Source organism: Asaia siamensis (assembly GCF_014635085.1).
GTDB lineage: Bacteria > Pseudomonadota > Alphaproteobacteria > Acetobacterales > Acetobacteraceae > Asaia > Asaia siamensis.
On record NZ_BMCH01000003.1, the window covers coordinates 459,388 to 512,156 of the forward strand.

Consider the following 52,769-nt stretch of genomic DNA (forward strand, 5'->3'; position numbering starts at 1 on the left):
TGAGCTGTGACAAGCACTGAGACAGGAGACGGCACCGTGTCGCGACACGCCAGGCTCGAAGCCCACCCGTGTTTTTCTCGGCTATCAGTTTGGCCACAGCCATCATGTTCTGCCCACGAGACCTCACGCTGATGCTTTAAACCTTCGTAAAATGTGGCCCTCTCATTACTCTCGCTTTTCTCTGCCGCTTCCAGAGGCTGAGGGCTTTGGTCAGACGGCACAAGGCAAGCACTTTGCCCTCATCATGTCAGCGAGAAGCATCTCATCCCATACGACCCGTTTTTGCGTGACATCCTCTGTCGAAGCGATTCTGCAGGAGCAAGGCCTATTTTCTCTCCCGTGCCGGAACAGGCACATTGCAGAGCGCCACGCCTTTTGCCGGACGGACAAAAAAAGGATCATGCCGTGCGGCGCGTGCCGCCAGATAATCATGAAAAGACGGGCTGTCCGTGCGCATGACCTGCATGACAGGTCGGAGAGATGCCGGGAGGTCGGCCGCAAGTGTCACGCTCTCGATCATAACGTTCTGGCGCGGATCAGCATAAAATCCGAGCGGCCCTGTCCCGCGAGGCAGCGCGCCCAGATGCTCCATACCCTCAAGCACGCGTCCGACAACGGCCAGATTGCGGTCCAGCTGGCGGGGTGCTTCGCCATTGACCACGTAGAGTTCACGCCCGTCTCCGGTGTCAGGGGGCATCTCCCGACCGACACCGACCACGCCATAGCAATGGGCTGGCCAGATTTCCTCACCCTCGCGCCCGACAAGCCAGCCGGAAGCAATGCCAGATTGTGCGGCATAGGGATCAGGGTAAGGCAGAGCCATGTAATCAAGCCCGGCCAGAGGACGCTCATATTCAGCTTCTGGATGCGCAACAAATCCTTTTGGCAAAGGGGCAGCCTCATCGCGCACACGCCATTGCACCACGTAATTATCCTGCACACGAATAATGGCGCCCCGGTCCCACTGATGCGACCGGGCAAGACGTACGACATTGGCGACATGCACAGGGGCAAATTCAGGCGCAAGCTCGATCAAGACCCGCCCGCCATCGCCCATTTTCATGACCAGAAGACGCTCTGGCGACACATCATGCCAGGCAGAGACAGGTGCCTGAGCGACGATTTCTGCAGGGCTCGGCCCCGCAGCGGCAACTGCCAGACCAGGAAAAAGAAGTGTCAGGGAAGGCAGGAAAAAACGCATGGCATGACATTGCCTGCACAGGGCGCTCTTGCGCAAGGCCCTGCAAAAACAGGTTGTATTGAACGTTAGCGGCCTCCCCTTCACCACTTCCCTCGTGACTGACAAGCCAGCACCTTCTCCCTTGCACCGCGCCTGCTTCTACTCGCCAAAACCTTCATCCGTTCACTAGCGTCAGCGAGTATGTGCAGCATATCGCAACCGGAACTCAGGGCGCTCTGACGCGACTATCCTGAGCCATTTCGAGATAGTCATTAATTATCGTCACGATTGCCTGGTTCTTTTGAGCCAGCGGGTTTGAGGGTGGTCAGGTCATTATTCCTCCTGCCGTCATCTCAATGAAAATCACGCGCTTTCAGTCTGGGGGCCACTGCACCCACTTCATTTTCTGACGCCGCAATATCACGCATCAGAGGGGTTAGATCCTCCAGACGCTGCATCACCACATGAATGACCTCTCCTTCACGCTGCAGGAGCCCATGGCAGGCCACGGCATTGACGCCAATCACGATGCGACGCTGGGCTTCGGCGCGGTCTTTCCAGATGATGATATTGGCTGTGCCGGTCTCATCCTCCAGCGTCATGAACATCACACCATGGGCCGTACCTGGGCGCTGTCGCATGAGCACCAGACCCGGCACCACCACGCGACTGCCATCGCGCAGAACGCGCAGATCAGCGCAGGTGACCATGCCACGCGCCGCCAGTTGCGCGCGCAGAAACGCCATCGGATGCTGGCGCAAAGTCAGGCCCAGAATATTATAGTCTTCGACAACCTCACGGCCCTCACTCATGGGGCGGGGCGTATAATCGGGCTCGACCACCTCCGGTCCCGGGCGGTTCAGCTTGCGATCTGCTGCGGCAAAAAGCGGCAATACCGTATCGGCCAATCCTTTTATGGCCCAGAAAGCAGCCCGCCGGTCGAGGCCAAGCTCACGAAAAACATCGGCCGCAGCCAAAGCCTCAAGGGCGGAAACCGGAATATCGGCACGGCGCCAGACATCATCGAGTGAATCATAAGCCGGAAAGCGATTGGCAATCAGTTTCGCCGCATGCTCGTTCGAAAGGCCCTTCACAAAGCGAAACCCCAGACGCACGGCAAGCGTCGACTTGCCCCGGTCAGGTTCGAGCCAACAGTCCCAGCGCGAGGCATTGATGTCGATGGCATGGACGGTCACACCATGCTCGCGCGCATCACGCACCACCTGGGCAGGCGCATAAAATCCCATGGGCTGCGAATTGAGCAATGCTGCACAGAACACATCGGGATGGTGGCATTTCAGATAATTCGAGACATAGGCGATCAGCGCAAAACTCGCAGCGTGGCTTTCCGGAAAACCATAGGAGCCGAAGCCTTCAAGCTGACGGAACGTCCGTTCGGCAAAATCGCGATCATAGTGATTGGCAACCATGCCTTCGATCAGCTTGGTCCTGAAATGCGAAACGCCACCTGTGAATTTGAATGTCGCCATGGAACGTCTCAGCTGGTCGGCCTCACCGGGCGTGAAGCCCGCGCATTTGATGGCTACCTGCATGGCCTGTTCCTGAAACAGCGGCACGCCAAGCGTCTTGCCCAGAATTTCCTCCAACGCCGGTTGCGGATAATCCACCGTCTCGATCCCCTCGCGGCGGCGAAGATAGGGATGCACCATGTCCCCCTGAATGGGGCCGGGACGAACGATGGCGACCTGCACCACCAGATCATAGAATGTCCTGGGTTTGAGGCGTGGCAGCATGGACATCTGGGCACGGCTCTCGATCTGGAACGTGCCGAGCGTGTCGGCACGCCGGATCATGGCATAGGTTGCGGGGTCTTCAGGCGGGACGGAACTCATATCCAGATGCCGAATGCGATAATCCTTCAGCATGTCGAAGCCACGACGCAGACAGCCCAGCATGCCCAGCCCCAGCACATCCACCTTCATGAAACGCAGGATATCGATATCGTCCTTGTCCCAGACGATAATCTGACGATCCTCCTTGGCGGCTGGCTGAATGGGCACAAGTTCGTCAAGGCGATCACGCGTCAGCACGAAACCACCCGGATGGGTTCCGAGCTGTCTGGGAATACCCACCAATTCGCCTGCCAGACGCAAGGTAAGCGCCAACGCCCTGTCTGACAGAGAGAGATTCAGCTCGGCAGCCCGCGCCTTGAGCAAGACGGGGTCACCCAGAGACGAGGCCAGATATTTCGAAACAAGCCCCAACACATCGTCGGAGAGACCGAGCACCTTGCCGACCTCACGCAGCGCGCCTTTGGGGCGATAGCGCATCAGCGTGGCACAAAGGGCGGAATGGCCACGCCCATAGCGACGATAGATCCACTGGATGATCTCTTCGCGCCGATCGCTTTCAAAATCGACGTCAATATCGGGAGGCTCACGCCGTTCAGCCGAGATAAAGCGCTCGAACAGCAAGCCCGACCGAAGCGGATCGATGGCTGTAATGCCCAGCACATAACAGATGGCCGAATTGGCTGCCGATCCTCGCCCCTGACAGACAATACCCAATTCGCGCGCATGCTGCACGATGCTGTGCACAGTCAGGAAGTAAGGCGCATAATCCAGAGAGCCGATGAGATCGAGCTCATGGGCAATCTGCTTTTGCACCGCTTCCTTGACTCCGGCTGGATAGCGGCGTGGCAGGGCCGTGCGTACCAGTCGGGTCAGGGTCTGTTGTGGGGTTTCGTCTGGCCTGTCGGTTTCACGGGGGTATTGATAACACAGATCATCCATCGAGAAGCGGCATTGCGCCTCGATCTCGGCAATGCGGGCCAGCGCATCGGGAAAGGCCTCGTATGACGCTGCGATCTGCGCGGGAGAACACAGCATACGGCTTTCATGTTTCTCGCGTCGGGCACCCAGAGCTTCAAGCGTGCAGTTTTCACGGATTGCCGTCACGACATCCTGCAACACATGACAACGCGCCTCGTGATACAGCACATCTCCCGTCACGACCGTGGCGATCCCTGCCTCGGCTGCCAGATCCTGCAAGGCGCCCAGACGCTGCCAGTCTGCGGCCTGACTGCGGCGTGACAGGCCACAATAGACATGCCTGCCAGGCAGACGGCCCAGACGACGCAGGGCTGACCGGACCTTTGCATCGGGCAGATCCGGCAGCAGGATAAAGACAAGCCGGTCGCTTGCCTCCTCGATATCCTGCCAGGTGAGAGAAAAGACCTCGCGCTGCCCGCGCCTGTGACCAAGGGTCAGCAAACGGCAAAGCTGCCCCCAGCCAATGCGGTCCATGGGGTAGGCCAACAGAATGGTACCATCCGTCAGATCCAGACGGCAGCCGGGAATCAGTCTGACGCCGCTTTGTCTGGCGGCATCATGCGCACGCACCATTCCGGCTACGGAATGGCGATCAGTCAGGGCGAGCGCCTGATGCCCCTGTGCATGAGCGACGGAAAACAGCTCATGAGGCGCACTCACCCCTCTTAGAAACGAATAATAGGAGGTGACATGCAACGGGGTGGTCATGACGCTTCATCGGTGGCCAGCGGGTGCCGATGATTGCTTGTGTCATGGGGGGCAATGGCGCCACGCTTCATAAGCACAAACCCGCAGCGCACCAGATGCGCTACCAGACGTGCCGCCACAACACCCGCCATCAGCTCATCCGCATCATGCACACGGCGGCGACCGTCAAAGCGCAATGCATGGATCAGGGCTTCGGCAATATCTGCGGTATCAGCGGGACGCAGGGCGTCGTCGGGGGGCAGGTATTCCCACGTCATCAGAATAATCCGTGGACAAACCACGCCCCGTCACCAGACCAGCGATGCACCCCATCGCCATTGCGGAAAAGCCAGAAGCGCTCGCCGCTTTCGACTTCGACAATCCAGTAATCGCGTATGGCGCCAGCCTGTAACGGGTTTTGCCACCAGGCGCCATGAAGACGCTCGGGCCCATCTGCCCCGCAGACTGACAGCGTCTTTCCGTACCATCTGAAGCGTTTCGGGCTGAAATCTTCTGCCAGATCTGGCGGGACAATCGGGCAAGGCTGCGTAAAAACCCTTGTCGGACGCGGCCAGAGAGAGGGGGTATTCATGTCTGACGGCGCAGCCAGACGCTGCTGCGCCGCTTCAGGAAAGGGGGCATCGCTCTCGCCCAGATAATAAACGGCATGCAGACCGGCCCTGTTGCGCAGACGCTCTGCCAGCAAGTCCAGAACCTGTGTTTTTTCTTCCTGTCCTGACCCGGCCAGATCGCCCGCTGCCGGCACCGGCACGCAGCGCTCGGCCTGCTCCACATGCAGGCTCATACGCTCTATGCCAAAACCGGGGTCGATCGTCTCAATCCGTTCCTGAAGCAGTCGATACAGACGTTCAGGATCATTGATCGGCGCAGAGGTCCCGATACGGGTCGCCTGCGTCATATCATCGACACGATGACAGACCAGATCGAACCGCCGCGCACCCAGCCCTTTCTTCTGTAGCAAAGAGGCAATTTCCTGCGTCAGTACCTGCATCACCTGCATGATACTCTCTGCCGTACCGATCGGCTCGAGCAGATGGCGCGTTGCCTGCAGCGCCACGACCGGATGGTCGAAGCGTAGCGGCTCCTTCTGTCGGCCCAGCGCATAATCGAGTTGCCGCGCCGGTTCCACACCGAAGCGACGCGTCAGGGCCGCACGTGGGACGGCACGCAGATCGGCAATCCGTGTGATACCCAACCCATGCAGGCGGTCATTTTCCTCGCGTGTCAGACGCAGCGCCGCTATGGGCAACGGATCGAGCGCCTGAACAAGATGTTCCCCAGACAGAACCGTAAGCGTCTCGGACCCGAAACGGGCCAGAGCATGGGCTGCCCCTGCCGTATTGGCAATAGCAGCCCGTATTTGATGGCCATGAGACGCCAGGGCCGCTTCCATGGCCACCAGCATGGCGCTTTCTCCCCCGAACAGATGGGCACAGCCGGTCGTATCGATCCATAACCCGTCCGCAGCATCGACCGCGACGAGCGGCGAAAAACGGCGGCACCACTCAGCCAGCCGACGCAGCGCCTGCGCATCGCGCTCCGGCGCCACAGGCTCTGATGCGAGATCCGGAACGAGACTACGCGCCATGGCCAGCATCTGCCCCGGCTGAATGCCGCAAAGAAGAGCCGCTTCATTGGCAGACACGATTTTCCGCCCCTGCTTTTCCCGGCCATACAGAACCAGCGGCAAGGCCGGATCGCGCTGCGGGTGCGCCTTGTGCCAGAGCGTCGTGCGCCAATATGGCAGCCAGAGAGAAAGAAGACGGCGGGACATGATCCGTTCCGATCCTCCAGTTCAGGGCATCGCCACCCCGGTGGCGCAACAGGGCCAGCGAGAAATTCTCGGCCAAGGATAAAAGGGCGCGTTGCCCCATTCTGATTGGGGGAGACGCCACGGCGCCCACACGCCAGCGCGTCCAGCAGGCGCTGGGCGGCACGAATTGCTGATGACGATGCAGCAGAAAACCGGTCACCCCGGAGGTCTCGGCAGCCAGAGCCAGACGACGCGAGGCCGTCAGGGAGAGTGGGGTCGAAAGATCTGCCACAACCGCCGCCACGCCCTGACTGCGCAACACGTCTTCTATCGTGGCTGCCATACGCGCCGGATGCACCTCAATGCAGAGCAGACGCTCAGCCGAAAGACCCGTCTGCTGCAGCCCTGCCAGCAGCGGAGCCCCATCCGGCGGCATCACCCAGATCACTGGGCCGGTCACCTGCGCCAGGATTTTTGCCACGAATTGTGTGGGACGGGCGCAAAGCATCTGATCATGCCCCTCCCCCATGAACTCATGAATCGCGCCACGACGCAGGCCGCCTTTAAGAGCCTCATCGACAAGGGGCAGACCCGTCTTCAGATAAAGAGCCGCCAATGGCTTGTGATAGCGCTGCTCGATACGTGCCACGCGGTCGCGCAGCATGGCCATGCCCGGTCTGTCTTTCATGGTGATCCCCCTTTCAATTTTGCCCGTATCATACGAACAAAACAGGAACAACCATTCGATAAGGCGGTTTCATCATGAGGCGCCGCAAGGGATGCCAAAGGGTGATCGGGTTGTTTTTTGAAATCAGGACGTTGCCTGAAGAGCTGACAAGCAATCAGGCTCTTTCGATGCCTGTTTTTTAATGTAACGTATTCACGAGCAACCGGATCTGGCCGAGGCTGTTGAAGTCGTCATACCGCCAATGAAAAGGACCGGATTCGCGTGATTACCCTCTATCTCTGGGTCATTCTGAAGCTCGTTATCGGGTTTGCCCTGATCATTTCCTATCTGAATGTCACCGGGCGCAACCAGATAGCCATGATGACCTCGGTCGATCTGGTAGGGAATTTCATTCTGGGCGGTGTCGTGGGGGGCATTCTCTACAACGACAAGCTGCCCATCCTGCATTACATCGCGCTGCTGATCCTCTGCATTGCCCTGATGGCGCTGTTCAACGGGCTTTCGCGCAAAATTCCGGGCCTGCGCAAGCGCACTATTGGCGAACCCATTACCATTATTCGCAACGGGCGTTTTCTGATCGACAATTTCAAGGAAAACTCCAGCCGTATCGACATGAAGGACATCGCAACGGCCCTGCGCATGCAGAATATCTTCAGCTTCGACAATATCGACTTTGCCCAGATCGAAACCACAGGTCATGTCAGCGTCATCATGAAAGAAGAGGCTAAAAAGCCCTCACGCTTCCTGGTTCTTCGCGGCGAAATTCTGGAAGAAGAACTCAAGATCCTCGAACGCGACGAAAACTGGCTTAAAGCCGAGCTGGGCTCGATGAGCGTGCATGATCTGGAGACTGTCTTTTTGGCAGAATGGGTGGGCGATCACCTGCTTGTCGTCACTCAGGACGGTCAGGTTCATGGAAGCTCCTTGCCTGCCTGAACAGGCTCATACGCACGCTCGAAGCCTATCTCATTGTTTCCGAGGAAACCAACGACGGCTTTAGCGCGGCAAAAGCGACGCTTTTTGCCGTATCCTTCCTCGAACGCTTCGCCCCTCTCTCGCTGAGTGGTGGCTGGATTGACCATATTGATGGTGCTGGTGACAGGCTGGTTGAGTATATGCCGGCGAGTTCGCTGTATCATATTTACGGAGCGGGCCGTCAGATCGCACTATAGCGCTGCAACTACTGTAGCGCGTCTCAGACGGCGGACGCGCGCCTGCTGTTCTGGGGCGGGTATGGACATTTTGTGTGGGGATTTTTGTGCAAAAAAAGCCCGCTTGGATTGAGCGGGCTGATGTGTTGGTTGCGGGGGAAAGCAACCAACGATACTTGCGATTGGTGGACCGTGAGATACCCAAGCTTGCCGCCTAATGCGGCGATCCTGCCAAGTTACGCAGAAGCATTCGAGCAAAGGACGTTCAAGCTCCAAATTATCGTGAAGCTCCTGTATCGCCACATCAAGCTTTTTCTTCCCCATTCCGGCGAACAGAATAGGAGACAACGGGAACCTCCAGACCCTCTCTATCGCGCTTCACTCTGGTAAAATCTGACTTCAGGCGAAGGAGACAAAAAAATGCTTCGCAGACCGAACAAGCCTATTCATTTCGCTTTTTCACAGATGACGTATTTCCCGCTTTTCGGCCCCGACTGATTGGCTTCTGAGGCACGGTTTTACCATATTCCAGCCACCACGCGGTTAGTGCCTCCATGGTAGGCCCGAGACCACGTGCCTTGGCGGTCATCTCATATTCCACACGCGGTGGAACTTCCGCATAAACCGTGCGGGAAATCAAACCATCTGCCTCTAGTTCACGGAGCTGGGCGGTTAGCATGTGCTGGGTGATGCCGGATATAGCCTTGCGCAATTCACCGAATCGATGAACGCGCTGGTTGAGCAGCCACATAATTTCGAGCTTCCACTTACCTGAAAGCATCGAGAAGGCGCGTCGCATCTCGTCCTGCATGGTGAAGTCATCATCAGCCATTAGTCATATTTTCCATACATACTGTCTTAAATTCATCCTACTTGCGCTAGATAGTCCAGAAGGTCAAATCTTATCCATGCTCGTGGCGTCAGACCCACTGAGTTCATCAGTGAAGCGTAACATCGGGCCGATGATCTCATCCAAGCACGGTACGATCGGGAACAATTATGACCGCAATCATTATCTACTGGATCAGCACAATCCTCCTGTCGCTGCTCTATTTCGTTTCCGCGACCTTGTATCTGACCAAAGACGCATGGGTTAGGCAGACGCTGGCGGCCTTAAACTATCCAGCACCGTACCTCGTGCCACTCATGATCGCGGTCAAAATTCTGGGACCGCTTGCAATCCTCTCACGGATCAGCGCTCCCCTGAGCGATCTGGCCTATGCAGGCATCTTCTTTCACCTGCTCCTGTCCGGCTCGGCACATCTCGGGGTTCGAAAACCTCTGGGGGTCTTACCTGCCCTGATTGGCCTTGTGCTGCTGGCCGCTTCTTTCACCACCCAGAACACTGCACGTGCCGTGCCGTCCCCGTACGTCATGACCAACATGCGCTGACACAGCAGAAGCCTTGCACATCCAAAGGAAATGACCATGGGAAGACTTGAAGGAAAAATCGCGCTCGTCACAGGCGCCAGCCGTGGCATCGGCCGCGCAACCGCCAAACTGTTTGCAGCCGAAGGCGCCAAGGTTGCCGTGCTGTCACGCACACCGGCTGGCGTCGATGCAGTTGTGGCCGATATTCAGGCCGCTGGCGGCGCCGCTCTGGCGGTCCCCGCCGATGCAGGAAATGCGGACCAGATTAAGGCAGCCGTGGACAAGGTGGTTGCTGCTTATGGTGGTCTCGACATCCTTGTGAATAACGCCTTTGATGCAGCCGTCGTCTATTCGTCGCTCCTCAATCTGTCGACGGAGCAGCTTCAGCGCAATTTCGACATGGGACCGACCGCCTACCTGCACTTCATGCGGGCTGCCTACCCGTATCTCAAGGCCAGCGGCACAGGGCGCATCATCAATTTCGGCTCGATGGCCGGGATCATCGGCCTTGCAGGTACGGGGCCTTACAATATGGCGAAGGAAGCCGTGCGTGCGCTGACTAGAACGGCCGCGCGTGAATGGGCCGGTGACAAAATCACCGTCAACAATGTTCTCCCCGTCGCCGAAACCTGGGGGCCAGAGTCAAACGTGCCGCCAGCGACCAACCCGCTCGGTCGCTATGGTTCGCCGGAAGAAGACATCGCCCCTGTCGTTCTCTTCCTGGCCAGTAAGGATGCCCAGTTCATGACGGGGTATTCTCTGACGCCCGATGGCGGATCCATCATCGACAGCGCGCGCTGAACCGGTGAGGCAACGGGCACGGGTCGGGGCAACTGTGCAGAGCACCACGATTACCTCTCCCTCGAAGCTCATTGTCGCTCGGGCGGCTCCTGTAACAAGGAAACGGACCATGAAAATTCACGCTATCACCATCGACACCGCAACTCCGCAGAAACTCGCCGCATGGTGGTCCTTGGCTCTAGGACCTGCGATTGGCAATGATTATGGCCAGATCGTCCAACTGGCTCCGTCGCCCGACCTTCCTCTCATCCAGTTTCAGAAGATCGGAGATGTTCCCACACAACGCAATCGCGTTCATCTCGATCTCAGAACACCTGATCTCGACCATCAGATTCAGCAACTGCTACGCATCGGCGCAACGCTCGTCAAACAACATGAGCTACCGCAGATCCGTTACGCAACATTACTCGATCCCGATGGCAACACATTCGACCTCGTTGCCGAATAATCGACTCAGAGACTTCGCGTGAACCAATGAGCTAGAATCTTTCTGACGAATGCCGCCGGACGCAGATCGTCCAACGGCATTCAGAAGCAGGTCAAAATTTACATAGCCTAGCTCAGCACCGAGATTACGTTGAGAGCAGGGTCATGGCAGAAATACAAAAGCCACGTATAGGAAAGATCAGGCATTTTGCAGAGCTTCATTATTTTTTGATAGTTACTGAAGAAGGAAGTTTCGGGAAGGCGGCACATTCGTTGCAGATGCAAGTCTCAACCATTAGCCGCGCTATTGGCAAGCTTGAGGATAGGCTTGGCGTTACGTTGTTGGAGCGAACTTCAGCCGGAATTCGGATCACCGAAGCCGGCCGTATCGCGTCACGCCATATCCGCCGCCTTCTACAAGAGACAAATGCATTGAAGGGGCTGCTAAGACAACATTGCGAAGGCGAAACAGGCGACATCCACCTCGGCTTTCATTTCTCCCCTATAAATAATCTTTTGACTGGTCTGCTTCTGGAATGGCGTTCGAACTATCCGGGAGTCACCGTGACCCCGTACGAGCCTGGTGATTGCACTCTTCATGGGGCATTAATCGACTATCAAATCGATGCTGCTCTCATTCCCGATTTCATGCTCCATCGTTATGAGACTGCATGTCCTGTTTATTCCGAAACGTTAATGGCGGTATTGCCTAATACGCACCGTCTCGCTGGACATAGCGCATTAAGATGGAACGATCTGAGAGACGAAATCCTGCTGCTATGGGCGTGGGGGAAAAACGGAATCGGTGAGGATTTCTTCGCCGCACGCTTGCCTGGGGCGAACTTGCGGATTTTTGAAAGTAGTAGCATGACCGTGTTTGCATTTGTACGCGCAGGATTTGGCATTACAATCGCTGCACGGGGGTACTCGAGCTTGGCGCTGCCAAGCTTAACCTTCATTCCTATTACCGAAGATAACGCATTCATTGAGATCAATCTGGTGTGGCGTCCGGAATCCGAAGACCCACTGTTGGGCAAATTCGTCGCTTTCATACGGGATCGGGCGAGGGCTCGTCGTTCGATCGCGCCCTCGCACGCTGCTTCTGGTAGCCCCGATCTGTTTCCATGAAGCGCGTCAGCATCGGCAGGATCAACTTTGCCGGTGCGATCTCGGCCCGACCACTCTCGTGCGCCAGCAACCGTGCATATTCCACCAGATCGCGATGCACGGCGGCTGGAAGCTCGACGGTCACGCGTATCGGCCTGTCGTCCGCGATCGGCCCGAGCCGGAGTTTCGTCATCGGAATGCCTCCTGCTGGTATGGGGTAAGCACCAGGTCACGATGCGCCATGACCCGCACCGGAAACCCCGGCCGGATTGTGTTGGTCGGCTGGATGTTCAACGACCGCCCCACGATCTGCGCGCCGATCTGGTTGAAGCCTTGCGACCCGCCGGTGCGCAGAGCCTGAGCGATCCCGTTGCCGCCGCTGATATCGGCTTCGGAACCAACGCTGAGCACGGTCGAAACCAGAGCGGCCTTGAACACCTCGCCCCAGTGGTTGTCGGTCTGGTCCTGCAACCCGGCGAAGCCCGCCGCATCGGCGGCCGGCTCGTTTTCCAACACGATCGAGTCCCCGGCCCCGCGCATCAGCCGGGTCCAGACCAGCAAAACGCGGGTCTGGCCATAGGCAATCTGGGAATCATAGCGGCCGATCAGTTTCGCTCCCTGCGGGATCAGCAGAATATGTCCGGTCGGACTGTCATAAACATTCTCCGTCACCTGGGCGGTGACCTCGCCCGGCAGGTCCGAACGGATGCCGGTGATCAGCGCACCGGGAATGATCGATCCCGCCTGGAGCACATAGGGGCTGGCGGTGGATGTGAAGCGCTCGGCGCTGACGGTGCGATGATCGACCGGACCGTCGAGGAACGCCTGCTTGCGATCGGTGGGAACGCTGCTGGGCGCGGCTGCGGTCGCGCCCGGTGTCGCCGGCGTCGTGGCGACATCTCGGCCCGTCTGCGTCTGGGTGAACAGATGGCTGACCCGCGCAGCTTCCTGCTCCTGAACGATGCGCTGCTTTTCCGGATCGGCGGGCGCCGCCGGTGTCGCCATGCCGGGGGCACCCACGCCCGCCTTGAGCAGCGGCCCTCCAAGGTCGCCGGGCAACGGCGGGCCGAGACGCGGCGGATGGCTATAGTCGCCCGGCAGATTGGCCAGGCCGTCGGGCGTGGTGCGACTGCCGGTATTATAGAGTTCGGCATTGCTCTTCGGTGGCGCCGGCTTCAGTGCCAGATAGAGCGCGCCACCGACGCCTGCTGTGGCAACGACCGACAGGCCCAGGATCACCTTGCGTGACAGCCGCGTGACCGGTGGCCGCTTTGCCCGCAGCTGCATCTCTCCGGGTGGCCTGACAGTGGCCCCTGGCATTTCGGTGCCGCCATTTCCGGCGCTGTCGCTCATGACCGTCGCGTCCCGTCGGCGCGGACGATGCGCACCACCTGCTGGTGCTTCGCACCCAGCCGCAGTTCGGCGGCGGCAAACAGGCGATCGACGATCATCCGGTTGCCGTGCACCCGATAATTCACCAACTGGCCGTCGCCCTGCGGGCCGATCACCCAGAGCGGCGGCATCTCGCCCTGGGCGATCCCGGTCGGAAACTCGATAAACACCTGCCGCCCGTCATCGAAGGCACGCAACGGCCGCCATGGCGCCTCGTCGCCCTCGACCCGATAGCGGAAATTCAGCGCGTCGAGATCGACGCCGGTGGCGACCGGTGCCGTGAGGTCCGCATCACGATCCTGGCCGCGCAGGGCAACGATCTGGTCCTGCGGATAGTCCCAGGACACCGACGCCATGTAGGTCCGCTCATCGGAGCGCAGTTCCAGATGATAGGTCCGCCGGTCGGTATTGATGACCAGGTTGGTGGTCAGGTCCGGGCGGGTCGGCTTGAGCAGGATATGAATCCGTTTCGCCGCCCCGGTACCGCTCTCGGTATCGCCGATGATCCAGCGCACGGTGTCGCCGGCGGCGACCGGACCGGAACCGACCAGCTTTTCGCCCGGCTGCAACGCGATGTCGGTGATCTCGCCGGGTGCGGCGTAAAGCTGATAGAGCGCGCCCTCGGAGAACGGATAGACTTGGATCGCATTGAGATAGCCGGCCTGTGTCGGCTGAATCCGTGCCGCACTGTTGGCGTACTCGACCCGCTGGTGCGGATCCGTCGGGTCCGGTGGCGCATGCCGGGTTGGGATTGGCTTGAGCTGCCCCGGCAGCGGCAAGGGCTCGGGCAGTGCCACCACCTGCACCGGCTTGGGCGGCTCGGGCATCAGGACCGCCTGCCGGGGCGTATCGTCGTATCTGATGGCAGGCGGCTTCCATGAAGAGCAGGCGGCGAGCGGCGCCAGCAGGATCATGAGCGGCGCGATGGTGTGGATGGTGCGCATCAGCCGAGTTCCCTGGACCAGTTGAGGGCGTGGATGTAGATGCCGAGCGGGTTCTTGCGCAGCCGCTCGGCATCGGTGGGGATAGTGACGACGATGGTGAGGATCGCGCTCCAGCGCTCGGTGGCGGCCAGCGCGCCGTCGACATAGCGGCGCTCGATCCATTCCACCCGGAAGCTGTCGTCGGAGGCACGGATGACGCTGGCGATCTCGATCGCCACCTGCATCTTGCCGAGCCGGCTGAAGGGATCGCTGGTGCGGGCATAATCGTTCAGGGCCAGCGCCCCGCGGTCGGTGACGTAGTTATAGGCGTCGAGCCAGTTCTGCCGCAGCACCACCGGATCGGCCGGGATGCCGCGCACCTCGGAGATGAAGCGCGCCAGATACCAGGCGATCTGCGGATCGGTCGGCCGATAGGCGGCCGTCGCCGGACCGACGGCCTGTGCCTGGCCCAACCGGTCGATCTGCACCACCCACGGCGTGATGGTGCCGCGCAGCGACTGCCAGACCAGCCCCGCGGCCAGACCGCCGCTCAAAGCCAGGCAACTGAAAAAGGCCAGCCGCCAGTTGCGGGCCTGGACACGGGCCGAGCCGATGCGGTCGTCCCAGACCTGTCCGGCCTTGTGATAGGGCGTCTCGGGCTCCGGCGTCCGGCCGAAACGCACATTGGGACGGCGGAACATGGCTATTCTCCTTCCGAGAGGTCGACGTCGTGGCCGCCGCTGGGCCGGTCGCCGCCCTTGATCGCCTGCGCGGCGGCATCAGCCCCGCCCTTGATCCGGTTGTTACGCTGCATCCGGCTGGCCCAGGCCGGTGGCTTGCTGGCCGCACTCCCTCCACCGCCAGCAGCCGAAGCGGTCGCACCACCAGCGCCGCCGGTCGCGGCTGCCCCGCCGGCCTGATAGCTGGTGCGAACACCGGCCGCCGCGCGGCGCAGCGGGCTGGCGGCGGCGGACAATCCGGCTTTCGCCACGCCTGCCGCGCCGCCCGCCTGATAGGCGGCGGTGGCACCTCCGGCGACAAAGGCGCCACCACGCACAGCGGCCGCCGCAGCACCCGCAGCGAGCCCAACCCCTGACGCGGCAGCGACGCCGGCACCGACAACCCCGGCCGCAGTGGCGACGGCGGAGCCCGCACCCAACTGCGGACCACCGGCGATCAGGCCGTTGGCCAATGCCGGGCCAAACACGGTCAGGCCGAGCAGCGTCAGGGAAGCGAGGATCAGGGTCAGCGCATCGTTGATGGTAGGCGGATTATTGAAGCCGCTGGTGAATTGGCCGAACACCGTCGAACCGATGCCGACGATGACGGCCAGCATCAGCACCTTGATTCCGGACGACACGACATTGCCCAGCACCTTCTCGGCGAGGAAGGCGGTGCGGCCGAATAGTCCGAAGGGCACCAGCACGAACCCGGCGAGCGTGGTCAGCTTGAACTCGATCAGCGCCACGAAGAGTTGGATCGCCATCACGAAGAAGCTGATGACCACGATCAGCCAGGCAATCAGCAATACCGCGATCTGGATCGCGTTGTTGAAGATGGCGACGAAACCGACCAGCGAGGAGATCGAGGTCAGGATCGGCTTGCCGGCATCGATGCCGACCTGCGCCAGCCGCCCCGGCTGGAGCAGTTGCGCCTGGGTGAGGTGCCCACCGCCGGCCTCAATGCCCAGCCCGGCGAAGGACTCATAGATGATCTTCGCCAGCCCGTTAAAGTCGCCGATAATGAAGGCGAACATGCCGATGAACAGGGTCTTGCGGATCAGCCGCGCCAGCACATCCTCATCCGGCGCCAGCGCCCAGAATAGTCCGGCCAGGGTAATGTCGATCGTGATCAGGGTTGCGGCCAGCCAGTGGACGTCGCCCTGCACCAGACCGAAACCAGAATCGATATACTGGGTGAAAATAGCAAGGAAATTGTCGATGACGCCGGTGCCCTGCTGCATGGCGTCACCGTGCGGTTTCGGGCGCGAAAAAGCGCTTGCGGTTCTCGGTCCAGATCGCAGCACAAGCCGGATCGCCGTCGGCCTTCATGCCGAGCGCCTGACAGCGCGCAAGACCGGCGGCCAACCGGTCACGAGAGCCCGGCGGCCCGAGATCGGGCACCCCGACGTCACGGGGGACGTGCCGGAGATGCAGGCTTGCGGCGACCAGGATCAGCACGACCAGCCCGACGGCAACGAGCCGGAAGACGATCGGCGGGGAGAGACGTAACCCGCGCATCAGTGGAACATCTGCGCGGTGCCGGGCGTGTAGCCGGCCCCGTAATTGAGGAAAGTCATGAGTTGTGCCCTGCCCTGTTCCTCGCTCTCCACCTGACGGGCGCCGTCCAGCGCCTGCGCGCGGCCCATCGCCGTGATGACGGCGGTAAGGTCGGCAAGCTGGCGCGTCTGCAGCGCGGTCAGCTGGTTGCCCGATTGCGCGGCCTGCAGGGCGCCGCTCGCCGCCTGGCTGGAGGTGACCAGACTGTCGATCTGGCTGCGCGTGGCATCGAGATTCTGCACCGCGCCGGTCTGCACACGCAGCCCGTCCTGATAGGCGCCCCGCGCGTTCTGCCATCGCGTCTGGGCGTCGGCTATCATCTGCGCCGCCGAACTCGGGCTACCCAGCGCCTGCGGATAGGTCTGCGAAAACGCCTGATCGATGCTGGTCAGATTATAGGAAAGCCCCTGCGCCTGGCCGACGATCTGCTGGGTCGCTTCGATCGACTGCTCCAGCGGCGCCAGCACCGAGAGCGGCAGGTTGGCGAGGTTGCGGGCCTGGTTCTCCAGCATGGTCGCTTCATTGAGCAGGCTCTGCGCCTGCTGGTTGACCTGCTGCAATTCCCGCGCCGCGATCAGCACCGTCTGGACATGGGCCGCGCCATCATAGACCGCCCATTGCGCATGGGCCGGGACGCTCACGACGATGGATGACAGGGCGCCAAACCCAGCCACGAACGCTGCTTTGTAGATCAACGAATTTCTCATGATGGTTCTCCCGGCCTGAGCATTTCGATCGCCCAGTCCACGCCCCTGTGCGTCAGCCACGCGGCCGCGAACCCGTCGCGGCCATGCCGGGCGAAGATCCGGTCGATGGCGGCCTGGTCGTCGGGCGACGACGCAGCGGTGAAGGCCAGCGCCACCTCTGACAGGCCAAGATCGAACAGCCGGTTGCCGCGCCGTGACTGGCAGTAATAGTCGCGCTTGGGCGTGGCCCGGCTGAGGATCTCGATCTGCCGATCGTTCAAGCCGAACCGGCGATAGATCGCGGTGATCTGCGGCTCCAGTGCCCGGTCATTGGGCAGGAACACCCGGGTCGGGCAGCTCTCGATCAGCGCCGGCGCGATCGGGCTGGCGTCGATATCGGCCAGCGACTGGGTGGCGAAGATGACGGAGGCGTTCTTCTTGCGCAGCGTCTTCAGCCATTCCCGAAGCTGCCCGGCAAAGGCGCGATCATCCAGCGCCAGCCAGCCCTCGTCGATGATCAGCAGCGTCGGGCTGCCGTCAAAGCGGTCCTCGATGCGGTGGAACAGATAGGAGAGTACAGCGGACGCCGCGCCCGAGCCGATCAGCCCCTCTATCTCGAAGGCCTGGATATCGGCAACACCGAGGCGCTCATGCTCGGCGTCGAGCAACTGCCCCCACGGCCCGCCGACACAGTAGGATTGGAGGGCCTGCTTCAAAACCAGCGACTGGAGCAGCGCCGACAGGCCGGTGATGGTGCGTTCCGCGACCGGCGCCGAGGCCAGCGAGGTCAGCGCCGACCACAGATGCTCCTTGAGATCGGGGGCAACCGCGACGCCCTCGCGCTCCAGCAGTGTCGCCACCCATTCCGCCGCCCAGGCCCGTTCGCCCGGCTCATCGATCCTGGCCAGCGGCTGCAACGCGACGGGATCGTCCCCATCCTGCGCCAGCGCGCCGCCGAGATCATGCCAGTCGCCGCCCATCGCCAGGGTTGCGGCACGGATCGAGCCACCGAAATCGAAGGCAAAAATCCTGGCGCCAGTGTAGCGGCGGAACTGCATCGCCATGAAGGCCAGGAGCACAGATTTGCCGGCGCCGGTCGGCCCGGCGATCAGCGTGTGACCGACATCACCGACGTGGAGTGCGAAGCGGAATGGGGTCGAACCTTCGGTGCGGGCATAGAACAGCGGTGGCGCCGCGAAATGCCCGTCGCGCTCCGGCCCCGCCCAGACGGCGGAGAGCGGGATCATATGCGCCAGGTTCAGGGTCGAGACGCACGGCTGGCGGACATTGGCGTAGACATGCCCCGGCAGGCTGCCGAACCAGGCTTCGAGCGCATTGACGCTCTCGCGCATGCAGGTGAAATCGCGGCCCTGGATGGTCTTCTCCACCAGACGCAGCCGATCGGCGGCAACGGTCGGATCCTCGTCCCACACCGTGACGGTGGCGGTGACATAGGCCTGACCGACCTGGTCGGTGCCAAGTTCCTGCAGGGCGGCATCGGCATCGGCGGCCTTGTTGGCGGCGTCGGAATCCAGCAGCACCGAGGCCTCGTTGGTCATCACCTCCTTGAGGATGGCCATGATCGATTTGCGCTTGGCGAACCATTGCCGCCGGATCCGGCCCAGCACTTTGGTCGCATCGGTGCGGTCGAGGCAGATCGCCCGCGTCGACCAACGATAGGGAAAGGCCAGCCGGTTCAGCTCGTCCAGCACGCCGGGCCAGGTCTGGGTCGGGAAGCCGGTGACGGTGAGCGTGCGCAGATGGGCGTCGCCCAGGCGCGGCTCCAGCCCGCCGGTCAGTTCCTCATCCACCAGGACGGCATCGAGATGCATTGGGATCTCGGGCACCCGCACCCGCTGCATCCGCGTGGAGATGCAGGAATGGAGATAGGTCAGCGTTTCGCCGTCATCGAACCAGTCAGCCTCCGGCATGAAGCCGTCGAGCAGCGCCAGCACCCGGTCGGTCTGGTCGATGAACCCGGCGACCACCGCCCGCCAGTCGGAGCCGCCACGGGCGCGGTTCTCATAGAGCCAGGCTTCCGCGCGGGCGGCATCGTCCGCCGGCGGCAACCAGACCAGGGTCAGGAAATAGCGGCTCTCATAATGCGCCCCCTCTTCCTCGAACTGCGCCCGGCGTTCGGCGTCGACCAGTTCGGAGGCCGGATCGGGAAACGGGCTGGAAGGATAGCCCCGCGCTTCCCGGCGCTGCGCCTCGACGAAAATGGCCCAGCCGGAGCCAAGCCGGCGCAAGGCGTTGTTCAGGCGGGACGTGATCGCGACCAGTTCCGAGGCGGTCGAGGAGTCCAGGTCCGGGCCGCGGAACCGGGCGGTGCGCTGGAAGGCGCCGTCCTTGTTCAGCACCACGCCCCTGGCGAGCAGCGCCGCCCAGGGCAGGAAATCGGCCAGCCGGTCGCGGCGGTGGCGATATTCGGCGAGGTTCAGCATGGCGCCCTCATCCGACCAGATGGGTGGGATAGCGCAGGTGCCGGCGCACCACGTCGACGAAAGCGGGATCGCGCTTGGCCGCCCAGACGGCGGCGAGATGGCCGACCAGCCAGAAGATCCCGCCGGCGATCCACAGCCGCAGGCCGAGGCCGATCGCCGCCGACAGCGTGCCGTTGACGATCGCCACCGTGCGCGGCGCACCGCCAAGCAGGATCGGCTCGATCAGGGCCCGATGCACCGGCGCGGTGAAGCCGGGAATGGCGTCCGGTTCCATCAGATCAGTGCCCCGCCCGAGAAGGAGAAGAAGGACAGGAAGAAGCTGGACGCGGCAAAGGCGATCGACAGGCCGAAGACGATCTGGATCAGGCGGCGGAAGCCACCCGAGGTTTCACCGAAGGCCAGGGTCAGGCCGGTCACGGTGATGATGATCACCGAGATGATCTTGGCGACCGGCCCCTGCACGGATTCCAGGATCTCGTTGAGTGGAGTTTCCCACGGCATGCTGGAGCCCGAGGCATAGGCCGGGGCCGACAGCAGGGCGAGCGAGAGTGTGGTGCCGGCCACGGCAAAGCGATGGCGCAGGGCGATCATGCGGATCATGACGGGTCTCCGGCGGGTGCGAGGAGGTAGTCGCCGTCCGGGGCCAGGCCCTGGACGGTGGCGAGTTCGGCCAGCCGGCGCGCGCTGCCGCGCCCGGACAGTACCGCGATGACGTCGATGGTCTCGGCGATCAGGGCGCGCGGCACGGTGACGACGGCTTCCTGGATCAACTGCTCCAGCCGACGCAGGGCGCCGATCGCCGACCCGGCGTGCAGGGTGCCGACACCGCCGGGATGGCCGGTGCCCCAGGCCTTGAGCAGGTCGAGCGCCTCGGCGCCGCGGACCTCGCCGATCGGTATCCGGTCGGGGCGCAGGCGCAGCGATGAGCGCACCAGGTCGGAGAGCGACGCCGCGCCGTCCCTGGTGCGCAGGGCGACCAGATTGGGGGCCGCGCATTGCAGTTCGCGCGTATCCTCGATCAGCACCACCCGGTCGCCGGTCTGCGCGATCTCGGCCAGCAGGGCGTTGACCAGCGTGGTCTTGCCGGTGGAGGTACCGCCGGCGACCAGGATGTTCTGCCGCTCGGCAACGGCGCGGCGCAGAAATTCGGCCTGCGCGGCGGTCATGATCCCGGCGGCCACGTAATCGTCGAGCGAGAACACCGCGATCGCCGGACGCCGGATGGCAAAGCAGGGCGCTGCCACCACCGGAGGCACCAACCCCTCGAACCGCTCCCCGCTTCCCGGCAATTCGGCGGAAACACGCGGACTGCCGGGATGCACCTCGGCCCCGACATGGTGGGCGACCAGGCGGACGATCCGCTCCGCGTCCGCCGGCACGATCCGGGTGCCGGTGTCCTCCATCCCACCCGCGAGACGATCGATCCACAGCCTTCCGTCGGGATTGAGCATCACCTCGGCGATCGACGGATCGTCGAGATACCGGGCAATCGCCGGGCCGAGGGCGGTGCGCAGCATGCGCGTGCCTCGGGCGACGGCTTCGGAGCGGAAAGGCGCAACGGTCATCGGAAACCCGCGATTGGCCCCCGGAGGGAGGCGGTGGATCAGCGGGGTTGATTAGAAAGAGCTATGAACACGGAAGCGCAACAAGTGTCTGATGGGTGTAGGGCGCTGGGATAGAAGAACTTGCATAGGGATGTGTCGCCATTTGAGCGGTGACGGGGCGAAAGGGCGCTGCTACCGTTTGCGGAATCGATCACGACACGGACCTGCGCCCGCATGAGCAAAGCCTTCATTGCCGCTGTTCTTCAGGACTCGCTGGACTGCACGGGCGTTGCCGCCGCCAGGGCGGCCGATGACCTGGTGGCGGCCATTGTTACCGAGCTGAAGCAGCATGGCAGGTACATCCTGCCCCTTTTCTCGAGAAAAGGATCATTTCCCTTTACGCTTGGCCCAAATTGAGAAATTCTAATATTCTAGAACTTGATTGGAACCGCTTAGGAAACATAGATGGCCGACAAAAAAATTGTGTTTGTCGCGTTTGCGATCGAAGATGAACGTCAGCGGGATTTCTTGAAAGGGCAATCTCTTCATTCGCGTGCGCCTTATGAATTCATCGACATGTCGGTGAAGCAGGCATACGATACCGATTGGAAGACAAAAGTCCGGACCCGAATTCGTCGCTCTGATGGTGTGATAGTCTTGATTAGTAAAAATTCACTGACATCCACCGGCCAGAAATGGGAAATCCAATGTGCGCAGGAAGAGGGCAAGCCCATCTGCGGAATTTACGCCTACACTAACGACCGAACCAGTCTGACAAACGTCAATACCTACGTCTGGAGTGACAGCAATATCAGCAATTTCATAGACTCGCTTTGATGAGACGTATCCATGCGTAAAGCTCCCATCGTCGACTTTGGCCACTACGATCACGTTGGTCTGCCAAGTGGGTGCGGCAACGGTGCCCACTTGGTGAAAAGCGTCCTCGAACACCGTGCTCATGGTACAATCAATTTCGCTCCCCTGAGCTAATGATTGGAACTAGAGTTACAGATCGAGCAAAAAAAGGGAGCAATCAAGAGCGCTTGTTATTCACAAGAGGGGTGTAGATTCAAGAAAAGTTATAACTTCTATATTGGATTAATATATCTAAAATCTGAGGAGACGGGCCTTCTTTTACTTTTTTTCACTGAACGATCTTCATCGTCGTGTTAAAAAAGAGCAGGATTTAACAGGACTTTCTGCCCTTCAGCTTTCCAAAAAACTATCGGGAGAAAACATCAGTTCCGTAGATATTTTTATCAGCTACTCATACCGGGATGAAGTGGAACTTCCATTGGCGTTATTTCTTTTTTTACGAGATGAAGGATGCAAACCATATCTTCCTCAGCGATTTTCTCGTAAAAAAGGCCAGACCCCAAATATTAAAGATATACAAAACACAAGAGATATACTTTCAGCATCAAAGTCTTTAATATTTTTGGATGGACCGGAGGCCACTCGTTCACAGTGGATACCTTGGGAAATTGGCTATATTGCCGGGAAAAATGGTAAAGTCGCCATATTTACCGCGGCTAAAAATCAGTCAGATATTACGAATAGCGAATTTTTAAGCCTGTATCCAAAAATCTCACACCAAAACGGCTGCCTTATCGTCGATAAAGGTCCGAGAGAAAAAATTGAACTTTATCAGTGGGTAAATACATGAAAAACTTAGAAATCAAAAACATCGATTTTATAGATTAGATCTATTAATCGCGCCCCCAAGAAAACAGATCCGATACAAATAAAAGAGGAAAAATGAAACGTTACGCAGTTCTACGCGTTCAGAACGACACGCGCAAAACTCGTGGTTTTGGCCCAGGCACTCGTGAGCTTGACGGTTCGGGGGCTAAAATCAGCATTGAGAACATGGCCGAAGTCGAAGTGGCTGAAGCCACTAAAGACCCATTGACACGCGCCGTTGCTCCCGTCATGCCCACGCGCCTTATTCAGCCTTTGGCGGCGGATGACCTAGCTGACGAGGGGAATTGGGGTATTGCTGCTACGGGCGCGACCAATAGCACCTGCTCTGGAGAAGGCGTTGTCGTCGCAGTACTCGACACCGGTATCGATGCTAGCCATGTTGCATTCGCAGGTGTCGACCTAGTCCAAAAAGATTTCAGCGGTTCCGGAGACGGAGACCGCCAAGGCCACGGAACGCACTGCGCGGGAACGATCTTTGGACGCGATATTGGAACAACTAAAAGGATCGGCATTGCGAGGGGCGTCAGACGAGCGCTAATTGGGAAGGTTCTTAGCGATAACGGCGGTGGGGATTCGCAGTGGCTCTTTGATGGTATGCTTTGGGCAATGCGGAGTGGCGCGAACGTCATTTCGATGTCGCTCGGTTTCGATTTCCCTGGCATGGTTGAAAATTTAATAGATAAGGGATGGCCCCCGGCATTAGCGACTTCGGTTGCGTTGGAAGCCTATCGAGGAAACTTGCGAATGTTTGACGCCGTGATGAGTCTCATGAATGCTCAGGCCGCCTTCGGTTTGGCTCCAGTTGTTGTCGCTGCTGCAGGTAATGAGAGCCGTCGTGAGCAGGATTCTTCATTTCGAATAGCGGCTTCCCTGCCTGCTGCGGCTAACAATGTAATCTCCGTTGCGGCCGTCGGCCGCTGCGGAGAGCTCCTTGATGTGGCTCCTTTCTCTAATACAATGGCCACTGTAGCGGCACCAGGTGTAGAGATTGTCTCGGCTAGGACAGGAGGCGGACTGCAGACGCTCAGCGGTACGAGCATGGCGTGCCCTCATGTCGCAGGCATGGCAGCTCTATGGTGGGAGGCTGTGGGGCGAACCGGAGCAACCCCAAATGCTAAAAACGTGACAGCCCGTATCATCGCAACAGCTCGACGTAATGTCTTCCCACCGAAAATCGAAGAGATCGATATTGGGCAGGGACTTGTCACCGCGCCGGAATGATCAAGGAGTATGTCTCATCGTCGCGCACTGATCGTCGGCATTAACGATTATGCCTCTGCACAATGTCTGACCGGCTGTGTGGCAGACGCTAAAGCTGTGACAGAGCTCATCTCAAGAAATGAGGACGAAAGCGTCAACTTTCAATGTGACACACTGATTAGCGGTCCTCATCAGGATATGGTTACCGCCCCCTACCTACGTCGCAAGCTGGAGGAGCACTTTGACCAGAATTTTATCGGGGACGCGCTCTTCTATTTCTCGGGACATGGAGCAGCGACTAGTCTCGGAGCCCACCTTCTCACGTACGAAGGAGCCCAATATGCCCCTGGCATCCCGATGCGAGATTTAGTTGACCTCGCCAACAAGTCGCGCGCGCGCAACGTATTTATTTTTCTCGACTGTTGTTATGCGGGTGCGGCCGGAGGGGACGAGGAGGCGTTTGGATCCATCGAGAACGAGGCTAGGCTGCGTGAGGGCATCACAATCCTAGCCGCGGCGCGTCCGCGTCAATGTGCCCAGGAGGCAGCCGGCCACGGTGTTTTTACCCGCCTTGTGCTCGCGGCCATGTGCGGTGGTGCCGCCGATATTAGGGGGAGAGTATCAGCCGCTGGTATATACGCTTACTGTGATACGGTTCTCGGTGCGTTCGATCAGAGACCTATTTACAAGTCCCATGCCGCAACTTTGGAACCCATTCGTAAGTGCCTTCCAATAGTACGGGACAAAGAGCTAAGAAAGCTTCCTATTTACTTTTCTAACCAGACTGCTTCTTACCAGCTATGCTCTTCCTACGAAGAAACGAATATAGATGCGATCCCTAAGCATGTTGCTATTTTTAAGACCTTTAAGCAATTCCAAACGGCGGGGCTGCTTCGATGCGAGACCGGACAAGATCTATATTGGACGGCACTTAGATCTGAAAGGGTTTCTCTCAGTCCTCTAGGACAGCTTTATTGGGAGTTAGCTACCGCGGGTCATATTTAGGCATTGTTCAGATCTCTCACGTCTCATTAAGACTACACCATCTCTGTTTCCATCCAGATGATATAGTGAAATTTTAATCCCACTCAGCGTCAAAGCCTTTTGGAGTCGCCCGCTTCTATCTTCGCTGATGCGCAGATGGTTTCGGCGGTAATATGTGCGCCGTTGCCTCGTTTGTCAGATCAGACGGATAGCATTTCGGCTTGCGCGCAATGTCTCCGGCTTGGCGACCGCTCTGCTTGGGCGTTCACATCCATATCTTCAGTTGTATATACAGTTCCTCCTGAGAACCCGTCTGTATCGAATTCTCAAGAAGAGTCCAACAGTATGAGGCTGAAAACTTATAATATTTTTCGTTCCGGAAAATACATCGGACGATATTTGTAGATCCAGTCCAAGCACTGAATGCCTTTTCGGCCTGAGCGCGAACCAGAACCACTTATCCAATTATTTAGATCCTGACCAGACAATATCGTCATATATTCCGTTTGAATAAAATATCGAGCTACAGGGCGAACACTATCAGCCCTAGCCTCGTCCATGGTCATAGATTCGACCGACATCCCTCTTTCTGCAAATCTTTTTGGAATTATCTTTTCGAGGAAAAGACACATGCTCAGTTCATAATATAGCCACGGAGAGTATGTTTCTCCTTCCATTAGAGTTTTTATATTTTCTTTTTTTATAAGAGAGTTTTCGGTATTTAAAAAAAACAGGCACTCACATTGATCCATCATGCCAGCTATAGAAACTGAAAGCATGTTATGAATATGAGATGTTGTTATATTTCTCTTTTCATATGAATATGTTATTTTTCCTTTATCATCTTTTTTCTTGCAAAATTCTTCATCTACTTCTTTAAGAATCTTGTCAGCGTATCCCCAAACGCTTGAATCAACGAAGCATCTTAATCCAAAATTTTCCTCAAGAAAATTAGCTAACATGTAAGCTATGTGCTCATCTGCATGTGAATGCGAAAGGAAAATATCGAATTTTTCTTGGGGGAACCATTCGGAAATAATATTGTTCCCATCCAAGGATCCATCATCATTGAAAAAATTTTTTATAGACTGCTTTGGTCTATTCTTTAATTTCATTTTCTCTATGATAGCCTGATCGACACCAAGGTATTTACTGTCGATATCTACTTTGTATGCTTTGTACATGGACACTCTCAACAAAATTTAACCGCCACACAACATGAAACATATAATATAGACATATATAAATCATGTCTCCCTCTTAGAGCCTGTTTGAGAATGTTCATTGATGGACAATTCTGCGGAGCATCAGGCTCCCCATGGCGATGTGGATCATGGCTTACAAGAGTATATCACAATAGAAAATCAGCCTATCTATGAATGTTAATCCGGCTACAGAGGCCAACATTTAAGAATATTTTTTATTCTGTGCTATCGTTAGATTTTACAAAACGTTTTTTCTCTAGTCATAGAAATAATTAGTGATTTTTATAAAATCTATGCATAGATTTTCAAGATTATATTTTTGGTCAAATATCCTTCCCTTCCATAAGTGCGTCGACGTCCGACCTCACCTCGTCGTCCAGCGTCTTCCCTCTGGCGAGCCGGCGCCCGACTGCCTCGATAAACCCGTCATACCGCTCCCGTCCCTTGCTTTGCGCCGCCGCAAGAGCGGCATCGGGCAGCGGAGGGGTGCTGGTCAGCCAGAAGCGCACGAACACAGCGAGCGACTCATTCGAGATCGTGACCCGTCGCTCCATGCGCTCCAGTTGCCGTGTCATCCGGTCCAGCCGCCGGGCCAACGCCGCCTCCAGCCGTTCCGGCCCATCTGGTGACAGGAAGGACGCCAGCGCCGTCTCCACGACCAACGCCTGCGGCACCTTCTTCCGGGCAGCGTAATCGGCAAGCCTCACGCTGAGATCGGCTGTTAGCCGGATCGTGTGTTTGACCCGCATGGCAGTCACAGCCCCATCCTATCACCAGGATCGAGCGAGACCTGCCGCGCGAGAGCCCGTTCCCCGCGTTGCAGGGTCTGCGCCCGTGTGGCGTCGTCCTCGGGCTCATCCTCTGGCGGATCGAACTCATGGACCGGCTTTCTCGGCGCCTGCACCACCTCCTCCTGTTCCGGCAATTCCGGCTCACGGCGGATACCGCTATTGGCGGGATCGTCGTCTCCATTGTCCGTTGCCGTCGGCTGCACCACGTCCGCCCAGTCCCCTGGCGGCGGCGGTCCAATAGGCAGCGTTCCTTCCGGGGCGGCCGGCGGCTCGAACCGGGGTGGCGGGAGGATACGCGCGGCCAATTCAGCATCCTCGAAATACCGCGCCTTGCGCGCCCGGATCGGCGGGCAACCGGACACCAGCACCAGTTCCTCGTCAGGGGGAAGCTGCATGATCTCGCCGGGCGTCAGCAACGGCCGCGCCGTTTCGTGGCGCGTCACCATCAGATGCCCAAGCCAAGGGGACAGCCGATGCCCGGCATAGTTCTTTGCATCCCGGATCTCGGTCGCGGTGCCGAGCGCGTCGGAAACCCGTTTGGCGGTCCGTTCATCATTGGTCGCAAAACTGACCCGGACATGGCAATTATCGAGGATCGAATTGTTCTGGCCATAGGCTTTCTCGATCTGGTTCAGGCTCTGGCCGATCAGGAAGCTCTTGATCCCATAGCCTGCCATGAAGGCCAACGCGCTTTCGAAAAAATCCAGCCGTCCCAGCGCCGGGAATTCATCGAGCATCAGCAGCAGGCGGTGGCGGCGCTTCGCCTCCAGTTCCTCGGTCAACCGGCGGCCGATCTGATTGAGCACCAGGCGGACAAGCGGCTTGGTGCGGCTGATGTCCGAGGGCGGCACCACCAGATAGAGCGTCGCCGGACGGGTACCGGCAACAAGATCGCGGATCCGCCAGTCGCAGCGCCGGGTGACATGCGCCACGACCGGGTCGCGATACAGGCCGAGGAACGACATGGCGGTGGACAGCACGCCCGAACGTTCATTGTCGCTCTTGTTGAGCAGTTCCCGTGCCGAACTGGCGACCACCGGATGCACGCCTTTCGCCCCAAGATGCGGCGTGGTCATCATGGCGCGCAGCGTGGTCTCGATCGCCCGTTTGGGATCGGAGAGGAAATTGGCGACCCCGGCCAGGGTCTTGTCTTCCTCCGCGTAGAGAACATGGAGGATGGTGCCGACCAGCAGGGCGTGGCTGGTCTTCTCCCAGTGGTTGCGCTTCTCAAGGGCGCCCTCGGGATCGACCAGCACATCGGCGATGTTCTGCACGTCGCGGACTTCCCGCTCGCCGCGCCGAACTTCCAGCAACGGATTGTAGGCGGCGCTTGTGAGGTTGGTCGGATCGAACAGCAGCACCCGGCCGAAGCGGGCGCGCCAGCCGGCGGTCAGTGTCCAGTTCTCGCCCTTGATGTCATGAACGATCGCGGAGCCCGGCCACGTCAGCAGCGTCGGCACCACCAAGCCGACGCCCTTGCCGGAGCGGGTTGGCGCAAAGCACAGGACATGCTCCGGCCCATCGTGACGGAGATAGGTATCGGCCGAGCGGCCCAGCACCACCCCATCGGGCGTGAGCAATCCAGCGCGCCGGATTTCGCGCGGGTCGGCCCAATGCGCTGAGCCATAAGTGGTGGCGCGCTTCTTCTCGCGGGCGCGCCAGACGGATAGGGTGATCGCGACGATGACAGCAGCAATGCCGCCCGATGCCGCGATATAACCGCCGGTGGTGAAGATGTCCGGGGCGTAGGCATCGTAGGCGAACCACCACCAGAAGAACTCGGGCGGGTAATAGACCGGCCAGCCGATAACCATGAACCACGGGGCGCCGAGCTGCGTTTGGAAGCCGAGCCGCCAGGCGGTCCACTGCGTCGCGGCCCAGGTGAAGGCGAGGATCACGGTGCTTACCGCACACACCGAACCCCAGAGGATTTTGGTCTGGTTCATGACAGGAACCGACCAAACGGCTCGATTTCCCGATACTCAAGGTCTAATTAAAGCGCCTCGGGTCGCCGGACGGGAGCGGATAATAAACGGACGGTTTCCCGCCGACCTTTACGGCGGCAAAAATATCGAGAATCGTGCGCGTGCTGACGCCACTTCGCTCGCCCTGTTCCAACAACTCGACAAGCGCACGCTCGTCTTGGCGAGTGGCTGGATAACAGCTCGAGGGCGCCTCATTTCGTCTTGTCATGCTGGGAAACTCCGATCGCCTTGTCGTTGCATATGGAGAAGAACTCGGTACGGTAAAGATGCCTCCGCCGGATGATCGCATCCACATTCTGATCGTCGTGATGGCGCCGAAGTTCATCGTCATTGACGACTGCGGCGCGCGATCCCACGGGAAACCCCTGACTTTATGAGTCGAACACCTGCGGCAGATCCCGTGCGCCATGAAGCACACGGACGATGCGTACCTCATCAGCCAGTTCACGGAAGAACAGTAGGTAGCGGCCGTGAACAATGACCCTCAATCCGGGACTGATCTCATCGCGCGCCGGAAAGCTCCCCGGATGTTCAGCCGCAACGGCGGCCTTCGCTTCCAGTTCGGCAACGAAGCTCATGGCCCGCTCGGGATTGTCTTCGGCGATGTAGAGCGCGATCTCCAGAAGGTCGGCACGCGCTGCCGGAGCGAAACCGAGCCGTTTCATCCCTGCGCGCGGCGGCGAGCGATCACGTCGCGCAATTCAGCGAAGACGGTCTCGGCCGGGATGCTCGACCCGCTCTCATCCCCAAGCCGGATCGCCTCGCGCAGGGCATCGAGATCACGACGGTCGGTATCGCGCCGGCGCATCCATTCGCGCAACGCCTCGCGCACGACCTCGCTGGTCGAGGCATATTCACCGCCATCGACGGACTGGCGCAGGATCGCGGCCATCTCGGACGGCACGGTGATGGTCATCCGTTCGATTGTGGACATAAGGCGGCGCCTCCCAAGTGAGCATACTTTATCATACTTATGAAGTATCCGCTTTGTCAGCCGAAAACCTTCAGGCGAGCAGCCGACATCAAATCCCCAGCCCACGCTTCCGCCCGAAATTCCAGTCCACCGATCCACCCGGCGACAGGGTGCCGGAAACCTGCCGTCCGAGCTTCTGCTCCAGCGCCGGGCGCCACGGCACGAGCTGGAAGCCCATCCCGTCATCGACCATCGCGAACCGCCCCGAGAACAGGGCCACCCGCTGGCGATAGACCCCCGAGACGATCTCGCCTTCCCGCGCGGGCCGATGCTCCAGCCCGGTCTGCGCCGCCAGCCTGGCCGTCGCCTGATCGAGATCGCGTTGGCGCAGGGTGCCGATCAGGTCGGGCGCGAACACCACCCGCTCGCCCTGCCGCCGGGCCAGACCCTCAGATTCCAGATGGTCGATCCGTTGCGTCATCGCCTCGTGGACCTCTCCGCCGAAGCCCGCATTGGCCAGCGCCGGATCCTTGGCGAGCAACTGGCGATCGAGCCAGGTCGCGCCCGGTGCCGTCACCTGCTCGGCCAGCGTGAAGTCCGAGCGGGTCGCCAGTGACAGGCGTTGCTGGCCCTTCGTGTCCTCCCAGCTCCGGGTCTCGACGACCGCGCCCGTCTTCGCGTCACCGGTCATGTCCAGATTAGGAAAGCGGACATGATGCGTCCGCCCGTCGGTCCCCGCGATGACCACGTAGCCCGAGCCCTTCAACTCGTCATCCAGTCCACGCTCGACCAGCCGGCCAACGATCGGATCGGCTAGCTTCTCGCCGTGGATCGCAAAGCCCGCGACATCGGGTTCCGCCCCGCCGCCGGACATGGCGCGGTGCATGGTCTTGATGATGTCGCCCCGGATGGAAAGATCACGCAGCGTGGTTTCCAGCCCCGGCTTGAGGGTCCAACGTGCCACGCCAACGCGATCGGCCAGGCCGAGCCCTTCCAGCTTGGTCGCCCGGCCGACCAGCAGGCGCCGCAGTTTCGGGTCTTCACCGCCCGCGCCCGGCCGCAGATCGACGATACCGCCCCCTTCGTCGCTGATGTCCTGCAACGCGCGATCGAGGCTGGTCCAGCGGTCGGCGCCGATCTCGGTCTCCAGGGCGGTGCGAATTTCCTGCTCGCTGCGCGGGCCAAGCTCAAGCGTCACCCGTTCGGCGGCGCGGTCGCGCAGGCCCTGACTGATATAGGCGCGGCTGATCACCAGATCCTTGCCGTCATCGGCGACCCCGCGCACCAGGATGTGGACGTGCGGATTGTCGGTGTTCCAGTGATCCACCCCGACCCAGTCCAGCTTCGTGCCGAGGTCTCGCTCCATGTCCTGCATCAGTTCGCGTGCGAAGCCCCGCAGATCCTCCATCCGCGCCGCATCCTCGGGCGAGACGATGAAGCGGAAATGGTGGCGGTCATCTTCGCACCGTTCCGCGAAGGCCTTGCTGTCCGCTTCGTCAGACCCGGCATCGAACAGATGGGCCCTGGCACCATCGCGGGTCACGCCCTCGCGCCTGAGATAGGCGATATGCCGGGCGAGCGGCGCGGAACGAAAGCGCGTGCCCTGCTGGCGGACGACCCGCGCCTTGACCACGACCCGACGGGCATTGCTGCGCAGCCGCATGGACAGGGCCGCGCGCCGGCCGCGCCCGAAACGGGAACCCCCGCCACCACCCCTGCCCGTCGCTCCGAACCGGGTGCCGGTATGACCGGCCTTCTTCGCGGCACGCATGACCTCACCGACGAAGGATTTCGGTCGTGCGCCCTGATTGCCATGCTGGATGCGTCCGGGCCGGACGTTCAGGCTGTCATCGCGCGTCGCCATGGCCCCGCTCTCCGCTTCGATGTGCTCCTGACGGCGCCCGGATCGTTGCAAAGATTAGGAAAATCGCGTGAAGAGCCGCAGGTGGTGCGTGGTGAGAGGACAAATTCCCCAATCAAACCAACCACATGCAGTCCCGAATGGGCGCTGCTTTTACCTTGCCGTCCTACCCTCCGTTGCCTGCCTCCCCCCGGCACCCCATCCCCAAGGCACCCATCGCCCACCAGCGCCCGATGGACCGGAACGGGGCTCATCGGCGCGCCTCCCCATGCCCTGAAGCGATGAACAGCCCGACCGACTGCGGTGCGAGTGCCGTCCAGTCTGTCCGGCGAGCGTCGTCGGCATGCACCGGATCGTGCGCGCTCTCGCCATGCCGAGGGGCATTTTCTGTGCGCAGGAACGACGCCGGAAAGAGGGAAGAATCCTGCCATGATCGTGCCGTTGGAGCGCCGACCGCGATGTTATCGGCAAGCGGAAGAGCCAGCCGCGCGCTGACGGATGCGACGTAATTCAGCGTCTCGACAGGGAGCGGCCGGCCGGTCGCAAGATGTTCGTCATAGCGCGCGGGACCGGCATTATAGGCGGCAAGGAATCCGGCCTCGCCATAGCGGTCGCGCATCCACCGCAGATAGGTCGCACCGGCCAGAATGTTGTCGTGGGGGTCGAACGGATCGTCGCCGAGACCGAGGGATGCGCGCAGGCTGGACCATGTGCCGGGCATCACCTGCATGAGCCCCATTGCACCCGCCGACGACACGGCATGCGCGTCGCCCCGGCTCTCCGCATGCAGGACGGCAGCAATCCATGAGGCCGGAATCTGCGCGCGCGTGGCGGCTTCCGCGATCATGTCGGCGTACGGATCAGCCTGCGCCATGCGAACGGGTGACACGGAAACCAACACTGCAACCAGCGCGTTCGCGACAAGATCGCGAACCTTCCTACCGCCGGTCATCGCGCTTCACCGGACGGTTCCAGACCAGATGAAAGGCACGCCCCTGACGGTCGGACTGGAACAGATTGGCGCGGATCGGCTGCGTCAGCATGGGGTCGTCGAGAACGAGCGAGAGGTAAGTGCCCGCCTTCTCGCCGGTGCGTTTCCAGGCCGCACCGATCTCCGGGCCGGTATCGGCCTCGCCGAGATGGACGCGATAGTCGGGCGCATGCTCGGCGTCCGACGGTGTCGCCGGCACGATCGTCAGTTCGACGTCGAGGGCGAGCGTGCGCAGCCGACCGGCGAAGCCGTCAGCCGTGCGCGTGAAAGTTCCGATCTGGGCCATGTCAGCCTCGTTTCTGCTTGGGGGTGGGAGACATCGGTGACGGCACGAGCCACAGCGGTTGCGCGCGGCCGAGCACCGCGGCGACCGGCAGGGCACCGAAATACCGGCCGTCGAGGCTGGTCGGGACTGCCGGATTCATGACGAAGATCTGGCCGGGCAAAACGTGCCGACAGCCCTGCCAGACCGGCAGCGGACGGCCGCGATGGTCGCGGGCCAGCGCATCGCCGAGCAGCTTGCCGTCGACTGAAACGGCCGCACCGATCCGACAGACCAGTTGCCCCGGCAGTGCTACCACCGGCTTGAGCAGCGGCACGCCGAGCGGCAGATAGCCACCGCGCGCCAGCAGAGCGGCGATGTCGGCCGGGGGCCTGATCGCGATCAGGTCGCCGACATGCAGGATGCGCACCGATTGTAGACGATACAGGCCGACCGGTGTGCTGGCGGTGGCATTCCAGATCAGCCGGGGCGCCGGATGGATCACCACTGACGTGCCAGCACCGAGCATTGCGAAATACGTGGTAAAGAACCAGCCGAAGCGCGTCATGACACCGCCCTCCGACGCAGCCAGGCGTGGTGGCGGTCGCGTGTGTAGGGGCGTGCCGCCTGCCCGGAGAGCATCCGATTGTGCAGATGCCGCCAATGTTCGGGCGCGACATCGACCGGGTCGATGCCGATGGCTTCGATACGATCGACGGCTTCCAGCACCAGCCGGACCTTCGACCAGCCGCTCTGGCGCAGCAGGCTCTCGCCGCCGGGCCGCACGAACGGCACCGTCTGATAGGGCTCGCCGGGAGCGGTGACGCGCACGATGTCGATGCAGGACACCACCGTGCCGTAATCGTTCGCCGCCCAGCGCAGGAACGCGAACACGGTGTCCGGTGGAAAGCTCAGTATCCGCCGGCGACGGTCGAGAATCTGCTCATGGGCGACAGAGCCAAAACGGATCCAGTGCTCGATGCGCTTCTCGATCCAGGTCAGTTCGACATGCGCGAGGGTGTCGGTCATGGCACATCTCCAGAAGTATCGGGGAACTCGCGGGCCAGCAGGGCGCGCAGCATGTCGGCGACCGTGATGCCGCGCTGGAACGCCGCGACCTTAAGCCGGGCGCGCAGCGCTGGCGTGACGTCGATCGTCAGCCGGGCGGTAAAGAGGTTGGCAGCCGCAGGCTTGTCCGGCGCCTTGACCCAGCGTTCCGGGTCGGCGGGGCGCGACGCGAAGCCGGGCAGCGTGCGACGCTCCGTCATGGCGCAATTCCCTCGCCAAGCGGCAGCACGGAGGCGATGCGGTCACGCGCCTTCTGCGCCATCACCGGATCAATCTCGCAGCCGACATAGCGCCGGCCGATCAGCCGGCAGGCGACGCCCGCCGCACCAGAGCCGGCGAACCAGTCGCCCACCAGGCCACCCGGCGGGCAGCTCGTGCGGATCAGGATCTCCAGCAATGCCACCGGCTTCTCGGTCGGGTGGATGGCCCGGCCATGCGCATTGCGGACCGGAATCACGGAGCGCATCAGGCGCGGGCCACCGTCCTCGCTGACGTAATGGCCGGCATCGATCTGGCCCATATGGGGCGGCCGATGTTTCCGCCACACCGTGCGCGCCCGTGCATCGGGCGTGGTCGGAACCGCGTTGTAGACGGCACGCCAGGGCGTATCGTCGCGATAGAACTGGACGATCAATTCATGCACGCGCCGGAACCGATCGGCATGGAAGCTGGAACCGTTCTGCTTCTCCCAGACCAGTTCCTGGGCATATTTCCAGCCCGCATTCCGAAATGCCGCGTTGGATGCGAGAAAGCTCCGCAGCGAGCCGAACACCCAGAGCGAGCCGCTGGGTTTCAGGGCGGCGAGAGCCTTGCCTGGCCAGTCCGCTATGCGCCGGTCCCAGGCGAGCGACGTATCGCCATAGGGCGGGTCGGCCAGGATCATGTCGTAGGGGCCATGCCAGGGCATCAGGAGCGCGCTGTCGCCGGTCAGGAGGGTGCATGATACCATGCCCCCGATCTCGGTCGTCAGAGCGGCGATTTCGCGGGCAGCGATCCCCTGCGGGCGCAGGTCGCAGACCAGGCGGCCGGTGCGCGCGGCATCGGCGAAGGCGACCCGCTGGCCGATCCGCGCCATGAGCGCCGCCGGCTCATGCCCCACCAGCGCCAGCCGGGTCTCGCGGGCGATGACCGTGCGCGCAGCGCAACGGTTGAGCACGAAACGAGCCAGCAGGCCGGGACGGAAGAGGCGCGCCTCTTCCAGCAGCCGCAGCATTTCGGCCGAGGCCCAGCCGTCGAATGGCGAGGGTTGCACCGGGATCAGCACCAGATCGGCGGCCAGCAGGGCGGAGCGCAGCAGCGCCGCTACCCGCGGGGGACCGTCGATGACGACGTGATCCACCCCCAGAGCCAGGGCCAGTGCCTCGTGGTGCATCGTGTCGCGCGCCAGCCCGATCACGCCGAACAGCCGGGGCAGTCCCTCCCGCGCCCGCTGCGCCGACCAGTCCAGCGCCGAGCCCTGCGGATCGGCATCGATGACCGTCACGCGCTGGCCTTCCCGAGCCCATTGGCCGGCAAGATGCAGCGCCAGCGTCGTCTTGCCGACGCCGCCCTTCTGGTTGAGGAAGGCCGCGATCATGACCCCTCTCCGGGGGTTTTCCACGGATCGGCGGGGGTGCCAACATCCTTAAAGTTAGACTCTTTTAAGTTAGATTCTAAGTTAAGGGTGCCATAACCATTTGATTCGACGCCCTGATTCGGCGTTTTCCGCAAACGATAGCACGGATGCCGTGGCAGTGATGGCACGGATAAATCCACAACTGATAGCACGGATGGATTCACAGCTTGTCCACAGGCGCCTGTGGATAGTTTGGCAGGCGCGAAGGCCAGCGTGTCATTGCCATTGCGGTCGAGGCGCACCGACAGCCGATAGCCCGGAAAAGGCTGGAGCTTCGCCATTTCGCGCAGTTCGAAGGCAAAGCGGCGATAGGGGGAAAGACTGGCGGATTTTTCGTAGAGATGGCGCAGGCCGAAGGCCCAGCCCGTACGCTGGCGACCACCATGCTTGCGCACAATGCGATAGAGCCAGCGCTCCAGGCCCCCAGTGAGGCCAAAATAGGCCGGGTCGATGGTCAGCACGAGCGCGTCGTCGAGAACCGCCTGGTAGAACCAGTCGGGCAGGATCAGTTCGATCACGCGGGTGCGCCCTTCCCGGGCGGTGTGCCGCTTCCATTCGTTGATCCAGGAAAAGCGGTGCAGTTGCCCCTTCCCGGTCTGCCGGAGCGAGGTCTTGATCGTGGTGGATTGCAGTCGGTCGAACGCCGCTTCCAGCCGTTCATAATCCCGCGCGCTGTCGCCCCGGCCGATGAAGGTCAGGATCTCGCGCGGGCTGGCCACCATCAGCCGCGACGTGCGCCGACCGGCGTCGCGAGCGGCAACGAGATGGCTGGCGGCCCAGATCAGCACGTCAGCATCCCAGATCGTGGCCATGCCATGTTCGGCGGACGCCTCGACCCGGATGGTGACATCCGGGGTCCGGTAATCGATCGGGACCATACGAGGGGATTTGGCGAGGCTGAAGAACGGGAACGCCATCAGATCCTGCGCGTCACGAGGGGCGAAATCTCCCGCAATTGCATGGAAGAGTTCCAGTTGCTCGCGCTCGGAGCGCATTCTGCCCGTCGGGGACATCAGCGTCTGTTCCCGCGCGAGGTCGCCGGTGTAGGCGGGATCAGCGGGCTTTGCCGCGCGGCCGCCGACACGGTGCCGGCGGTGGTATCCGAGGTGTGGGCGCGTGCCCCGCTCTCGACCCAGGCCTGCAACTCATCGACCCGATAGACCACGCGGCCACCGAGCTTCGAATAGCGCGGGCCGGTGCCGTAAATACGATGTTTTTCCAAAGTGCGAATGGAAAGCCCGACGAAGCGCGAAGCGTCAGGCGTGCGCAGATAGCGCGGCGGCAGGTCGCTGTAATTGGCGGACATGAGGTGGCTCCGTGATCGCTGTCTGGGGCCGCGGGACAAATGCGGCCAGCAGGGATCAGCGTGGCGGAGCGGGGTCTTACGGGACTAGGACCGATCTCGCCTCCCGGTGAGATCGGTCCTGGCCGGACGGGAAATGACGAGGTGCCATCCCATACAAGGCCACCCTTCAAGAAAAGATTTTTGGATTATCGACGAGTTTAGCGTAGTTTATTTAGCTGAACATATTGGTTGGCGAGTATATGCGAAAAATATGTGTTACCAAATTGAAAGCTGCAGCAACGCAGCTATCTGTCGCTATTGCAATGTTTTTCAGCGAAGACGATCCAATTTCTGCTTATGCACTCTCATGCAATTCTGGGGAAATATTTAGAAAATTGTGCGGGCATAAAGAGAAAGACTATTTTTTAAGTGTTGTTGAAGATCAATTTCATCGTAAAAGCGATCTATATAAAACCTATAATTCGACGTGGAACTTCTTAAAGCATGCTGACAAAGATCCAGATTCCATAATAGAATTTTCCGAAGAGCAACTTGTGTATTCTTTATGGATTGCCACCCATGATCTGTACCAGATCATTGATAATCTCGCACACTTTCCAGCCGCGATGACATATTATCATTGGTACATCCAATCCTGCCCAGAATTTGCGCCCGAGAAGTGCGAATTGCCTGAAGCAAACGCATTATTTCGACGAGCCGACCAAGACTCGGGAGGTATTCGCTACAAGGATGATAAAACCAAGCGCGCTTACGGTTTGGACATGCTGAACCGCGCCGCGTCTGGCTTGAGAATACTTCCTTAAAATCTGTCCCGAAGCACATGCGCAACGAACGACACGCATGGGGAGCATATATATCGTCCGTCACCGTCCCCGGAACGGATGAAGCAACAGGCGCAGGTATCCCCCATCGGTCAACCCCCGCGCGAAACGCACCAGCCGTTTCATGCGGAAATGCAGATCGTGCGACAGCCAATCCTGCGGGAAAACCTCCCGACCGAACAGGACACCAGCGACCTCGCGCTGCGAACTCCCTTCATCCAGCCCGTCGAGCGTACGGAGCGCCAGGATCAGCCGACTGACCCGATCTGGCGACAGGGTCGCGGGATCGGGGCCAGGGCGTCGGCCCATCAGCGCCCGCCAGAGCCGCAAAGCGGCCTGGACGCGCACCTCGAATAGGACGTCGAGCGGCAGGACGACGGAGAGAGCTTCGATCCCCGACGTCACCAGATGCAGGCGCAGAACGACGCCTGGGCGCTCGAGCAGGAGTTCACCAACCTCGCCCGCCGGCAATCCGATGAAAATAGAGGTGAACGGCGGGTGATCCGGGTCAGCCAGACCGGTCGGCGCTTCCATCAGCGCGATCACGCCCGGCAGCACCGCGGCACTCCACAAGGCAGTACGCGGGTTCAGCGCAGTGCGCACACTTTCGAAATCGCAACCCCCAGCGCCGGGCGAAGGCCTCGGCATCCGGCTGCATCAGGGTACCCCGGCGCAACGCGCGCTGAAGCGTTGCCCGCTCGCGCATGAAATCACGATTGCGACTGACAAACTGCAAGGCAAAGGCAGGGGCGTCGAGCGACCGCAGGCCCTCGTACGCGCCCGCCGACCGCCAGTTGGCGCGGCTCATGGCGTCGTCTCCGATGCGTAACGGATGGGAACAGGGCAAGCACTTGCTCGCGAGAGTATGCCAGACCATCCCGGCGCCCGCTACGCCCCGTTCCTGCAACAGGTCTTGTGGATTACGCAACGATTCAGGGTATCAGTGGGGTGCGCCGCCGCGCAGCAGATGCTGGTAGCCATGCTCGGTCATCCAGTGCGCCCGCGCCAGATGGCTGTGCCAGCAGCGGTGGACACCCTCGGGATCGGCCGCCGGGTCGCGGTGGAGCACGATCCGGGCGACCTCGCGCCAGTCCGCACCGTCGGCCTCGGCGTCCAGCAGACGCAGATAGGTGATGAGGTGCTGTTCGTCATAGCCGGTGAGACAGGACGCTTCCGGAGCGCTGTCGGCGACGGGCGGGTCGAGCGGTGGCTTCTGCATGGTGGGGCCGATCAGGTCGGAGAACGAACGCGACGCACCCTAACCTGCCGCGTTTCATTACCGGAAGTCTCGTGAAGAAACATGACGCCGCGTCCTTGTCCAGACTCGATGAACAGGATGCCCGCCGTCTCCAGCGCACGGCGGACCTGGTCGGTCGTGCCCTCATGGACGCCGAGACCGCGTTCGGATTCGAGGCGCTTGAGCGCGGTCAGTGCTACGAGGGCTTTTTCAGCGAGCATCTCCTGTGTCCAGTTCAGGAGTGCCCGTGCCGCCCTTACCTGTCGGCCAGTGATCATTCATGATCACATCCGACACGCGTGGCATGCACACCAGAAATACGACTATAATAGTCGCGTTGGAGAGATTCAACATCGTTCTTTCAGGATGATGGCCAAGTGGAACCGGCGTCTGGATGTCCGAAGGTACGGGCGACCATACGAAAAGCCCCCCGCTCTATGCGGGGGGTGTCTCGTCGTAGCGGTCCGCCGCGAATTGCGCGCATGCCTGCTTCAGTTCGCGCTCGATCTGTGCCCGCTCGCGGCGGCTGAGTGCGTAGCTGGTGAGTTCGGCGCGCAGCATCTGGATGTGGTCGCGTAGCGTGGTCATCGTCCTGCTCCTTTCGTTTGTCGAAGACAGGACGGACGGCTCATGCACGCGGGAGCCGGGTCAGGGATCGCCGCAGGCGACCGCGCCAGCGGCGCGCGGGGGAGCCGATTTTGTCTGGTGTGCCCGCAGGGTGCGCCGGGCAAAATTGGGGGGACCGCGCGTCCTTGAGGCGGTTCACGCCGGGCATGGTACAATGGGAAGACTGAGGGAAGCCCTGTTCCCCCTGCCCCACCCGAAGACAGGCGGATCGGATCGCGGACGATAAGCCACGCCCACCCTTCCGTTCCGGCCGCCACCACGAAGGCCCCGCTCGGACCGGCCGGGCGGGGATCGCAGGAGCCTTCAGTCGCCGTTGCGGCGACCGTTGGGGCGGGACCAGATCAGGCTGTAGCCTTCGCCGTCCTCGTCATCGAAGAGATTGGCGAAGATCGGGGCGTTGAAGCTCGGATCATCCAGCTTGAGGCCCAGATAGCTGCGTCCCTCGTTGGACTGCTTGGACCAGGCCGCCCCGATCTCGGCCCTGTTGACGAACACCCTGTGGCTGGGGGCGTTCTCGCTCTGGCGTCCGGTGTCGGGAACGATACGGACATTGCGGACCTGAACCGAGAGGGTGACGATTTCGCCGACATATTCGTTGCCGGTCTTCTTGAAGGTGCCGATGGTGGCCATGATACTGCTCCGTGATCTCTGTTATCGAGCCCGCACCATTGCGGCCTCGATGGCGATCGGACAGACGGAGGCGAGCGGCGGCGCATCCCGCAGGGACCGAAGCGCAGCGGAGGACGGCGGGACAGAATTTTCTTGATGCGCGAGGAATGACGGCGCAGCCGTCAGGGGAAGAAAATTATGGCCCGCTGTTGCGCCATAGCCGATCGAGGCGAAGCCGCCCTCCGGCTAGATCAGCCATTTTCAGAGGCCGTATGCGTGCGCGGCCCGACAGAGCGCACATCACGGAGGACATGATGCCCCCTCGGCGTGCAGGATCCGGCAGGGAAGAAGCCAGGCATCGTCACCTGGCCGTTCCGGCCGTGACCATGACCCGTTCTCGTGGGCGCGTGCCCTGCGGGCACACCGCGTCGGCCACTGTTCCTGTCAACGCGCGCAGAACAGGAAGACGGTCCTGAGCCGGCAGCCCCGCGAGAGGGACCATCAGGGGCGGATGCACGTTGCGCCAGACTTTATCGCCACACCCCGCCTTTCTCATGACGACAGGACGCGCATCTCCACGAAATGCCTGATCCAGGCCTGCCCACCGGCTACCGTGCAGACCGTCAGACCCGCGCGATGCTTCCGCCGGTCGGTTCGGGCGGGGCCATGCCGGTAAAGCGGACAACCGCCGTGATGCCGACCGCGATGGCGCCGATCGCCGAAAAGAAGAGCTGCCAGATTGCGGACGGCATCATCATCTGGGCGAGGCCGTGCGTGGCGCTAAAGCCGGCAATGATGGCGGGCACCGTATAGAGCAGGACGATCAGCCCTCGCAGCCAGATCCACGGTGCGCAGGCGAGTGCGATCTGGCCGACCGTGAAAGTCGCAATGCCCGCCATGACCCCGACGATCAGGGCGCCGATCACTCCGGCGCCGGTATGGAACGCCCAGAGCCCGGCATACAGGCCGCCGGCAAACGGCAAGGCGAAGACCGCAAGCGTGAACATGAGCCAGCAGAAAAATCCGATGCCGGCGACAATCAGGAAAGGTGCGAAGATCACCATGGTGGCGGCTCCCGTAGAGATGACATGATCTGACGGTCGCGCCTGCCACCACCACCACGGCGCAACCCGCATCATAGCGAAAATGATGTGTCGACGGAACGAGAATCATACTGGCGTCCGGCACGCGGACGTGCATCGTTATCTCCTCCGAGGGAGAGGACATCATGGCGGAAATCACGGGACGGGAACTGCATCTGGTCAAAAAGGCGCTCGCCATCGCGGTGCTGGCGATCGAACGGCAGCCGGGGCCGTTTCAATCCTATTCGGACATGCAGGACATGAAGAGCCTGCTCGATCTTCTGGTGCCCGGCGACACCGAACTGGCCTTCTATGCCCGTTCCGCCCGGATCGCGGTCACGGGCGATCCGGACTGAAGACGGCGCTTATGCGCCGCCTCCGAACCGCAGGACCGGGATACCGAACTTTTTCGCCTTGTCGGCCAGGTTCTCTTGGATGCCGGTGCCGGGAAAGACGATGACACCGATCGGCAGGGTGTCGAGCAGCGCATCGTTGCGGCGGAAGGGCGCTGCCTTGGCATGCTTCGTCCAGTCCGGCTTGAAGGCGATCTGCACGATCTCGCGGTGATCCGCCCAGCGTGAGGCGATGAATTCGGCACCTTTGGGCGAACCGCCGTGCAGCAGCACCATGTCGGGATGCTTGGCGCGGACCTTGTCGAGCCGGTCCCAGATCAGGATATGGTCGTCGAAATCGAGACCGCCGGTCACGACCACCTTGGGGCCGGGCGGCACCAGCAGTTCGCCTTCGGCCTTTCGGCGGGCATTGAGGAAGTCGCGACTGTCGATCATCGACGCCGTCATGGTCCGCCGCGATACCAGCGAGCCGCTCTTCGGCCGCCAGGCGCTCAGGGTCAGGCGCTCGAACTGCTCCTGCGCCTCGTCGCGGAAGATCTCGTAGGCGTTGCGACGTTCGATCAGGGTCAGCCCTTCGGCGACCAGCCGCTCCAGTTCCACCGAGCGGATCTCGCTGCCGTCCTGTTCCTGCTGCCCGCGTTTCTGCGCCTGCTCGTTGCGATCAAGCTCACGTTCGACCTGACCGACCATGCGGTGGAAGATGTTGACAGTGGACCAGAGAAGCGCCTCGAGGTCGGGTTCCAGCCGCGTGTCGGTCAGCGTCGCGGCAATGGCGTCGAAGATGTCGGCGACCGCGCCCCCGATGCGCGGCGCTTCGGGCAGCGGCCTCGGATCGGGCTCGTCCTCGAAGGGACGGTAGCCATACATCTGGAGTTCGGCCAGCACGTGGGCGGTGGCTGAAGCGGCGTGCGGCGGTTCGAAATCGTCAGTCGTGCGGGTCATGATGCGGTCCTCCCAGGTCTCCGGCCGCGCCCTTCGCGGCCTTTCCGGGGGCGGATAGCGGCAGACCAGGGACGGGCCGGAACCGCGCGCTCGCGCGCGGCCGCAGCGCAGCGAAGGATGGCAGGGGGCCGGCTATTTTGCTTCGCGATGTAAAGCGCCCCCACAGGGGCGCAACGGAAAATAGCCGGCCTCCGCCATTGAAGGGCCGGCCCGGCTGACGCCCGCTCCCCACCTGAAAGGCCGGGGCGCGGACCTGCCGGACGGGAAGCACAACAGGTCCGCCAGACGAAAACGGAAACCGCCTGCCCCTCTTTCCGGCCCGCTCAGGTGCCCGCGGCCTCCAGAAACCGTGCTACGTCCGCTGGCGCGAGCTGCGGATGCAGAATCGCCCGCAGCGCACCGCGTCCAAGGGCACGGAGATCATCATTGAAATCGCCCAGCCGCGGCGACAGACCGATCAGCTCAATTCCGGCGTCATCCGCGCGGGCATGCAGCGTCGCCAGCGCCTGATCCCCGGCCGGATCGTCATCGCGCAGGACGTAGAGACGGCGCAGCCACGGCGGGAAGATCAGGGCAGCGAGATGCGCCGAGGACAGGCAGGCGGCCAGCGGCAGATCGGGCAGAACCTGCCGCAGCGACAGCACCGTCTCGATCCCCTCGCCGGCGGCGAGCACGTCGGCTGCCACCCCAAAGCGCACGGCATGGCCGACCAGTCCGCCCAGGGCACGGCGCGGGTGATCAACCGGCGCCTTCCCGCGCCCGTCCGCCGCCAGCCAGGTGCGATGCACCCCGGTCAGGGTGCCGTCGAGGTCGGTGACGGCGGCGATCATGGCGGGCCAGGTCTCGGTCGGACCGTCCTCGTCCGGCCGATAATAGCAGCGTGGATGGAAACGCAGGGCACTGGCTCCGTGCAAAAGCGTAATGTCGCGTCTACGAAGATACGCTTCCACGGGCGTGCCCGCGATCGGCCCGGACATGGCCCAGAGCCGACGCGCCGCTTCGGAAGAACTGGCGGAGCCACGCTCACGGGCTGGGCGATCCTGTGACGATGGTATCGGATCAGGACGCGGCAGGCTGAGAAAGGCACGCGCCTCGTCGGCCACGTCGCGGAAATCCACAAGACCAAGGCTTTCGCGGATCACGTCGAGCAGGTCGCCGTGTTCGCCCGACTGTGCGTCGGTCCATTTTCCCGCCTTGCCATTGGCGGTGTCGTGCAGCCGGAGGAACAGCGACTGGCCGGGCGCATTCCGCACGTCACCGACCACCCAGTAATTGCCGTGACGGCGACCCGCGGAAAGATACCGTCGGCACACCGCCTCCGCATTCTCCGCCAGACGGCGGGCGAGATCGCCTGCATTATGCCCGGCCATTACCCCTGCCCTCCTGTGTCTGGATTGCCTCCGTCGAGGGCGATCGCCAGCCAGCGATCGGTAGTCATCCACGAAATCGTCTTGCGCCGGCCAAGGTCAAGCAGATGCGCACCACCGCTGAACGCGCCGATCCGTGGACGTGAACAGCTATTGGCCCACTGGAATCCCCATCGGCCCCGCAACCGGAATATTCGCGCACAGCGTAGCACGAATTCCACCACCTGATGCGGATCGCCGGTTGTCTCATCGTGCATCCAAAGTTTCGTGCCACCATATTCAGGCACGATCGAAAGGATAAAACCGTCAGAGGGCGGGTCTTCCGCCGCCAGTTCATCCATGAATTCATTGTAGAGGTCGAGCGCCTTTGCGGCATTGTCCACCGTGCCCACGTCGAGCACGCATGAAAAATGCGTGAAGAAATCAGCCATCGGAAGAACTCCCGAAACGAAAAAGCCCGGCACAGTGGCCGGGCTCGTAAAACCGTATTGGCGGAAAGACAGAGAAGCGGCTTTCAGGAAGCACGCTCCATCAGCCTGCGGGCCTTCTCCTCAAGATCCAGCCGCGTATCCTGATTGGCCCTGGTGCGGGCCAAGGCCGTGATCCCTTGCACGAAATCGAAGACGCTCTCGGGCTTGCGTCCCTCCTCGTGCAGCACTGTTTCGATGATCTTCGTAGTTTCCGGTTTCGAGAACCCGCGTCGACGCAGGAAACTTTCCCGATCGTCATCGTTCTTCGCCACCAGAGCGCGGCGCGACGCTTGAATACCCGAGACGAACGACGCCGGACTGGCCGTGGCGAAATTCCGGAGCGCCGGTGTGGCCTGATGCACGAAACGGGAAGCAGCAAACTTGCTATGCCGGATCGTGATCTGTTCGAAATTTTCGACACCCCACAACATACGATTTTGACACACTCCGCGCAGATAGAATGACGCGATTCCGAGGCTCTTGCTACCGACCTCCGAATTCCAGGCGTAGAAGCCCCGGAAATAGAGATCGGGGTCGCCGTTGGGCAGGCGTCCGGCCTCGATCGGGTGGGTATCGTCGACCAAAAACAGAAACACATCCCTGTCTGAAGCATACAGCGTGGTGGTTTCCTTGGTGATATCGACATAGGGATTATGGGTCATGGTGGCCCAGTCGATCACACCCGGCACTTTCCAGTTGGTGTCACCAGTGCCATCGCCGGCAATCTTGCGCACGGCGCCCACGAGTTCGTGGTCCCAGATGCGGCCATAATCCGGACCGGTTACGGCACGCAGTTCGACGCGGCCGTCCTCGGTTTCCAGCGTTTTCACCAGTTCTGCGCGGTGCGACAGCAGGCCGTGCTGGAGATTGATCGCCGCCAGTGGAGCCGGAAGATTGCGCAGGTACGATGATGGCGCACCGACAAGACTGCACATCTGGCCGAACGACCAGTGCGTCGGTGCGATCAGCTCGTTCTGCCCCGGCACGGTCAGAGTCAGGCGCTCGGCATTGTCGCGCGATGCTTCCACACGAATGGCGCGGCTTTCCACCGTGCGGGCCGTGGCCCGATCCGCGCGCGCCAGAGTCGCGGCATGCAGGTCGGACAGGGACAGGTAGCGCTCATCATCCGGACGCGAGAACCATTCGGACGATACGCGGGCGCTACGCTCCCCGCGCGACGGGTCGATACGGAAGCCGCCAGACGCGGCACCACGGGACGCGGGGGGCAGGATGGTTGTCGTGGTCATGGAAAACTCTCCTCTAAATGCCGGATATTCGGCATCAGAGGCGAAGCCTCCCTCTCACCCCTTTCCGGTCGAGCCAGCATGGAAAATCGCGCCTGACCAATCTCCGGGGGGCCGCTCACCGCGCGCGGAACGACAGCTTTGCGGGATAGAACGGAATGTCTGCTATTAGCTAGCGAAACTGAGGCAGCAGCCATTCGTAGCATTGATTTATGCAACCGCTAGGCGCGCATCTCGGATGTGCGGTGCCAACGCCAGAGTAATCAGGAGCGGGCGCTCCTGCGGAAATCGAGATTTGCGGCCAGCCATTCGGACGTTCATTCTGGGCGCCTCGTGGCACTGTTTGGCCTGCCGTCCTCTGTCTTGATTTTTGGCCGGTCTGGCGGGAGAATAGGCTGCTGAAGTAAGCGAGGTCACCACTAGATATGGCATCTCGCTTTATGATCTAAGCCAATAATCTAGACTAACGCCGACTGTGTTAATAACATTAGTGCATGAGATGAGAAACGATAATATGGCTGAAAAGAAGAGAGTGTTTGTTGCTTTCGCTATTGAGGACGAGCGCCAGCGTGACTTGTTGAAGGGCCAGTCACTCCACCCGAAGTCGACGTTCGAATATGTCGATCTGTCGGTTAAAGAAGCATACGAGACGGGTTGGAAGGAAAAGGTGCGGACCCGCATCAAGGGGTGTCACGGGGTGATCGCGCTGGTCAGCAAGAACTCCAGCGGCTCCGAGGGCCAGAAATGGGAAATCGCCTGCTCTCAGGAAGAGAAGAAGCCGATTCTCGGCATCCGCGCCTATGCCGACGACAAGAGCACGATCGCTGGCATTACGGTCAAGGATTGGACCAAGGACAACCTGTCCAACTTCATCGATAGCCTCTGAGGTAACGCAATGCGCAAGGCTCTCGTTATAGGGGTCGACTACTACGCGACCGGGAACTCGCTCTCCGGCTGCGTCAACGATGCCCACCGTGTATCAGCCATGCTGGAAAGCCATTCGGACGGCTCTCCAAATTTCGACGTCCGGCTTGTCACTGCCAGTAGCGACCGCGATCAGATCACCTTCCGGAAGCTGAAAGATCTAGTAGTCGAACTCTTCAAGTCGGAGGACGATATCGCCCTGCTTTACTTCGCGGGGCATGGGCACGTCGAAGCCACAGGTGGATACATTTGCGGCAGTGACAGTCGCAAGGGCGACGAAGGCCTAGCGCTTGGCGAGATCATGTCCCTTGCCGGTCATTCAAGAGCGAAGAACCGTATCGTCATTCTCGATAGCTGCCACAGCGGGGCGGCCGGAGCCGACCCGCTGAAGCCCGGCGTATCCGAAGTAACGACCGGCGTCACCATCCTCACCGCATCGCGCGCGGAGGAGACTGCGACCGAGGTCGGCGGAGGCGGCATCTTCACCGATCTACTGGTCGACGCTCTCGGGGGAGCTGCCGCCAACCTGGTAGGAGAAGTAACTCCCGGCAGCGTTTATGCCCACATCGACCAATCACTCGGCTCTTGGGCACAGCGGCCAGTGTTCAAGACCAACGTCTCCGGGTTTGTCTCGCTGCGGAAGGTCCGGCCACCAATCGACATTGAGATTTTGCGGGCGCTCCCGAAGTTATTCCCTGATCACGGGCACCAGTTGCAGCTTGATCCCAGCTTCGAGCCCGAACTCCCCAGCCAAGGCGTCAATCCAATAGCAAATCCCGAAAATACGAAGATTTTCTCTCAGCTTCAGAAGCTAAATCGGGTAAATCTACTGATCCCAAACTCTCAGCCGCATATGTATCACGCTGCCATCAACTCGGACACGGTCCGGCTTACTGCATTGGGCGAGCACTATCGTCGGTTGGCTCTAAAGAGGCGGATTTGAGATGTCAGACGAAAAAGCCTTGCTGGAACAGCTTGCCGCGATCGAACATGAGAGGTGGTCACATTGGCAGCGCTTCATGCATGGGAAGGGTGAACGTAAGCCAGACGGGAGCCTAGTTCTACCGGCCGACCTCGTTGCGAAGTGGGAGCGGCTGATCGAGACGCCCTACGCGCAGTTGACCAACAAGGAAAAGGAGAGCGACCGTGAACAGGTCAGGCGTTATCTCCCGATCGTTGCCCGAGCATATGGGGCCTCCTCGGAATAGTCTGGCTACGACTCACGACCGCGAAAGGTACTTATCCGCTGACATGGCGACGTCGGGCCGTAAGTCTTCAGTTTTGGCTGACCTAATACTCGTCAATACGCAAAATCTGTGGTCGTGCGAGTCCAGTGGCCCAGCTATCTGCGCTCAATCATATCCGCTATGCGGAGAACAACGTAGGCCATTGTACGTCCGCAAAAAGGCGGAAGCGAAGCACCGCCGAGTAACATGACAGCATGAAAAAAGCGGCTTCCGGAGATCGGAAGTCGCCATTTTCATTCAGAGAAACCCTATTCGGCTGCAACCGCAACGTGGCCATCCACTGTGTAATCGGACGCTTTATCAGCCTCCGTCCGCGCGGGTAAGACCTTTGTGCGTAATGATTCGGGCAGCCAGCCTGAGCCGTCGAGCAGCCGCTCGGCCTCACGTGCCATGTCGGGCTTTTTGAGGTGGGCAATACGGTTAGCAGCCTCGTCGCCCCGCGCCTCACGCACGGCTTCGAGGATGCGCGCCTTGGTGACACGGCCGAGATAGTTCTCCGCCGTCGCCTGCCAGCCCGCTTCGGCCGGATCAAGCCGAAGTACGGTGGCGAGACGGTCGGCGCGGGCCACCCGCTCGAAGACGCTGCGCTGCGACACCGCGCCGTGGGGTGCCGTCCGCTCGTAAAGCGCATTGATGCCGAAAGACAGGCAATGCGCCAGCAGGTCCAGACGGCTGGTGTCGTCCAGCCCGTCGATCCAGCGCCACAGGGCGTCTTCGTCGCCCGGCAGATCGTGCTTCCAGCCCTCGTTGCGCTGGCGCAACGCATGAGCCGGCAGGCTGCCAAGCATGTCGGGAGAATGAACCGGAAGGGAAATTTCCCGAACATAGGCCTCAAGGCAGTCCGCGCCCGGGACCTGCCAGTAGATATCGCGCACCAGTGTATGCAGGAATTCGGTCAGCGCGATGTGGGGATTGCCGGCAAACGCATCCCGCAGCGCCAGCGTCCGCCAGGCCGTCAGTTCGGTCAGCAGACGGTCGGACAACGGTTTCAGCCCGTCGTCCTCTTCGGACTCGGTATCGAAGGTATCTTCTGTCCCAATTCCTTCGACATCGTCACCCGTGCCGTGATGAACGACCACGTCATCATATCCCTCGGACTCATCGTGACCATCCTCGGCCTCCGCCAGCATATCCTCGGGCAGAACGAAGCCCCGCTCGACCAACAGCGTGCCGTCAGTATTCAGGCTGACGAAGACACCGGCCCGAGCCATGTCCGCCGGATCGAAGGACACGGGGCGTTCTTCCAGCGCCTCGATGGCCTGCTCGATTTCACCGAGGCGCGCATCGACTTCCTCCGGGAACTCATCGGCCTGAGCGTATTCCGCCTCGATGGTTTCCTGCTCGCGGTGCAGAGCGGTCAGACGCTCGACTTCTTCATCGGAAAGCGAAACGGGCGTGCCTTCGATATCCACGAAGTCCCGCGTGTGCCCCCACGGGAAAGACAGCGCCGTTTCAACCCATTTCCAGCCCTCGGCACGGTTATCCTCTGCGGCTGACGACAGCTTTTCCATGACCAACCGGTCGAGCAGGGTCGGATCCTGCAGCCACCCGCCATCGTCTGCTTCGAACAGGTCACGCATGACGGGGCCGCCAGCAGCAAGATAGGCGTCCAGCCCGACGAAGCGCACGCGGCGATCCGAGGCCCGCACGGTTTTTTCCGTCAGCATGCGGCGGATCAGATAGGGCTCGCGGTTGTGGCTCTGGGCAATAATCTCCCAGACCTGTTCCTGACGGGTGTGGTCATCGCTGATCGAGAAGGCCATGAGCTGGTCGAGCTTCATGCCATCCTGCTCGTAGATCTCGAGCAGCTTGTCCGAAACGGTCATCAGGCGCAGGCGCTGTTTGACCACGGCTGGCACGACGAAGAACGCGGCGGCGATTTCTTCCTCGGACATGCCCTTCTCCAGCATGTCGCGAAAGGCGCGAAACTGGTCCAGCGGATGCAGCGCCACGCGCTGGACATTCTCCGCCAGGGAATCATCCTCCGCGAGAATGGCCGATCCTGCCTCGCGCACGACGCAGGGCACAGGGGCGGTCTTCGCCAGTTTCTTCTGCTTCACCAGCAATTCGAGGGCACGGAAGCGGCGGCCGCCGGCCGGCACCTCGTAAGACCCGGTCTCGGCCCCCTCCCCGTTCAGGACAGGGCGCACGTTCAGGCTCTGGAGCAGCCCGCGACGTTCGATGTCGCGGGCCAGTTCCTCGATCGACAGGCCGGCCTTCACACGCCGCACATTGGACTGCGACAGCACCAGTTTGTTGAAGGGAATATCACGGGACGCGTTGAGGGCGATTTTCTGGATGGCGCTCGCCATGGCGGGACACTCCGTGACGGACGGGCGGAAGCCTCTCTCCCACCCTTGAATCCGTCACGAAAACCCCACTTTCCTCTTCCTCTCTCCCGGCCCCACCAGACACCAGATCGCATCCACGGAACCGCGCAGAGACGGCTTTACGGAACGCAGGTCCGCGCCAGCCAACCCGCGAGTCGATACGCACCGCGATAAATTGCGACTATTATAGTCGCGATATCACCAATTTGTGATAGCGCCGATAGCGATAGCCGCGCGTGTTCGCGACTATCCCGAAGCCCTCTTCTTATGATCCATCCCTTTGTTTCCGCGTATTTTTCTGTTCACGCCCATCCCGTCCGACATCCAGAGTGCCGTCAGAGCCAACCAAAGGTCCATGCAGAAAGGACGGGAAGATGGCACGCCAACGCGATACGATAGCTGGAAAGCTGCGGCTCGTTCTCGACGCCCCGGACGCCAACGTGACACCCTTACGCAGTGGAGCCGATCCGCGGCTGGTCAGTCTGGTCCGGCTTCTGGCCCGTCAGGCCGCACGGGATTTCGTCAACGCTGAAGTGGAGGCCGCGAGGCGACGCGATCTCCAGGAGTAGGGAGATGGGATTGTGAAGGTCGCGCTTTATGCCCGCTATTCGTCCGAAAACCAGCGTGACGCCTCGATCGAGGATCAGTTGCGCCTCTGTCGGCTTCACGCCGAAAAGCTGGGCTGGACGATCGTCGACAGCTACACCGACCGGGCGATCTCGGGTGCTTCCCTGCTCCGCCCCGGCATTCAGGAACTGATCCAGGACGCCACACGCGGGCGCTTCACGATCGTGCTGGCCGAAGCCATGGACCGGCTGTCGCGCGACCAGGAAGATATCGCCGGTCTGTTCAAGCGGATGACCTTCTCCGGCGTGCGGATCATCACCCTCTCCGAGGGCGACGTCACACACCTGCATATCGGCCTCAAGGGCACCATGAACGCCCTGTTCCTCAAGGATCTCGCCGAGAAGGTCCGGCGAGGGCTGCGCGGACGCGTCGAGGACGGCAAGTCCGGCGGTGGCAATTCCTATGGCTATGACGTGGTGCGCCAGTTTGACGCGAAGGGTGAGCGCATCCGGGGCGACCGGACCATCAACGAGGATGAAGCCCGCACAGTCAGGCGGATCTTCACCGATTACACCCGCGGCAAGTCCTCGCGCACGATCGCCATGGAACTGAACCGGGATGGCGTTCCGGGTCCGCAGGGACGCGAATGGGGGCCGTCCACCATTCACGGCAATCGGGAACGTGGCACCGGCATCCTCAACAACGAGATGTATGTCGGGCGCCTGGTCTGGAACCGGCTGCGCTATCTGAAGGATCCCGATACCGGCAAGCGCGTGTCACGCCTTAATCCTGAATCCGAATGGGTGATCCAGGACGTCCCGAATTTACGGATCATCGAGCAGGATCTGTGGGACGCCGTGAAATCCCGGCAGACGCAGACGACCTTCACGATGCCCGAGACCGGCAACGAAGCCCTCAGTGAGCGTCGGCGCCCCCGCCATCTCTTTGCCGGACTGATCCGCTGCGGCTGTTGTGGCGGTGGTTACAGCATGATCTCGAAGGATCTGCTCGGCTGCTCGACGGCCCGCAACAAGGGCACCTGCAATAACCGCCTGAACATTCGCCGCGACGCCCTCGAAGCATCAGTGCTTAGCGGGCTGCGTACGCATCTGATGGAACCCGACCTGTTCAAGGAATTCTGCAACGAGTTCACCCGTGAGGTGAACCGCCTGCGCATGGAGCACGGTGCGGACCTCGCGGCGCGTCGTAACGAACTCGTCAGGATCGAAAAACAGATCAAGGGAATCATTACCGCCATCAAAGACGGCATGTACCAGTCCTCCATGAAGGCAGAAATGGAATCCCTCGAAGCTCGCAAGGCGGAAATGACGCATCTGCTGACAGATACAGAGGAGCCGCCGCCCCTTCTCCATCCGAACATGGCGGAGATTTATCAGCAGCGGATCGCCTCTCTCTATGAGAGCCTTCAGGCTGAAGAGACGAAGACCGAAGCGGCCGAACGCCTGCGTACCCTGGTCTCGCAGATCACGCTCCAGCCGGCCGACGGCGAACTGGCGATCATCCTGCGCGGCGACCTGGCGGCGATCCTGCAGTTCGCGGCGCATAAGAAAAACGCCACGGTCCATCCGGACAGTGGCGTTCTTGATGCGTTCGTATCGCAAGTATCGTTGGTTGCGGGGAACCGCACACTACGATCCCGGCGAAATGTGGCGAATGGTCATTCGCAAGCGTCGTTGGTTGCGGGGGCAGGATTTGAACCTGCGGCCTTCAGGTTATGAGCCTGACGAGCTACCGGGCTGCTCCACCCCGCGGGGGTGGTGTTTTTGTGGGGTGGATCAGGGGACCTGGCGGCGACCGA

The 52,769-nt window shown here is 61.0% G+C and carries 58 protein-coding genes, 1 tRNA gene and 2 pseudogenes; 16 read left to right on the plus strand and 45 right to left on the minus strand.

What is annotated here, in order from left to right; translation table 11 throughout:
- Window positions 1–325: 325 nt before the first annotated feature.
- From IEV53_RS07890 to IEV53_RS14765, 5 genes are all read right to left on the minus strand, one after another.
- A complete protein-coding gene (locus IEV53_RS07890; RefSeq protein WP_188426213.1) occupies window positions 326–1,201 on the minus strand; it encodes a peptidylprolyl isomerase in 876 nt (291 codons plus the stop codon).
- Between the two features lie 332 nt (window positions 1,202–1,533).
- Window positions 1,534–4,680, minus strand: coding sequence for an error-prone DNA polymerase (locus tag IEV53_RS07895; protein WP_188426214.1), 3,147 nt, complete (start codon window positions 4,678–4,680; stop codon window positions 1,534–1,536).
- Window positions 4,677–4,937, minus strand: coding sequence for a hypothetical protein (locus IEV53_RS07900; RefSeq protein WP_188426215.1), 261 nt, complete (start codon window positions 4,935–4,937; stop codon window positions 4,677–4,679). Before IEV53_RS07900 ends, IEV53_RS07895 begins: the two co-directional genes overlap by 4 nt.
- Window positions 4,937–6,325: a Y-family DNA polymerase gene (locus IEV53_RS07905; protein ID WP_229719773.1), complete on the minus strand. Its 1,389-nt coding sequence runs from the start codon at window positions 6,323–6,325 to the stop codon at window positions 4,937–4,939. Before IEV53_RS07905 ends, IEV53_RS07900 begins: the two co-directional genes overlap by 1 nt.
- On the minus strand, window positions 6,312–7,121 hold the full coding sequence (locus IEV53_RS14765) for an ImuA family protein (protein WP_229719759.1): 810 nt from the start codon (window positions 7,119–7,121) through the stop codon (window positions 6,312–6,314). The genes IEV53_RS07905 and IEV53_RS14765 overlap by 14 nt, the downstream gene beginning before the upstream one ends.
- 261 nt (window positions 7,122–7,382) lie before the next feature.
- Here IEV53_RS14765 and IEV53_RS07910 point away from each other — a divergent pair, with 261 nt between their 5' ends.
- Complete coding sequence (locus IEV53_RS07910; RefSeq protein WP_188426217.1) at window positions 7,383–8,057, plus strand: DUF421 domain-containing protein; 675 nt, start codon at window positions 7,383–7,385, stop codon at window positions 8,055–8,057.
- Window positions 8,058–8,714: 657 nt separating this feature from the next.
- Here IEV53_RS07910 and IEV53_RS07915 read toward each other — a convergent pair.
- On the minus strand, window positions 8,715–9,104 hold the full coding sequence (locus tag IEV53_RS07915) for a winged helix-turn-helix transcriptional regulator (RefSeq protein ID WP_188426218.1): 390 nt from the start codon (window positions 9,102–9,104) through the stop codon (window positions 8,715–8,717).
- 167 nt (window positions 9,105–9,271) lie between these two features.
- On the opposite strand from IEV53_RS07915, the gene IEV53_RS07920 reads away from it, so the two are divergent.
- From IEV53_RS07920 to IEV53_RS07935, 4 genes are all read left to right on the plus strand, one after another.
- Window positions 9,272–9,664, plus strand: a complete 393-nt coding sequence (locus IEV53_RS07920; RefSeq protein ID WP_188426219.1) for a DoxX family protein — start codon at window positions 9,272–9,274, stop codon at window positions 9,662–9,664.
- A 36-nt stretch (window positions 9,665–9,700) separates the two neighbouring features.
- The gene (locus IEV53_RS07925) at window positions 9,701–10,444 is read left to right on the plus strand and encodes an SDR family NAD(P)-dependent oxidoreductase (protein ID WP_188426220.1); all 744 of its coding nucleotides are present in this window, start codon (window positions 9,701–9,703) and stop codon (window positions 10,442–10,444) included.
- 109 nt (window positions 10,445–10,553) lie between these two features.
- Entirely contained in the window at window positions 10,554–10,892 is a 339-nt protein-coding gene (locus IEV53_RS07930; RefSeq protein WP_188426221.1) for a VOC family protein, read from the plus strand.
- A gap of 143 nt (window positions 10,893–11,035) precedes the next feature.
- Window positions 11,036–11,998, plus strand: coding sequence for a LysR family transcriptional regulator (locus tag IEV53_RS07935; RefSeq protein ID WP_188426222.1), 963 nt, complete (start codon window positions 11,036–11,038; stop codon window positions 11,996–11,998).
- On the opposite strand, the gene IEV53_RS07940 is transcribed toward IEV53_RS07935, so the two are convergent.
- From IEV53_RS07940 to trbB, 11 genes are read right to left on the minus strand one after another with little or no spacing between them, the layout of a single operon-like run.
- Window positions 11,919–12,170 carry a DUF2274 domain-containing protein gene (locus tag IEV53_RS07940; protein WP_188426223.1) on the minus strand — a complete coding sequence of 84 codons (252 nt, stop codon included), beginning with the start codon at window positions 12,168–12,170 and terminating at the stop codon, window positions 11,919–11,921. The two genes, IEV53_RS07935 and IEV53_RS07940, sit on opposite strands and share 80 nt — an antisense overlap.
- Entirely contained in the window at window positions 12,167–13,330 is a 1,164-nt protein-coding gene (locus IEV53_RS07945; RefSeq protein ID WP_188426224.1) for a TrbI/VirB10 family protein, read from the minus strand. The genes IEV53_RS07940 and IEV53_RS07945 overlap by 4 nt, the downstream gene beginning before the upstream one ends.
- A complete protein-coding gene (trbG, locus tag IEV53_RS07950; RefSeq protein WP_188426225.1) occupies window positions 13,327–14,313 on the minus strand; it encodes a P-type conjugative transfer protein TrbG in 987 nt (328 codons plus the stop codon). The genes IEV53_RS07945 and trbG overlap by 4 nt, the downstream gene beginning before the upstream one ends.
- A complete protein-coding gene (gene trbF / locus IEV53_RS07955; protein WP_188426226.1) occupies window positions 14,313–14,993 on the minus strand; it encodes a conjugal transfer protein TrbF in 681 nt (226 codons plus the stop codon). The genes trbG and trbF overlap by 1 nt, the downstream gene beginning before the upstream one ends.
- Before the next feature lie 2 nt (window positions 14,994–14,995).
- Complete coding sequence (trbL, locus tag IEV53_RS07960) at window positions 14,996–16,255, minus strand: P-type conjugative transfer protein TrbL (protein ID WP_188426227.1); 1,260 nt, start codon at window positions 16,253–16,255, stop codon at window positions 14,996–14,998.
- A 4-nt stretch (window positions 16,256–16,259) separates the two neighbouring features.
- Window positions 16,260–16,532: a putative entry exclusion protein TrbK-alt gene (gene trbK-alt, locus IEV53_RS07965; RefSeq protein ID WP_188426228.1), complete on the minus strand. Its 273-nt coding sequence runs from the start codon at window positions 16,530–16,532 to the stop codon at window positions 16,260–16,262.
- Window positions 16,532–17,278: a P-type conjugative transfer protein TrbJ gene (gene trbJ / locus IEV53_RS07970; protein WP_188426229.1), complete on the minus strand. Its 747-nt coding sequence runs from the start codon at window positions 17,276–17,278 to the stop codon at window positions 16,532–16,534. Before trbJ ends, trbK-alt begins: the two co-directional genes overlap by 1 nt.
- Window positions 17,275–19,701, minus strand: a complete 2,427-nt coding sequence (gene trbE, locus IEV53_RS07975) for a conjugal transfer protein TrbE (protein WP_188426230.1) — start codon at window positions 19,699–19,701, stop codon at window positions 17,275–17,277. The genes trbJ and trbE overlap by 4 nt, the downstream gene beginning before the upstream one ends.
- A gap of 7 nt (window positions 19,702–19,708) precedes the next feature.
- Window positions 19,709–19,975, minus strand: a complete 267-nt coding sequence (locus tag IEV53_RS07980) for a VirB3 family type IV secretion system protein (RefSeq protein ID WP_114726164.1) — start codon at window positions 19,973–19,975, stop codon at window positions 19,709–19,711.
- Entirely contained in the window at window positions 19,975–20,301 is a 327-nt protein-coding gene (locus tag IEV53_RS07985) for a TrbC/VirB2 family protein (protein WP_188426231.1), read from the minus strand. The genes IEV53_RS07980 and IEV53_RS07985 overlap by 1 nt, the downstream gene beginning before the upstream one ends.
- Window positions 20,298–21,266, minus strand: coding sequence for a P-type conjugative transfer ATPase TrbB (gene trbB / locus IEV53_RS07990; protein ID WP_188426232.1), 969 nt, complete (start codon window positions 21,264–21,266; stop codon window positions 20,298–20,300). Before trbB ends, IEV53_RS07985 begins: the two co-directional genes overlap by 4 nt.
- 213 nt (window positions 21,267–21,479) lie before the next feature.
- On the opposite strand from trbB, the pseudogene IEV53_RS07995 reads away from it, so the two are divergent.
- From IEV53_RS07995 to IEV53_RS08015, 5 genes and pseudogenes are all read left to right on the plus strand, one after another.
- Window positions 21,480–21,620 (plus strand): annotated as a pseudogene (locus IEV53_RS07995) (HU family DNA-binding protein); the annotation flags it as partial.
- 90 nt (window positions 21,621–21,710) lie between these two features.
- Window positions 21,711–22,082 carry a TIR domain-containing protein gene (locus IEV53_RS08000; RefSeq protein ID WP_188426233.1) on the plus strand — a complete coding sequence of 124 codons (372 nt, stop codon included), beginning with the start codon at window positions 21,711–21,713 and terminating at the stop codon, window positions 22,080–22,082.
- Window positions 22,083–22,527: 445 nt separating this feature from the next.
- Window positions 22,528–22,911, plus strand: coding sequence for a TIR domain-containing protein (locus tag IEV53_RS08005; protein ID WP_188426234.1), 384 nt, complete (start codon window positions 22,528–22,530; stop codon window positions 22,909–22,911).
- 92 nt (window positions 22,912–23,003) lie between these two features.
- The gene (locus tag IEV53_RS08010) at window positions 23,004–24,170 is read left to right on the plus strand and encodes a S8 family peptidase (protein WP_188426235.1); all 1,167 of its coding nucleotides are present in this window, start codon (window positions 23,004–23,006) and stop codon (window positions 24,168–24,170) included.
- Window positions 24,171–24,179: 9 nt separating this feature from the next.
- Window positions 24,180–25,154 carry a caspase family protein gene (locus IEV53_RS08015; RefSeq protein ID WP_188426236.1) on the plus strand — a complete coding sequence of 325 codons (975 nt, stop codon included), beginning with the start codon at window positions 24,180–24,182 and terminating at the stop codon, window positions 25,152–25,154.
- Between the two features lie 338 nt (window positions 25,155–25,492).
- On the opposite strand, the gene IEV53_RS08020 is transcribed toward IEV53_RS08015, so the two are convergent.
- The 15 genes and pseudogenes from IEV53_RS08020 to IEV53_RS08090 all read right to left on the minus strand — a co-directional run bounded on the left by IEV53_RS08020 (window position 25,493) and on the right by IEV53_RS08090 (window position 37,130).
- Window positions 25,493–26,317 (minus strand): toll/interleukin-1 receptor domain-containing protein, encoded by an 825-nt coding sequence (locus IEV53_RS08020; RefSeq protein ID WP_188426237.1) that lies wholly within the window; start codon window positions 26,315–26,317, stop codon window positions 25,493–25,495.
- Between the two features lie 344 nt (window positions 26,318–26,661).
- Complete coding sequence (locus tag IEV53_RS08025; RefSeq protein WP_188426304.1) at window positions 26,662–27,087, minus strand: CopG family transcriptional regulator; 426 nt, start codon at window positions 27,085–27,087, stop codon at window positions 26,662–26,664.
- A 5-nt stretch (window positions 27,088–27,092) separates the two neighbouring features.
- Window positions 27,093–29,075, minus strand: a complete 1,983-nt coding sequence (locus IEV53_RS08030) for a conjugal transfer protein TraG (RefSeq protein ID WP_188426238.1) — start codon at window positions 29,073–29,075, stop codon at window positions 27,093–27,095.
- A gap of 410 nt (window positions 29,076–29,485) precedes the next feature.
- Window positions 29,486–29,779, minus strand: coding sequence for a type II toxin-antitoxin system RelE/ParE family toxin (locus IEV53_RS08035; RefSeq protein WP_188426239.1), 294 nt, complete (start codon window positions 29,777–29,779; stop codon window positions 29,486–29,488).
- A complete protein-coding gene (locus tag IEV53_RS08040) occupies window positions 29,776–30,048 on the minus strand; it encodes a type II toxin-antitoxin system ParD family antitoxin (protein ID WP_019086914.1) in 273 nt (90 codons plus the stop codon). Before IEV53_RS08040 ends, IEV53_RS08035 begins: the two co-directional genes overlap by 4 nt.
- A gap of 88 nt (window positions 30,049–30,136) precedes the next feature.
- Window positions 30,137–31,891, minus strand: a complete 1,755-nt coding sequence (locus IEV53_RS08045) for a relaxase/mobilization nuclease domain-containing protein (protein WP_188426240.1) — start codon at window positions 31,889–31,891, stop codon at window positions 30,137–30,139.
- Window positions 31,892–32,138: 247 nt separating this feature from the next.
- Window positions 32,139–32,840: a lytic transglycosylase domain-containing protein gene (locus IEV53_RS08050; protein WP_188426241.1), complete on the minus strand. Its 702-nt coding sequence runs from the start codon at window positions 32,838–32,840 to the stop codon at window positions 32,139–32,141.
- A complete protein-coding gene (locus IEV53_RS08055; RefSeq protein WP_188426242.1) occupies window positions 32,827–33,165 on the minus strand; it encodes a DUF736 domain-containing protein in 339 nt (112 codons plus the stop codon). Before IEV53_RS08055 ends, IEV53_RS08050 begins: the two co-directional genes overlap by 14 nt.
- 1 nt (window position 33,166) lies before the next feature.
- Window positions 33,167–33,709, minus strand: coding sequence for a S26 family signal peptidase (locus IEV53_RS08060; RefSeq protein ID WP_188426243.1), 543 nt, complete (start codon window positions 33,707–33,709; stop codon window positions 33,167–33,169).
- Window positions 33,706–34,170, minus strand: a complete 465-nt coding sequence (locus tag IEV53_RS08065) for a DUF2840 domain-containing protein (protein WP_188426244.1) — start codon at window positions 34,168–34,170, stop codon at window positions 33,706–33,708. The genes IEV53_RS08060 and IEV53_RS08065 overlap by 4 nt, the downstream gene beginning before the upstream one ends.
- The gene (locus IEV53_RS08070) at window positions 34,167–34,409 is read right to left on the minus strand and encodes a ribbon-helix-helix protein (protein ID WP_188426245.1); all 243 of its coding nucleotides are present in this window, start codon (window positions 34,407–34,409) and stop codon (window positions 34,167–34,169) included. Before IEV53_RS08070 ends, IEV53_RS08065 begins: the two co-directional genes overlap by 4 nt.
- On the minus strand, window positions 34,406–35,158 hold the full coding sequence (locus IEV53_RS08075; RefSeq protein WP_188426305.1) for a DNA-methyltransferase: 753 nt from the start codon (window positions 35,156–35,158) through the stop codon (window positions 34,406–34,408). The genes IEV53_RS08070 and IEV53_RS08075 overlap by 4 nt, the downstream gene beginning before the upstream one ends.
- Window positions 35,153–35,785, minus strand: a pseudogene (gene parA / locus IEV53_RS08080) (ParA family partition ATPase); the annotation flags it as partial. The gene IEV53_RS08075 and the pseudogene parA, both read right to left, overlap by 6 nt.
- Window positions 35,782–36,837: a replication initiator protein A gene (locus IEV53_RS08085; RefSeq protein ID WP_188426246.1), complete on the minus strand. Its 1,056-nt coding sequence runs from the start codon at window positions 36,835–36,837 to the stop codon at window positions 35,782–35,784. The gene IEV53_RS08085 and the pseudogene parA, both read right to left, overlap by 4 nt.
- Entirely contained in the window at window positions 36,837–37,130 is a 294-nt protein-coding gene (locus IEV53_RS08090) for a helix-turn-helix transcriptional regulator (RefSeq protein WP_012222350.1), read from the minus strand. The genes IEV53_RS08085 and IEV53_RS08090 overlap by 1 nt, the downstream gene beginning before the upstream one ends.
- 263 nt (window positions 37,131–37,393) lie before the next feature.
- Between IEV53_RS08090 and IEV53_RS08095 the strand changes: the two genes are divergently transcribed.
- Window positions 37,394–37,933: a hypothetical protein gene (locus IEV53_RS08095; RefSeq protein ID WP_188426247.1), complete on the plus strand. Its 540-nt coding sequence runs from the start codon at window positions 37,394–37,396 to the stop codon at window positions 37,931–37,933.
- 60 nt (window positions 37,934–37,993) lie between these two features.
- Here IEV53_RS08095 and IEV53_RS08100 read toward each other — a convergent pair whose 3' ends face one another.
- The 7 genes from IEV53_RS08100 to IEV53_RS08130 form a co-directional block, all read right to left on the minus strand.
- Window positions 37,994–38,509 carry a DUF2285 domain-containing protein gene (locus IEV53_RS08100; RefSeq protein ID WP_229719760.1) on the minus strand — a complete coding sequence of 172 codons (516 nt, stop codon included), beginning with the start codon at window positions 38,507–38,509 and terminating at the stop codon, window positions 37,994–37,996.
- Complete coding sequence (locus IEV53_RS14770) at window positions 38,460–38,828, minus strand: transcriptional regulator domain-containing protein (RefSeq protein ID WP_308469323.1); 369 nt, start codon at window positions 38,826–38,828, stop codon at window positions 38,460–38,462. The genes IEV53_RS08100 and IEV53_RS14770 overlap by 50 nt, the downstream gene beginning before the upstream one ends.
- Window positions 38,829–38,891: 63 nt before the next feature.
- A complete protein-coding gene (locus tag IEV53_RS08110) occupies window positions 38,892–39,170 on the minus strand; it encodes a DNA -binding domain-containing protein (RefSeq protein ID WP_113596948.1) in 279 nt (92 codons plus the stop codon).
- 11 nt (window positions 39,171–39,181) lie between these two features.
- The gene (locus IEV53_RS08115) at window positions 39,182–39,466 is read right to left on the minus strand and encodes a helix-turn-helix domain-containing protein (RefSeq protein WP_188426249.1); all 285 of its coding nucleotides are present in this window, start codon (window positions 39,464–39,466) and stop codon (window positions 39,182–39,184) included.
- A 157-nt stretch (window positions 39,467–39,623) separates the two neighbouring features.
- Window positions 39,624–39,776, minus strand: coding sequence for a hypothetical protein (locus IEV53_RS08120; protein ID WP_188426250.1), 153 nt, complete (start codon window positions 39,774–39,776; stop codon window positions 39,624–39,626).
- Window positions 39,777–40,118: 342 nt separating this feature from the next.
- Window positions 40,119–40,445, minus strand: a complete 327-nt coding sequence (locus tag IEV53_RS08125) for a DUF736 domain-containing protein (RefSeq protein WP_188426251.1) — start codon at window positions 40,443–40,445, stop codon at window positions 40,119–40,121.
- A gap of 602 nt (window positions 40,446–41,047) precedes the next feature.
- Entirely contained in the window at window positions 41,048–41,488 is a 441-nt protein-coding gene (locus IEV53_RS08130) for a hypothetical protein (RefSeq protein ID WP_188426252.1), read from the minus strand.
- Between the two features lie 164 nt (window positions 41,489–41,652).
- Here IEV53_RS08130 and IEV53_RS08135 point away from each other — a divergent pair, with 164 nt between their 5' ends.
- On the plus strand, window positions 41,653–41,862 hold the full coding sequence (locus IEV53_RS08135; protein ID WP_188426253.1) for a hypothetical protein: 210 nt from the start codon (window positions 41,653–41,655) through the stop codon (window positions 41,860–41,862).
- Between the two features lie 9 nt (window positions 41,863–41,871).
- Here IEV53_RS08135 and IEV53_RS08140 read toward each other — a convergent pair whose 3' ends face one another.
- From IEV53_RS08140 to IEV53_RS08155, 4 genes are all read right to left on the minus strand, one after another.
- Window positions 41,872–42,801, minus strand: a complete 930-nt coding sequence (locus IEV53_RS08140; protein ID WP_188426254.1) for a DUF2493 domain-containing protein — start codon at window positions 42,799–42,801, stop codon at window positions 41,872–41,874.
- A gap of 323 nt (window positions 42,802–43,124) precedes the next feature.
- On the minus strand, window positions 43,125–44,171 hold the full coding sequence (locus IEV53_RS08145) for a DUF7146 domain-containing protein (RefSeq protein WP_188426255.1): 1,047 nt from the start codon (window positions 44,169–44,171) through the stop codon (window positions 43,125–43,127).
- Window positions 44,171–44,599 (minus strand): hypothetical protein, encoded by a 429-nt coding sequence (locus IEV53_RS08150; protein ID WP_188426256.1) that lies wholly within the window; start codon window positions 44,597–44,599, stop codon window positions 44,171–44,173. The genes IEV53_RS08145 and IEV53_RS08150 overlap by 1 nt, the downstream gene beginning before the upstream one ends.
- An 83-nt stretch (window positions 44,600–44,682) precedes the next feature.
- On the minus strand, window positions 44,683–45,885 hold the full coding sequence (locus IEV53_RS08155; protein WP_188426257.1) for a DUF932 domain-containing protein: 1,203 nt from the start codon (window positions 45,883–45,885) through the stop codon (window positions 44,683–44,685).
- A 511-nt stretch (window positions 45,886–46,396) separates the two neighbouring features.
- On the opposite strand from IEV53_RS08155, the gene IEV53_RS08160 reads away from it, so the two are divergent.
- From IEV53_RS08160 to IEV53_RS08170, 3 genes are read left to right on the plus strand one after another with little or no spacing between them, the layout of a single operon-like run.
- Complete coding sequence (locus IEV53_RS08160) at window positions 46,397–46,768, plus strand: TIR domain-containing protein (protein WP_188426258.1); 372 nt, start codon at window positions 46,397–46,399, stop codon at window positions 46,766–46,768.
- A gap of 9 nt (window positions 46,769–46,777) precedes the next feature.
- Window positions 46,778–47,749 (plus strand): caspase family protein, encoded by a 972-nt coding sequence (locus tag IEV53_RS08165; RefSeq protein WP_188426259.1) that lies wholly within the window; start codon window positions 46,778–46,780, stop codon window positions 47,747–47,749.
- 1 nt (window position 47,750) lies between these two features.
- Window positions 47,751–48,014, plus strand: a complete 264-nt coding sequence (locus IEV53_RS08170) for a hypothetical protein (protein ID WP_188426260.1) — start codon at window positions 47,751–47,753, stop codon at window positions 48,012–48,014.
- Between the two features lie 287 nt (window positions 48,015–48,301).
- On the opposite strand, the gene IEV53_RS08175 is transcribed toward IEV53_RS08170, so the two are convergent.
- Complete coding sequence (locus IEV53_RS08175; protein ID WP_188426261.1) at window positions 48,302–50,365, minus strand: ParB/RepB/Spo0J family partition protein; 2,064 nt, start codon at window positions 50,363–50,365, stop codon at window positions 48,302–48,304.
- A 599-nt stretch (window positions 50,366–50,964) separates the two neighbouring features.
- Here IEV53_RS08175 and IEV53_RS08180 point away from each other — a divergent pair.
- Entirely contained in the window at window positions 50,965–52,689 is a 1,725-nt protein-coding gene (locus IEV53_RS08180) for a recombinase family protein (RefSeq protein WP_188426307.1), read from the plus strand.
- On the opposite strand, the gene IEV53_RS08185 is transcribed toward IEV53_RS08180, so the two are convergent.
- A tRNA-Met gene (locus IEV53_RS08185) sits at window positions 52,646–52,722 on the minus strand. The two genes, IEV53_RS08180 and IEV53_RS08185, sit on opposite strands and share 44 nt — an antisense overlap.
- Window positions 52,723–52,769 lie beyond the last annotated feature (47 nt).

Excerpts from the sequence above, each read along its gene's own strand:
- IEV53_RS07940 (WP_188426223.1), bottom strand. The coding sequence starts at position 12,170 with ATGACGAAACTCCGGCTCGGGCCGATCGCGGACGACAGGCCGATACGC.
- IEV53_RS08115 (WP_188426249.1), bottom strand. The coding sequence starts at position 39,466 with ATGATCACTGGCCGACAGGTAAGGGCGGCACGGGCACTCCTGAACTGG.
- trbF (WP_188426226.1), bottom strand. The coding sequence starts at position 14,993 with ATGTTCCGCCGTCCCAATGTGCGTTTCGGCCGGACGCCGGAGCCCGAG.
- IEV53_RS07935 (WP_188426222.1), top strand. The coding sequence starts at position 11,036 with ATGGCAGAAATACAAAAGCCACGTATAGGAAAGATCAGGCATTTTGCA.
- trbE (WP_188426230.1), bottom strand. The coding sequence starts at position 19,701 with ATGCTGAACCTCGCCGAATATCGCCACCGCCGCGACCGGCTGGCCGAT.
- trbB (WP_188426232.1), bottom strand. The coding sequence starts at position 21,266 with ATGACCGTTGCGCCTTTCCGCTCCGAAGCCGTCGCCCGAGGCACGCGC.
- IEV53_RS08025 (WP_188426304.1), bottom strand. The coding sequence starts at position 27,087 with ATGCGGGTCAAACACACGATCCGGCTAACAGCCGATCTCAGCGTGAGG.
- IEV53_RS14765 (WP_229719759.1), bottom strand. The coding sequence starts at position 7,121 with ATGAAAGACAGACCGGGCATGGCCATGCTGCGCGACCGCGTGGCACGT.
- IEV53_RS08020 (WP_188426237.1), bottom strand. The coding sequence starts at position 26,317 with ATGTACAAAGCATACAAAGTAGATATCGACAGTAAATACCTTGGTGTC.
- IEV53_RS14770 (WP_308469323.1), bottom strand. The coding sequence starts at position 38,828 with ATGGTCTGGCATACTCTCGCGAGCAAGTGCTTGCCCTGTTCCCATCCG.
- IEV53_RS08165 (WP_188426259.1), top strand. The coding sequence starts at position 46,778 with ATGCGCAAGGCTCTCGTTATAGGGGTCGACTACTACGCGACCGGGAAC.
- IEV53_RS08010 (WP_188426235.1), top strand. The coding sequence starts at position 23,004 with ATGAAACGTTACGCAGTTCTACGCGTTCAGAACGACACGCGCAAAACT.
- IEV53_RS08030 (WP_188426238.1), bottom strand. The coding sequence starts at position 29,075 with ATGAACCAGACCAAAATCCTCTGGGGTTCGGTGTGTGCGGTAAGCACC.
- IEV53_RS08140 (WP_188426254.1), bottom strand. The coding sequence starts at position 42,801 with ATGACCCGCACGACTGACGATTTCGAACCGCCGCACGCCGCTTCAGCC.
- IEV53_RS08160 (WP_188426258.1), top strand. The coding sequence starts at position 46,397 with ATGGCTGAAAAGAAGAGAGTGTTTGTTGCTTTCGCTATTGAGGACGAG.
- IEV53_RS08135 (WP_188426253.1), top strand. The coding sequence starts at position 41,653 with ATGGCGGAAATCACGGGACGGGAACTGCATCTGGTCAAAAAGGCGCTC.
- IEV53_RS08000 (WP_188426233.1), top strand. The coding sequence starts at position 21,711 with ATGGCCGACAAAAAAATTGTGTTTGTCGCGTTTGCGATCGAAGATGAA.
- trbJ (WP_188426229.1), bottom strand. The coding sequence starts at position 17,278 with ATGAGAAATTCGTTGATCTACAAAGCAGCGTTCGTGGCTGGGTTTGGC.
- trbK-alt (WP_188426228.1), bottom strand. The coding sequence starts at position 16,532 with ATGCGCGGGTTACGTCTCTCCCCGCCGATCGTCTTCCGGCTCGTTGCC.
- IEV53_RS08085 (WP_188426246.1), bottom strand. The coding sequence starts at position 36,837 with ATGTCCCCGACGGGCAGAATGCGCTCCGAGCGCGAGCAACTGGAACTC.
- IEV53_RS08055 (WP_188426242.1), bottom strand. The coding sequence starts at position 33,165 with ATGGCCCAGATCGGAACTTTCACGCGCACGGCTGACGGCTTCGCCGGT.
- IEV53_RS08075 (WP_188426305.1), bottom strand. The coding sequence starts at position 35,158 with ATGGTATCATGCACCCTCCTGACCGGCGACAGCGCGCTCCTGATGCCC.
- IEV53_RS08150 (WP_188426256.1), bottom strand. The coding sequence starts at position 44,599 with ATGGCTGATTTCTTCACGCATTTTTCATGCGTGCTCGACGTGGGCACG.
- IEV53_RS08125 (WP_188426251.1), bottom strand. The coding sequence starts at position 40,445 with ATGGCCACCATCGGCACCTTCAAGAAGACCGGCAACGAATATGTCGGC.
- IEV53_RS08120 (WP_188426250.1), bottom strand. The coding sequence starts at position 39,776 with ATGACCACGCTACGCGACCACATCCAGATGCTGCGCGCCGAACTCACC.
- IEV53_RS07980 (WP_114726164.1), bottom strand. The coding sequence starts at position 19,975 with ATGGAACCGGACGCCATTCCCGGCTTCACCGCGCCGGTGCATCGGGCC.
- IEV53_RS07945 (WP_188426224.1), bottom strand. The coding sequence starts at position 13,330 with ATGAGCGACAGCGCCGGAAATGGCGGCACCGAAATGCCAGGGGCCACT.
- IEV53_RS08145 (WP_188426255.1), bottom strand. The coding sequence starts at position 44,171 with ATGGCCGGGCATAATGCAGGCGATCTCGCCCGCCGTCTGGCGGAGAAT.
- IEV53_RS07925 (WP_188426220.1), top strand. The coding sequence starts at position 9,701 with ATGGGAAGACTTGAAGGAAAAATCGCGCTCGTCACAGGCGCCAGCCGT.
- IEV53_RS07930 (WP_188426221.1), top strand. The coding sequence starts at position 10,554 with ATGAAAATTCACGCTATCACCATCGACACCGCAACTCCGCAGAAACTC.
- IEV53_RS08060 (WP_188426243.1), bottom strand. The coding sequence starts at position 33,709 with ATGACGCGCTTCGGCTGGTTCTTTACCACGTATTTCGCAATGCTCGGT.
- IEV53_RS08090 (WP_012222350.1), bottom strand. The coding sequence starts at position 37,130 with ATGTCCGCCAATTACAGCGACCTGCCGCCGCGCTATCTGCGCACGCCT.
- IEV53_RS07985 (WP_188426231.1), bottom strand. The coding sequence starts at position 20,301 with ATGATCCGCATGATCGCCCTGCGCCATCGCTTTGCCGTGGCCGGCACC.
- IEV53_RS08070 (WP_188426245.1), bottom strand. The coding sequence starts at position 34,409 with ATGACGGAGCGTCGCACGCTGCCCGGCTTCGCGTCGCGCCCCGCCGAC.
- IEV53_RS08065 (WP_188426244.1), bottom strand. The coding sequence starts at position 34,170 with ATGACCGACACCCTCGCGCATGTCGAACTGACCTGGATCGAGAAGCGC.
- IEV53_RS08155 (WP_188426257.1), bottom strand. The coding sequence starts at position 45,885 with ATGACCACGACAACCATCCTGCCCCCCGCGTCCCGTGGTGCCGCGTCT.
- IEV53_RS07895 (WP_188426214.1), bottom strand. The coding sequence starts at position 4,680 with ATGACCACCCCGTTGCATGTCACCTCCTATTATTCGTTTCTAAGAGGG.
- IEV53_RS08110 (WP_113596948.1), bottom strand. The coding sequence starts at position 39,170 with ATGCAGAAGCCACCGCTCGACCCGCCCGTCGCCGACAGCGCTCCGGAA.
- IEV53_RS07920 (WP_188426219.1), top strand. The coding sequence starts at position 9,272 with ATGACCGCAATCATTATCTACTGGATCAGCACAATCCTCCTGTCGCTG.
- IEV53_RS08040 (WP_019086914.1), bottom strand. The coding sequence starts at position 30,048 with ATGTCCACAATCGAACGGATGACCATCACCGTGCCGTCCGAGATGGCC.
- IEV53_RS07890 (WP_188426213.1), bottom strand. The coding sequence starts at position 1,201 with ATGCGTTTTTTCCTGCCTTCCCTGACACTTCTTTTTCCTGGTCTGGCA.
- IEV53_RS08035 (WP_188426239.1), bottom strand. The coding sequence starts at position 29,779 with ATGAAACGGCTCGGTTTCGCTCCGGCAGCGCGTGCCGACCTTCTGGAG.
- IEV53_RS08045 (WP_188426240.1), bottom strand. The coding sequence starts at position 31,891 with ATGGCGACGCGCGATGACAGCCTGAACGTCCGGCCCGGACGCATCCAG.
- IEV53_RS07900 (WP_188426215.1), bottom strand. The coding sequence starts at position 4,937 with ATGACGTGGGAATACCTGCCCCCCGACGACGCCCTGCGTCCCGCTGAT.
- IEV53_RS08015 (WP_188426236.1), top strand. The coding sequence starts at position 24,180 with ATGTCTCATCGTCGCGCACTGATCGTCGGCATTAACGATTATGCCTCT.
- IEV53_RS08170 (WP_188426260.1), top strand. The coding sequence starts at position 47,751 with ATGTCAGACGAAAAAGCCTTGCTGGAACAGCTTGCCGCGATCGAACAT.
- trbL (WP_188426227.1), bottom strand. The coding sequence starts at position 16,255 with ATGCAGCAGGGCACCGGCGTCATCGACAATTTCCTTGCTATTTTCACC.
- trbG (WP_188426225.1), bottom strand. The coding sequence starts at position 14,313 with ATGCGCACCATCCACACCATCGCGCCGCTCATGATCCTGCTGGCGCCG.
- IEV53_RS07915 (WP_188426218.1), bottom strand. The coding sequence starts at position 9,104 with ATGGCTGATGATGACTTCACCATGCAGGACGAGATGCGACGCGCCTTC.
- IEV53_RS08130 (WP_188426252.1), bottom strand. The coding sequence starts at position 41,488 with ATGGTGATCTTCGCACCTTTCCTGATTGTCGCCGGCATCGGATTTTTC.
- IEV53_RS08050 (WP_188426241.1), bottom strand. The coding sequence starts at position 32,840 with ATGACCGGCGGTAGGAAGGTTCGCGATCTTGTCGCGAACGCGCTGGTT.
- IEV53_RS08175 (WP_188426261.1), bottom strand. The coding sequence starts at position 50,365 with ATGGCGAGCGCCATCCAGAAAATCGCCCTCAACGCGTCCCGTGATATT.